General features: G+C 71.7%; 52 protein-coding genes (1 of these 52 cut by a window edge). 24 read left to right on the plus strand and 28 right to left on the minus strand.

Annotation, left to right across the window (positions count from 1 at the left end; genetic code table 11):
* Positions 1-185: 185 nt before the first annotated feature.
* A complete protein-coding gene (locus AC07FK_RS27575) occupies positions 186-566 on the minus strand; it encodes a DUF4234 domain-containing protein (RefSeq protein WP_479107658.1) in 381 nt (126 codons plus the stop codon).
* 379 nt (positions 567-945) lie between these two features.
* Between AC07FK_RS27575 and AC07FK_RS27580 the strand changes: the two genes are divergently transcribed.
* Positions 946-1,719 carry a DUF4232 domain-containing protein gene (locus AC07FK_RS27580; protein WP_479107659.1) on the plus strand — a complete coding sequence of 258 codons (774 nt, stop codon included), beginning with the start codon at positions 946-948 and terminating at the stop codon, positions 1,717-1,719.
* A gap of 126 nt (positions 1,720-1,845) precedes the next feature.
* On the plus strand, positions 1,846-3,264 hold the full coding sequence (locus AC07FK_RS27585) for a chondroitinase-B domain-containing protein (protein WP_479107660.1): 1,419 nt from the start codon (positions 1,846-1,848) through the stop codon (positions 3,262-3,264).
* 118 nt (positions 3,265-3,382) lie between these two features.
* Here the strand turns inward: AC07FK_RS27585 and AC07FK_RS27590 are convergent, their stop codons facing one another.
* On the minus strand, positions 3,383-5,296 hold the full coding sequence (locus AC07FK_RS27590) for a CASTOR/POLLUX-related putative ion channel (protein WP_479107661.1): 1,914 nt from the start codon (positions 5,294-5,296) through the stop codon (positions 3,383-3,385).
* Between the two features lie 205 nt (positions 5,297-5,501).
* Between AC07FK_RS27590 and AC07FK_RS27595 the strand changes: the two genes are divergently transcribed.
* The 3 genes from AC07FK_RS27595 (at position 5,502) to AC07FK_RS27605 (ending at position 8,968) form a co-directional block, all read left to right on the plus strand.
* The gene (locus AC07FK_RS27595; RefSeq protein ID WP_479107662.1) at positions 5,502-6,692 is read left to right on the plus strand and encodes an MFS transporter; all 1,191 of its coding nucleotides are present in this window, start codon (positions 5,502-5,504) and stop codon (positions 6,690-6,692) included.
* Between the two features lie 143 nt (positions 6,693-6,835).
* On the plus strand, positions 6,836-7,315 hold the full coding sequence (locus AC07FK_RS27600; RefSeq protein ID WP_479107812.1) for a hemerythrin domain-containing protein: 480 nt from the start codon (positions 6,836-6,838) through the stop codon (positions 7,313-7,315).
* A gap of 168 nt (positions 7,316-7,483) precedes the next feature.
* Positions 7,484-8,968, plus strand: a complete 1,485-nt coding sequence (locus tag AC07FK_RS27605; RefSeq protein WP_479107663.1) for a peptidoglycan D,D-transpeptidase FtsI family protein — start codon at positions 7,484-7,486, stop codon at positions 8,966-8,968.
* 147 nt (positions 8,969-9,115) lie between these two features.
* On the opposite strand, the gene AC07FK_RS27610 is transcribed toward AC07FK_RS27605, so the two are convergent.
* Entirely contained in the window at positions 9,116-10,696 is a 1,581-nt protein-coding gene (locus AC07FK_RS27610) for a carbohydrate-binding protein (protein ID WP_479107813.1), read from the minus strand.
* A gap of 561 nt (positions 10,697-11,257) precedes the next feature.
* On the opposite strand from AC07FK_RS27610, the gene AC07FK_RS27615 reads away from it, so the two are divergent.
* The 4 genes from AC07FK_RS27615 to AC07FK_RS27630 all read left to right on the plus strand — a co-directional run bounded on the left by AC07FK_RS27615 (position 11,258) and on the right by AC07FK_RS27630 (position 15,386).
* Entirely contained in the window at positions 11,258-12,256 is a 999-nt protein-coding gene (locus AC07FK_RS27615; protein ID WP_479107664.1) for an ROK family protein, read from the plus strand.
* 320 nt (positions 12,257-12,576) lie between these two features.
* A complete protein-coding gene (locus AC07FK_RS27620) occupies positions 12,577-12,786 on the plus strand; it encodes a lasso RiPP family leader peptide-containing protein (RefSeq protein ID WP_479107665.1) in 210 nt (69 codons plus the stop codon).
* A 14-nt stretch (positions 12,787-12,800) separates the two neighbouring features.
* Positions 12,801-14,636, plus strand: coding sequence for an albusnodin/ikarugamycin family macrolactam cyclase (locus tag AC07FK_RS27625; protein WP_479107666.1), 1,836 nt, complete (start codon positions 12,801-12,803; stop codon positions 14,634-14,636).
* A gap of 12 nt (positions 14,637-14,648) precedes the next feature.
* The gene (locus tag AC07FK_RS27630) at positions 14,649-15,386 is read left to right on the plus strand and encodes a lasso peptide biosynthesis B2 protein (RefSeq protein WP_479107667.1); all 738 of its coding nucleotides are present in this window, start codon (positions 14,649-14,651) and stop codon (positions 15,384-15,386) included.
* A 355-nt stretch (positions 15,387-15,741) separates the two neighbouring features.
* Here AC07FK_RS27630 and AC07FK_RS27635 read toward each other — a convergent pair whose 3' ends face one another.
* Complete coding sequence (locus AC07FK_RS27635) at positions 15,742-15,873, minus strand: hypothetical protein (RefSeq protein ID WP_479107668.1); 132 nt, start codon at positions 15,871-15,873, stop codon at positions 15,742-15,744.
* Positions 15,874-16,463: 590 nt separating this feature from the next.
* On the opposite strand from AC07FK_RS27635, the gene AC07FK_RS27640 reads away from it, so the two are divergent.
* On the plus strand, positions 16,464-16,841 hold the full coding sequence (locus AC07FK_RS27640; RefSeq protein ID WP_479107669.1) for a hypothetical protein: 378 nt from the start codon (positions 16,464-16,466) through the stop codon (positions 16,839-16,841).
* Positions 16,842-16,845: 4 nt separating this feature from the next.
* Here AC07FK_RS27640 and AC07FK_RS27645 read toward each other — a convergent pair whose 3' ends face one another.
* From AC07FK_RS27645 to AC07FK_RS27665, 5 genes are all read right to left on the minus strand, one after another.
* A complete protein-coding gene (locus tag AC07FK_RS27645; protein ID WP_479107814.1) occupies positions 16,846-17,544 on the minus strand; it encodes a phosphatase PAP2 family protein in 699 nt (232 codons plus the stop codon).
* A 191-nt stretch (positions 17,545-17,735) separates the two neighbouring features.
* Positions 17,736-19,580 (minus strand): bifunctional phosphatase PAP2/diacylglycerol kinase family protein, encoded by a 1,845-nt coding sequence (locus AC07FK_RS27650; protein ID WP_479107670.1) that lies wholly within the window; start codon positions 19,578-19,580, stop codon positions 17,736-17,738.
* Positions 19,581-19,629: 49 nt separating this feature from the next.
* Positions 19,630-20,529 (minus strand): YihY/virulence factor BrkB family protein, encoded by a 900-nt coding sequence (locus AC07FK_RS27655; RefSeq protein WP_479107671.1) that lies wholly within the window; start codon positions 20,527-20,529, stop codon positions 19,630-19,632.
* Positions 20,530-20,713: 184 nt separating this feature from the next.
* Positions 20,714-21,157: an orotidine 5'-phosphate decarboxylase / HUMPS family protein gene (locus tag AC07FK_RS27660; RefSeq protein WP_479107672.1), complete on the minus strand. Its 444-nt coding sequence runs from the start codon at positions 21,155-21,157 to the stop codon at positions 20,714-20,716.
* The gene (locus AC07FK_RS27665) at positions 21,151-21,417 is read right to left on the minus strand and encodes an orotidine 5'-phosphate decarboxylase / HUMPS family protein (RefSeq protein WP_479107673.1); all 267 of its coding nucleotides are present in this window, start codon (positions 21,415-21,417) and stop codon (positions 21,151-21,153) included. The genes AC07FK_RS27660 and AC07FK_RS27665 overlap by 7 nt, the downstream gene beginning before the upstream one ends.
* A 266-nt stretch (positions 21,418-21,683) precedes the next feature.
* On the opposite strand from AC07FK_RS27665, the gene AC07FK_RS27670 reads away from it, so the two are divergent.
* Complete coding sequence (locus AC07FK_RS27670; protein WP_479107674.1) at positions 21,684-23,042, plus strand: APC family permease; 1,359 nt, start codon at positions 21,684-21,686, stop codon at positions 23,040-23,042.
* 101 nt (positions 23,043-23,143) lie between these two features.
* On the plus strand, positions 23,144-24,616 hold the full coding sequence (locus AC07FK_RS27675; protein ID WP_479107675.1) for a serine/threonine-protein kinase: 1,473 nt from the start codon (positions 23,144-23,146) through the stop codon (positions 24,614-24,616).
* A gap of 131 nt (positions 24,617-24,747) precedes the next feature.
* Here the strand turns inward: AC07FK_RS27675 and AC07FK_RS27680 are convergent, their stop codons facing one another.
* Together AC07FK_RS27680 and AC07FK_RS27685 are read right to left on the minus strand one after the other, a co-directional pair.
* Entirely contained in the window at positions 24,748-25,944 is a 1,197-nt protein-coding gene (locus AC07FK_RS27680) for a cytochrome P450 (RefSeq protein WP_479107676.1), read from the minus strand.
* Positions 25,934-26,683, minus strand: a complete 750-nt coding sequence (locus AC07FK_RS27685) for a cyclodityrosine synthase (RefSeq protein WP_479107677.1) — start codon at positions 26,681-26,683, stop codon at positions 25,934-25,936. Before AC07FK_RS27685 ends, AC07FK_RS27680 begins: the two co-directional genes overlap by 11 nt.
* A 384-nt stretch (positions 26,684-27,067) precedes the next feature.
* Here AC07FK_RS27685 and AC07FK_RS27690 point away from each other — a divergent pair, with 384 nt between their 5' ends.
* The gene (locus AC07FK_RS27690; protein ID WP_479107678.1) at positions 27,068-27,505 is read left to right on the plus strand and encodes an ATP-binding protein; all 438 of its coding nucleotides are present in this window, start codon (positions 27,068-27,070) and stop codon (positions 27,503-27,505) included.
* Positions 27,506-27,586: 81 nt separating this feature from the next.
* Here the strand turns inward: AC07FK_RS27690 and AC07FK_RS27695 are convergent, their stop codons facing one another.
* Positions 27,587-28,690, minus strand: coding sequence for an amidinotransferase (locus AC07FK_RS27695; RefSeq protein WP_479107679.1), 1,104 nt, complete (start codon positions 28,688-28,690; stop codon positions 27,587-27,589).
* 161 nt (positions 28,691-28,851) lie between these two features.
* A complete protein-coding gene (locus tag AC07FK_RS27700; protein ID WP_479107680.1) occupies positions 28,852-29,094 on the minus strand; it encodes a DUF6411 family protein in 243 nt (80 codons plus the stop codon).
* Positions 29,095-29,245: 151 nt separating this feature from the next.
* Here AC07FK_RS27700 and AC07FK_RS27705 point away from each other — a divergent pair, with 151 nt between their 5' ends.
* Both AC07FK_RS27705 and AC07FK_RS27710 read left to right on the plus strand, forming a co-directional pair.
* Entirely contained in the window at positions 29,246-29,872 is a 627-nt protein-coding gene (locus AC07FK_RS27705; RefSeq protein ID WP_479107681.1) for a hypothetical protein, read from the plus strand.
* Positions 29,873-29,950: 78 nt separating this feature from the next.
* Entirely contained in the window at positions 29,951-31,417 is a 1,467-nt protein-coding gene (locus tag AC07FK_RS27710) for an aminotransferase class I/II-fold pyridoxal phosphate-dependent enzyme (protein WP_479107682.1), read from the plus strand.
* A gap of 130 nt (positions 31,418-31,547) precedes the next feature.
* Here the strand turns inward: AC07FK_RS27710 and AC07FK_RS27715 are convergent, their stop codons facing one another.
* Together AC07FK_RS27715 and AC07FK_RS27720 are read right to left on the minus strand one after the other, a co-directional pair.
* The gene (locus tag AC07FK_RS27715) at positions 31,548-32,753 is read right to left on the minus strand and encodes an amidohydrolase (protein ID WP_479107683.1); all 1,206 of its coding nucleotides are present in this window, start codon (positions 32,751-32,753) and stop codon (positions 31,548-31,550) included.
* A gap of 271 nt (positions 32,754-33,024) precedes the next feature.
* Entirely contained in the window at positions 33,025-33,639 is a 615-nt protein-coding gene (locus AC07FK_RS27720; RefSeq protein ID WP_479107684.1) for a DUF2867 domain-containing protein, read from the minus strand.
* A 122-nt stretch (positions 33,640-33,761) separates the two neighbouring features.
* Between AC07FK_RS27720 and AC07FK_RS27725 the strand changes: the two genes are divergently transcribed.
* The 5 genes from AC07FK_RS27725 (at position 33,762) to AC07FK_RS27745 (ending at position 39,170) form a co-directional block, all read left to right on the plus strand.
* On the plus strand, positions 33,762-34,343 hold the full coding sequence (locus tag AC07FK_RS27725) for a TetR/AcrR family transcriptional regulator (RefSeq protein WP_479107685.1): 582 nt from the start codon (positions 33,762-33,764) through the stop codon (positions 34,341-34,343).
* 74 nt (positions 34,344-34,417) lie between these two features.
* A complete protein-coding gene (locus AC07FK_RS27730) occupies positions 34,418-35,215 on the plus strand; it encodes a class I SAM-dependent methyltransferase (RefSeq protein ID WP_479107686.1) in 798 nt (265 codons plus the stop codon).
* A gap of 179 nt (positions 35,216-35,394) precedes the next feature.
* Positions 35,395-36,807, plus strand: a complete 1,413-nt coding sequence (locus AC07FK_RS27735; RefSeq protein ID WP_479107687.1) for a family 2B encapsulin nanocompartment shell protein — start codon at positions 35,395-35,397, stop codon at positions 36,805-36,807.
* A 162-nt stretch (positions 36,808-36,969) separates the two neighbouring features.
* Entirely contained in the window at positions 36,970-38,217 is a 1,248-nt protein-coding gene (locus AC07FK_RS27740; protein WP_479107688.1) for a family 2 encapsulin nanocompartment cargo protein terpene cyclase, read from the plus strand.
* Positions 38,218-38,306: 89 nt separating this feature from the next.
* Positions 38,307-39,170: a geranyl diphosphate 2-C-methyltransferase gene (locus AC07FK_RS27745; protein WP_479107689.1), complete on the plus strand. Its 864-nt coding sequence runs from the start codon at positions 38,307-38,309 to the stop codon at positions 39,168-39,170.
* A gap of 118 nt (positions 39,171-39,288) precedes the next feature.
* Here AC07FK_RS27745 and AC07FK_RS27750 read toward each other — a convergent pair whose 3' ends face one another.
* The 5 genes from AC07FK_RS27750 to AC07FK_RS27770 form a co-directional block, all read right to left on the minus strand.
* Entirely contained in the window at positions 39,289-39,909 is a 621-nt protein-coding gene (locus tag AC07FK_RS27750) for a hypothetical protein (protein WP_479107690.1), read from the minus strand.
* A 350-nt stretch (positions 39,910-40,259) separates the two neighbouring features.
* Positions 40,260-42,053: a hypothetical protein gene (locus AC07FK_RS27755; RefSeq protein ID WP_479107691.1), complete on the minus strand. Its 1,794-nt coding sequence runs from the start codon at positions 42,051-42,053 to the stop codon at positions 40,260-40,262.
* A 110-nt stretch (positions 42,054-42,163) separates the two neighbouring features.
* On the minus strand, positions 42,164-42,538 hold the full coding sequence (locus AC07FK_RS27760) for a VOC family protein (protein WP_479107815.1): 375 nt from the start codon (positions 42,536-42,538) through the stop codon (positions 42,164-42,166).
* A 241-nt stretch (positions 42,539-42,779) separates the two neighbouring features.
* The gene (locus AC07FK_RS27765; RefSeq protein WP_479107692.1) at positions 42,780-43,148 is read right to left on the minus strand and encodes a hypothetical protein; all 369 of its coding nucleotides are present in this window, start codon (positions 43,146-43,148) and stop codon (positions 42,780-42,782) included.
* A gap of 91 nt (positions 43,149-43,239) precedes the next feature.
* Positions 43,240-44,778 (minus strand): alpha/beta fold hydrolase, encoded by a 1,539-nt coding sequence (locus AC07FK_RS27770; protein WP_479107693.1) that lies wholly within the window; start codon positions 44,776-44,778, stop codon positions 43,240-43,242.
* Positions 44,779-45,045: 267 nt separating this feature from the next.
* Between AC07FK_RS27770 and AC07FK_RS27775 the strand changes: the two genes are divergently transcribed.
* A complete protein-coding gene (locus tag AC07FK_RS27775; protein WP_479107694.1) occupies positions 45,046-45,258 on the plus strand; it encodes a hypothetical protein in 213 nt (70 codons plus the stop codon).
* A 32-nt stretch (positions 45,259-45,290) separates the two neighbouring features.
* Here the strand turns inward: AC07FK_RS27775 and AC07FK_RS27780 are convergent, their stop codons facing one another.
* From AC07FK_RS27780 to AC07FK_RS27790, 3 genes are all read right to left on the minus strand, one after another.
* Positions 45,291-46,013, minus strand: coding sequence for a hypothetical protein (locus AC07FK_RS27780; RefSeq protein ID WP_479107695.1), 723 nt, complete (start codon positions 46,011-46,013; stop codon positions 45,291-45,293).
* 98 nt (positions 46,014-46,111) lie between these two features.
* Complete coding sequence (locus AC07FK_RS27785) at positions 46,112-46,990, minus strand: PaaX family transcriptional regulator C-terminal domain-containing protein (protein ID WP_479107696.1); 879 nt, start codon at positions 46,988-46,990, stop codon at positions 46,112-46,114.
* Positions 46,991-47,031: 41 nt separating this feature from the next.
* Entirely contained in the window at positions 47,032-47,703 is a 672-nt protein-coding gene (locus tag AC07FK_RS27790; protein WP_479107697.1) for a GNAT family N-acetyltransferase, read from the minus strand.
* A 120-nt stretch (positions 47,704-47,823) separates the two neighbouring features.
* On the opposite strand from AC07FK_RS27790, the gene AC07FK_RS27795 reads away from it, so the two are divergent.
* Positions 47,824-48,897, plus strand: a complete 1,074-nt coding sequence (locus AC07FK_RS27795; protein WP_479107698.1) for an alpha/beta hydrolase family protein — start codon at positions 47,824-47,826, stop codon at positions 48,895-48,897.
* A gap of 16 nt (positions 48,898-48,913) precedes the next feature.
* Here the strand turns inward: AC07FK_RS27795 and AC07FK_RS27800 are convergent, their stop codons facing one another.
* Positions 48,914-49,558, minus strand: a complete 645-nt coding sequence (locus tag AC07FK_RS27800) for a TetR/AcrR family transcriptional regulator (RefSeq protein ID WP_479107699.1) — start codon at positions 49,556-49,558, stop codon at positions 48,914-48,916.
* A 211-nt stretch (positions 49,559-49,769) separates the two neighbouring features.
* On the opposite strand from AC07FK_RS27800, the gene AC07FK_RS27805 reads away from it, so the two are divergent.
* On the plus strand, positions 49,770-51,095 hold the full coding sequence (locus AC07FK_RS27805; protein WP_479107700.1) for a YncE family protein: 1,326 nt from the start codon (positions 49,770-49,772) through the stop codon (positions 51,093-51,095).
* A 34-nt stretch (positions 51,096-51,129) separates the two neighbouring features.
* On the opposite strand, the gene AC07FK_RS27810 is transcribed toward AC07FK_RS27805, so the two are convergent.
* Both AC07FK_RS27810 and AC07FK_RS27815 read right to left on the minus strand, forming a co-directional pair.
* Positions 51,130-52,782, minus strand: coding sequence for a HEAT repeat domain-containing protein (locus AC07FK_RS27810; RefSeq protein WP_479107701.1), 1,653 nt, complete (start codon positions 52,780-52,782; stop codon positions 51,130-51,132).
* A 148-nt stretch (positions 52,783-52,930) separates the two neighbouring features.
* Positions 52,931-54,034, minus strand: coding sequence for a saccharopine dehydrogenase family protein (locus AC07FK_RS27815; protein WP_479107702.1), 1,104 nt, complete (start codon positions 54,032-54,034; stop codon positions 52,931-52,933).
* Between the two features lie 103 nt (positions 54,035-54,137).
* On the opposite strand from AC07FK_RS27815, the gene AC07FK_RS27820 reads away from it, so the two are divergent.
* Positions 54,138-55,097 (plus strand): helix-turn-helix domain-containing protein, encoded by a 960-nt coding sequence (locus AC07FK_RS27820; protein ID WP_479107703.1) that lies wholly within the window; start codon positions 54,138-54,140, stop codon positions 55,095-55,097.
* 34 nt (positions 55,098-55,131) lie between these two features.
* Here the strand turns inward: AC07FK_RS27820 and AC07FK_RS27825 are convergent, their stop codons facing one another.
* Both AC07FK_RS27825 and AC07FK_RS27830 read right to left on the minus strand, forming a co-directional pair.
* Positions 55,132-55,374, minus strand: coding sequence for a hypothetical protein (locus AC07FK_RS27825; protein ID WP_479107704.1), 243 nt, complete (start codon positions 55,372-55,374; stop codon positions 55,132-55,134).
* A 116-nt stretch (positions 55,375-55,490) separates the two neighbouring features.
* A protein-coding gene (locus AC07FK_RS27830; protein ID WP_479107705.1) for an NAD-dependent epimerase/dehydratase family protein crosses the window boundary here: on the minus strand, positions 55,491-56,239 show its 3' portion. It continues 193 nt past the right edge of the window; only the last 749 of its 942 coding nucleotides appear in the window; the start codon falls outside the window, past its right edge; it ends in the stop codon at positions 55,491-55,493.

Here is a 56,239-nt window from a genome sequence, read left to right on the forward strand (position 1 = left end):
TCGACGGCACCGGCGGTGCCTCCTACCGCGCCGACGTCGGCCTGGCCGGGGGCCGCATCGCCGGGATACGGCGCCGCGGCGACGGTGGCCCCGGGGGGGGGGGGGGGGGGAGGGGGGGGGGGGGGGGGGGCCCCCCCCCCCCCCCCCCCCCCTCCCCGTGTGCAGTCGCCGTGTGTGGCGGCGGATCAGGCGTGCTGGGCGTAGACCGTGTTGAGCTTGCTCTGGTAGTAGAGCGGCGTCAGGCCGAGGACGAAGGCGAGCAGCAGGCCGACACCGCCGGAGCAGTCGGCGGTCACACCGGCGGCGCGCTGTGCCTGGGCGATGCGGGAGCCGGTCTTCACGATGGAGACGAACGGCGGGACGATCAGGAACGAACCGAGAGTGAGCGCGACGACAGCCATGCCGGGGTTGACCTCGATGGTCGGGTCGATCGCCTTCACCTGCTTGTTGACCTTGTAGTACCAGACGAGCCAGTAAATGCCGAAGGTCACCACGGTGAGCAGCCAGGTGACAACCGGGCTGGCGGGAGCGCCGGCGGGCGCGGACGTGCGGACGTCGGTGGACATCAAATTCCCCACTTGCTTGCTGTGCTTCCTGCCGCCCGTTCTGGCTGAGCCACCCCACGGGGCAGGGAGTGATGAGTGTTGCGCCTCGCGTTCGAGCTGTTCGGGCGAGGCTTGTGGAGCGTACGGGTTCTGAGCATGCCAAAGATGAGCGTGGGCATTACAAGTTCATTACAACGCAACAAATCGGCGGAAGTGGCGGCCGCCCGAGGGGTGCCCTCCGGGGTTCGAGCCCCATGTGACGGTCAATCGGGTGCGGGGCGCATCAGCGGTACGTCAGGGGGACGTCAGCGGAACGCCAGCGCGGGAACCGAAGCTGTGAGCGGACCAGATGCCGCACCTGGCGTCTACCGCACCGACCGCATCACACGGGGAGCTTCACATGCGTACCTTCATCCACCGTCCTGCCGTACTGGCCGTGTCCGCCGTAGCCGCACTCGGCCTCACGGTCACCGCCTGCGGAGGCGCCGACAGCGCGAAGGACCAGGGATCCGCCGAGTCCGTCACGGTCACGAAGCCCGACGGGAACTCCGGGAACTCCGGGACCGCCGGGAACAAGGACACGGCGACCGGCGGCGAGGCGGGCACCACCGGCTCGGGTACGTCCGGATCCTCCGGTTCGGGTACGTCCGGCTCCAACGGATCCGCGACGCGGGCCGGTTCGCAGCAGAAGGCCGGTGCGCAGCACAAGGCCCGTTCGCAGCAGAGGGCTGGCGTCAAGGCCCCGGCCTGCTCCGTCGAGGACCTGCGCGTCACGGCCAGGAAGAGCGACGGCGTGCCGACCACGCACATCACGTTGACGGCGACGAACGTCTCGGGCCGCGCCTGCACGCTGCACCAGTACCCGCTGATCGCGTTCAGCGACGTGCCGCAGACCGCCAAGGACGTGCCGCCCGTCGCCAAGAGCAGGCCCGCCGCCCCCGTCGTGCTGAACGCGGGCACGCCGGCCTACGCGGCCGTGCGCATCAACGACGGCAGCGTGGACGAGAACAACCACGTCGTCACCTCCTTCTACGTGAACCTCTTCGCCGCCGACGGGCCCGCTGAGGGCAGCAAGACCGTGGCCGCGCCCACGGGCGGCATCGCGGTCGACGACGCGGTCGCTAAGACCGGCTACTGGACGTACGAACTGCGCGACGGCGCCGACGAGTTCTGAGCCCCGGCAGGGCCGACCGGACGACGCGGCGGCACACGGGGCCGTGTGCCCGCCGCGACCGTCGACAACGCCGCGCGACCCCAAGGTGCCGACGCCGGCACACTCCCCGTTCCTCCTGGAGGCATCATGCAACGACGTACGTTTCTCACAGGCACTCTGCTGGGCACAGCGCTCGCCGCGGTGATGCCGGCGGCCGGCGCGTCGGCGGCCGAGAAGAGGGTCAGTTCCCTGAACGGCCTGCAGAGCGAGATCGACCGCGCGGTACCCGGCGACCGGATCGTGCTGGCCAACGGCACATACACCGTTCCGGCAGGGGGCGCCATCCGTGTGTCGGGCAGGAACGGCACTGCCGCCGCACCGATCACCATCACCGCCGAATCCCGCGGCGGAGCGGTGCTCCAGGGCGAACGCGGCTTCGTGTTCGCCGACTCGAGCGACATCACGGTCAGCGGCTTCGCCTTCCGGCAGAGCACCACCCTGGAGATCCCGGCGAGCTGCCCCCGCATACGGCTGACGCGCAACGACTTCCGGTTCGCGGACATCAGCGGGCTCGACTGGGTCGTTGTACGGGGCGACGACGCCAAGATCGACCGCAACCGCTTCCACCACAAGACGACCGAGGGCATCTTCGTCGTCGTGGACGGCCCGGGCTCGACCGCCGTCGCCCAGCGTCTGCACGTCTTCAAGAACCACTTCTCCGACCACAGCTTCGCCGGCGCCAACGGCGGCGAGCCGATCCGGCTCGGAGTCAGCAGCCGCGCGCTGTCCAGCGCCCACGCGGTCGTGGAGTTCAACCTGTTCGAGCGGTGCGACGGAGACCCCGAGACCATTTCGGTGAAGTCCTCGGACAACACCATCCGGTACAACACGATCCGCGACAGCCTCGGCGGCATCGTGCTGCGCCACGGCAACCGCACCACGGTGGACGGCAATTACCTGCTCGGCGGGACCGACGGTGTACGCCTGTACGGCAACGACCACCTCGTCGTGAACAACTGTCTCAGCGGGCTGACGGGCCGGGCCCTGACGATCGGCAGCGGCACCACCCGCGATCACCACCCCGGCGAGACGACGGAGGAAAGGCGCGGCAACGACGCGTGCGACCGTGCCGTGATCGCGCACAACACCCTCGTCGGCAACGCCCGTACCCTCACGGGCGAGACCCGGGAGTACGAGCCCCGGGACGTGGTCGTCGCCGACAACCTGCTGGTCGGCGACGCCGGCAGCCTGGTCGCGATGGGGAAGACCACCGGCTTCACCTGGCAGAGCAACATCCTGTGGGGCGCGGCGTCCAACGGCACCATCCCTTCCGACGGCTTCACCCGGACGGATCCCCGCCTGCAGCAGGCGGCGGACGGAGCGTTCCGGCTGTCGGCGGGCAGCCCGGCGATCGACGCGGCGACCCTCGCGAGCCCGGCCGTGGCCGACGACATCGACGGCCACTCGCGCGGCAGCGCCCGTGACATCGGCGCGGACGAGTACTCGGCACTCGCCCCCGTCCGCCGTCCCCTCGCGGTGGCGGACGTCGGCCCGAACGCGGCGTGAGCGACCATGCCCCAGGCGCGACGCGCACTCCCCGCGTCGCGCGGCGGCAGCCCCGCCGATCAGACGTCCGTGCCCCTCCGCCACCCCCCGGCGGCGGGGCACGGGCCCGCCCCGGCCGTCACCGTGCCAGCACGATCACCCGGTCGGCCTCGGTGAACCGCACGCGGTGCCGCTTGTCCGGGTTGATCCGTACGCCGTAGTCGGGGCCACTCGACGACCGGGCGTGCAGACGGTACCCGAGCGCGCACTCGCTGCGGCGGCGCGCGGATTCGACGACCGTGGCGAAGGTGACCTCGTGGCCGGGCAGCACGTACTGCGCGGCGGGTCTGAGGTAGATCTCGCTCCCGGCGGCGCTGAACAGCTCGTCGAAGAGATCGGCCAGGTACCGGCCTTCCGAGATCTGCGTCATCAGCTGGCTGATGAGCCGGCTGCTCACGATGAAGTCGGCGCCCTCGCGGACGGGTGCGAGCAGTCGGTTGCGGTCGTCGGACATCTCGGTGGTGAGGGAGAGCTCCCGTCGCGTGGCTTCCTCGACGGCCCGCAGGTGCAGCAGGGTGACCAGCGTCCTGTCGTCCGCCTCCGCCTGTCCGACCGCATCCGGGCTCGCGTGCACGCCCTTGTCGCCGATGACGATCACGCTGTCGTAGGACGGCACGTCCAGCGCCCTCAGGGTCCGCGGATCGGTGATGTCACCGCTGCGCACGCTCACTTCGAGGTGCCGCCCCGCCCCCGCGAGGTCGTACGCGCCCCGCATCGTCGGGCCGTCGCCGAGAGCGACCACGTCCAGGGTGGTTCCCGGGCTCACGTAGTGGTCCAGTTGCTCGACGACCAGTGCGGCGCGGCGGTTCCAGCCCAGGAGCAGGAGGCGCTCGGCGCGGGGCGTCGGGGAGCCGGCCGAGACGATCGCGTCCTCGTCGACGGACGGCGGTGTGTCCGCGACCGCGGCCGTGTCGTCGTCACGGGAGACGACGACGATCCGGTCGGTGGTCCGGATGACGGTGTCCGGGTCCGGGTTGAGCGCGACCGCGTCCCCCTCACGCAGCAGACCGATCACCGAGGAGGCGGTGAACGACGACAGTGCCTCACCGAAGGTGCGGCCGGTGAGTGCGGGCGCGGCGACGGTGTAAATCTCGTCGCCCTCGAAGTTCAGCAGTTCCTGGTAGACGAGCGAGAGGCCCGGCTGGCGGGAGGTCTGCACGAGCAGCCGGGCGATGATGTCGTCGATGTTCACGACGCGTGCGCCGGGCGGGGCGGCCAGGGTGGCCGTCACGTGGTTGCCGGCCTCGTGGACGGCCGCCACCACCACGGCACCGCCCGTCCGCGACGCCGGCGAGTTGAGCGCGAGCAGGGTCTTCACCACATGGGAGTCACCGTTGTCACCGTCGCCCCCACTCGACGGAAGGACCAGCACGGCTTTCGCTGTCCACGGGCTGACCCGGGCAAGAGCCGTGGGGTCGGTGGTGCGGCCGTTGCGGCAGATGATCCGGGTGGCTCCGGGGCGCGGCACCTGGGCGGCGATCTCCTCCTCCATCTCCACCTTGTCCTTGGGTGCGAGGACGGCGACGGTGGCCCGGCGGTGGTTGGCATTGGCCGCCACCAGTTCCGTGACGACGGGGAAGACCTGGTCGCTCCAGCCCAGCACGACGGTGTGCTGCTCCTCCATGACGGTCGAGTGCCCCAGGCGCAGCGCCATGATCCGTTGGTTGATGCCCGTCGTGATCAGGCTGACCAGCGTCGACACGAACAACAGGGCGACCAGGGCGAGCGACACCGACGCCAGCACGTACACGGGAGAGCCGACCGCGCCGCCGATCTTGAGCGTCTGGCCCACGCTCGCCCACACCGCGGTGAGCCGGCCGGAAAGGGTGACGGGCGCGTCGCGGTCGGCCCAGACCAGGACCACGCTGGCCGGGATCACGACGAGCAGGCAGGCCAGGGAGAGCCAGCCGATGAGCGCGGGGGTGCCGCGGCCCACCAGGTTGTCGACCCGGTACCGCAGACGCTGCCGGTGGGACGTAGCCTCTGACGCCATGCCGCCCCCCAAGCACGAGACAACCTGCCGCTCCGGTGTCGGCCGTACCGTCGCCCCAAACTAACGCGCCGGACCTGACGTCCGCCCCCGGGTTCGCGGCCCTCACCCCCACGAATGAATGATCGCCCACGCCTTCTGGACGCCCGGCGGCGCGCCGTGCGGCGCCCGGCCGGATCGGGACGACGGGCGGGCTTACCGTCGGGGCATGGACGATGATCGCCGAGAGTGGCGTCAGTGCCGGCTCAGTGGGGTCGTGTTCGCCGTGTGCATGGTCGGCACCACGCTGCCGACCCCCCTCTACGGCCTCTACCAGGACGAGTTCGGGTTCTCCGAGCTCACGGTGACCGTCGTGTACGCCGTGTACGCCTTCGGGGTCATCGGCGTGCTGCTGCTGGCGGGCAACGCCTCGGACACCGTGGGCAGGCGCCCGGTGCTGCTGTGCGGCCTGGCGCTCGCCGCGGCGAGCGCCGTCTGCTTCCTGTGCGCCACCGGGCTCGGCTGGCTCTACGCGGGCCGCCTGCTGTCGGGCCTGTCCGCCGGCCTGTTCACGGGGGCCGCCACGGCATACGTCATGGAGCTCGCGCCGCGCAACGGCGCCGCCCGGGCCACCTTCGTGGCGACGGCCGCCAACATGGGCGGACTGGGCTGCGGCCCGCTGATCGCCGGCCTGCTCGCGCAGTACGCGCCCTGGCCGCTCCACCTGCCGTTCGTCGTGCACCTCGCGCTGGTCGTCTGCTCGGCCGCAGTCCTGCTGCGGCTTCCGGAGTCCGTACGGGAGCGACGGCCGCTGAACACCGTACGGCCGCAGCGGCCCGGCCTGCCCGCGCGGGTGCGGGCGGTGTTCGTCCCCGCGGCGATCGCCTCGTTCGTGGGGTTCGCCCTGTTCGGGGTGTTCACGTCGGTCAGTCCGGCGTTCCTCGCGCAGTCGCTGGACGTGACCGACCACGCCGTGAGCGGTGCGGTGGTCGCCCTGGCCTTCTTCGCCTCCGTCGCCGGGCAGTTGGCGGTCGCCCGGGTGGGGGCCCGGCGGTCGCTTCCCCTGGGCTGCGCCGGGCTGCTCGCCGGGCTGGCGCTGCTGGCGGGCGCGTTGTACTGGAACCTGCTTCTCCTGGTCGTACTCAGCGCGCTCGTCGGCGGCGCCGGGCAGGGCCTGGCGTTCCGCGGGGCGCTGTCGGCGGTGGCCGCGGCGTCTCCCGTCGGCTCCCGGGCGGCGGTGATCTCGACCCTGTTCGTGGTGGCGTACACCGGCATCTCGGTCCCGGTGATCGGCGTGGGCGTACTGGCGGATCCGATCGGCCTGGAGGGCGCGGGGCTGGTGTTCATCGCGTGCATGGCCGTCCTCGTCTCGACCGCCGTGCTCTACCTGCTCCGCAGGCCGGTACCGGCGAGGGCGTGAGGGCGGACGTCCGGCGCGGCGCCCGGGAGCGACGGCCCGGGTCCGCGGACGCGTGGTGCGCGCCCGGTGGGTGAGGAGCGGATTGCGGGGAAGGCGTTCGGTCTACGTACCCGTACGACACAGGAGGCGACGACGTGACCGACGTGGTGGAGCTGATCACGCAGGACCACCGGCGGATGGAGGACCTCTTCCGCGCGATGCGCAGTGTGGAGGAGGACCGGGCCGCCGCGCTTCGGGAGTTCGCGGACCTGCTGATAGCCCACGGTGAGGCCGAGGAGGCGGAGGTCTACCCGGCCCTGCGCCGCTACCGGAAGGTCGACGACGAGGAGGTCGACCACGGCGAGGAGGAGCACACCGAGGGCAACAAGGCCCTGGCGGCGCTCCTGGAGGTGTCCGAGGTCGGCTCGCAGGAGTGGGACGAGAAGCTGGAGGAGCTGTCCGAGGCCATCACCCACCACCTCGACGAGGAGGAGCGCACGCTCCTCAACCACGCCAGGGAACTCGTCGCGGACAAGCGGCGGGCGGAGCTGGGGGAGGCGTTCGCCCGTGAGCGCGAGCGGCTGCTCAAGGAGGGGTGCGGAAGCCTGGAGAACGTACGCAAGGTCATCGCGGCGTCCGAGTGACGTCCTGACGGCCCCGCGGCCCCGGCCCGTGGGCCCCGGCCGGGGCGCGGCGTGTGACCGAGCCGTCCGGCCCGGTGGGCAACCGCGGGCCCCCTCCCGTCGTCCCTGGGGGAAAGGATCTTTTCGGGCACGCGTGCGGCGGAGCGGCGTGGAGGGGCGGGGCGAGCGATGAACAGGCCGCTGAGGCGCGTGGCGATCTTCTGTGGGCTCCTGGTGCTGGCCCTGCTCCTGCGGATCAACTGGGTCCAGTTCGTCCAGGGCGAAACCCTCGCCCATCACAAACACAACCCGCGGGTGAGGATCGCGCAGTTCGCCGAACCGCGCGGAGACATCATCGTCGGCGGACGGCCGGTCACCGGCTCGAAGGAAGTCGCCGGGCGGGACCTCAGGTACGAGCGGACCTTCACGGACGGGCCGATGTACGCCCCCGTCACCGGCTACGCCTCCCAGGCGCACGGGATGTCGCTGCTGGAGAACACCTACGACTCGGTGCTGAGCGGCCAGGACGACCGCTTCGCCTTCAAGCGCGCGCGCAAGGTTCTGACGGCAGAGCCGCTGCGCGGTGGCTCGGTCGTCACCACCATCGACCCGAAGGCGCAGAAGGCCGCCTACAAGGGGCTCACCGACCTGGGAGCCAGGGGAGCGGTGGTCGCCCTCGAACCGGGCACCGGCAAGGTGCTCGCTCTGGCCTCCGCGCCGTCCTACGACCCTTCCGTGTTCGCCGGGACGACGTTCGAGGACGGCCGCAGATACACGGCGCTGGCCACCGACAAGAGCAAGCCGCTGGTGAACCGTGCCCTGCGCGAGCGGTACCCTCCCGGCTCCACCTTCAAGATCCTCACGGCTGCGGCGGCCCTGGAGCACGGCCTGGTCACGGACATCGACGCGCGGTCCGGAGCGCCCTCCCCCTACCGCCTGCCGCTCTCGACCAACACGATCGGCAGCGAGGCCGGTGACGCGGTGTGCGACAAGGCCTCGCTCAAGACCGCCATGCAGCACTCGTGCAACAACGTCTTCCTCGACGCCGCGTCCAGGCTGGGGCCGGACAAGATGCGTGAGACGGCGGAGAAGTTCGGCTTCAACGCGGACGTCTACTCCGACGACTTCGGCGACATGCTGGCCTACAAGAGCCTCTACCCCGACCGGCTCGACAAGCCCGGGACCGCGCTCACCGGTATGGGTCAGGGAAGCCTCACCAGCACCCCGATGCAGATGGCCATGGTGACGGCCGCCATCGCCAACGACGGGAAGCTGATGCAGCCGTACCTCGTCGACAAGCTGCTCGATCCGGATCTGTCCCCGGTCGAGGAGTACCAACCCGCGCTCAAGAGCCGGGCGGTCTCCGGGGACACCGCCGAGAGTGTGCGCGACATGATGGAGTTCACCGCCCGCGAAGGGAGCGCGAAGGGGGCTCTGATCGACGGGATCACCGTCGGTGGGAAGACCGGAACGGCGCAGCGCGGCGTGGACGTCGACGACGAGGTGCCGTACGGCTGGTTCGTCTCGTACGGCAAGAACGCCGACGGCGCCTCGGTGGCGGTCGCCGTCTTCATCGACCCGACCGACATGGACATCTCGCGCGCCGACATCTCCGGCGGCAGGCTCGGCTCGCCGATCGCCAGGGAGGTCATGCGGGCGGTGCTCGTGGAGTGACGCCCGGCCGGCCCGTCCGGAAGAACCGGACGGGCCGGCCGGGGGCCGCCGCCTGCGCGGACGCTTCCCCGTCGCCCCGTCGCCCCGTCGCCCCGTCGCCCCGTCGCCCCGTCGCCCCGTCGCCCCGTCGCCCCGTCGCCCCCTCGCTTACGGCGTCACCGCTTTGCCTCCGAAGGTCACGGCGAGGCGGCCGTCGGAAGCGAACGACCAGGCCAGGGCGCCGGTGTACGCGGAGCACCGGGAGGCGTTGGAGCCGGACCAGAACTGGTTCGTGCCGTCCGCGTCGCCCACGATCCTGTCGTTCGTCCCACTGCCGCCGCGGCATGAGACGTTGTCGCGGAACACCGACGTGCCGGCGTCGAACGAGTAGTTGCGCTGCGCGTTGTCGACGCTGACGTTGCCGGTGACCGACATGGTGCCCGGGTTGCTGTTGTAGGTGAACCCGTGCTTGCCGTTGTGGTGGGCGATGCTGCGGCGGACGACGTGGTTCACCTTTATGTCCTCGCCGCCGAGCTTGTAACCGTTGCGGTCGCCGTTGGAGTTCACGGTGCCGTCCGAGAGGGTGCCGTTGTCGTGCGCGAGGGAGTCCTCGACGGTCACCGGGCCGATGGGACCGGTGTCCGTCTTGGTGTAGAGGTCCCAGCCGTCGTCGATGTTGTTGTGGGCGACGGCGTAACGGAACACGTTCCCGGAGCCGACGGTGAGCTTCGCCGCGAACCCGTCGGCGTCCTCGCCGTCCGAGTCGGCGTTGTCGTGCGACTGCGCGCTCAGCACGAGGTTGTGGGACGGCCACTGGTCGCGTGGTGTGGTGGAGGCCGTCCGTGACAGCTGCAGGCCCGTGTCGCGGTTGAAGCGCGTCACGGTGCGCTCGAAGACGTTGTTGCTGCCGCCGACGAAGATGCCGTTGTCACCGGCGCGTTCGACGACGATGCCGCTCACGTGCCAGTACGACCCGTTCACGGCGAGCCCGCGGTTCGCCGGGTCCTCGGTCATGGCCGAGAAGTTCAGTACCGGAGTCTCCCCGGGGTACGCGGACAGCTTCGTACGGGCACTCGCTGTGCCGTTGTTGCCTTGCGGGACGGTGATGGTCTGCGCGTGGCGGTAGGTGCCGCCGCGCAGGTAAATGGTGCCGCCGGCGGGAACGCGGCTGATCGCCGAGGTGAGCGTCGTCGGGGCCGCCTGCGTACCGGCCGCGCTGTCGCTGCCGTTCGGCGCCACGTACAGCGCGGTGCCCGACGGCGGCGGGGTGTCACCGGCCGTCTCGACGTCCAGTGCGTCGATGTTGGGCAGGCCGGCGGAGGTGGTAGGGCTCAGCCGGACCGTGTTGCTGCCGGCCACGACCGGCACGGTGAGTGTTTTCGTCGTCCAGCCCGACCACGTGCCGGTGCCCTCGAACGACGCGGACACGGCCGCCGAGCTGTTCGCGGTGACGGTGGCGGGGCGTGCGGTGGTGCTTCCGTTGGCGAAGCGGACCTTCAGTGTCGCGGTACCCGTGGCGGGGGCGTTCACGGTGAACTGCGCCTGGGCGCCGACGGCGTTGGCGCCGTTGCAGAAGCCGGTGCCGGAGTAGCCGGCCCAGTCGGAGTCGATCGTGCCGGTACAGACGGCGGGGGAGCTTTCGGCCTCGTAGCGGGCCGAAGCGGCGGCGGCCTGAGCCGCGGGCAGCGCGAGCGCGCCGGCCGTCAGCGCGGAGCAGGCGAGCAGGGACAACACGGGTACGGGATTCATGGGGGCCTCGTTCTTCTCCGTGGGCGCGTCCATGCGTGCGGGCATGGCCGGCATGGAGGTGCGCTGTGACAAGCGGCGGAAAGCGCTTGCTACGCTAGGAGGGTGCCATGGGCACGTCAATAGAAGAGTCACGTACGGCTGCTGGCGTCCGCCGCACGCCCCGCCGCATGCCCCGTCGCTCGCGCCGCGAGGGGCTATTGCGGCCCGGCCTAGGCCCTCACGGGCAACAACTTCCCCACCCCTCTCGGCGGCGGGCCGGAATTATTGACTCCTATTCATTTGAACGCACCCCTCGTTCAATTTGAAGATCACCATGCTAATGTCGGAAGACTGAAACGCTGAATTGTGGGGGGTCCGATGCTCCAGTTACGTCCTCTTCTGGGTGCGGCTCGGGGCACGAAAGCGATCAACGCCAAACACCTCCTTCTCTCTGTATTGATCAAGAGCGACAGTCAGGTCGGTCTGGCCCGGCGCACCGGACTCGCGCAGTCCACCGTTTCGAACATCGTCCGGGACTTACAGACGGCCGGAGTCTTCGTTTCGGACGCAGGGCGAGGACCGGTGCGCCGTACGAACGTCTGTCTCGTCCCGGCCCGCAATGTCGCGGTCGGCGTGCACCTCGGCTTCAACCAGGCGACGGTGGTGGCCCGGCGCGTCGACCGCCCCGACGCCGAAACGCACTGGGAGCACGTGGGAAGCGGTGCGAACCGGGGGCTGGCCGAGATCATCCCCTCGCTGAAGAAGGCCGTACGGGAGGCGGTCGGCAAGACCGGCCGTGAGCTGGAGGACGTCGTGTCCCTCGGCGTGGCGGTCCCGCGGATGGTCGACCCGCGCACCGGCAAGTTCCGTACGCCGGTGCTGCCGCCGTGGAGCGAGGGGGACGACCCGTCGGAGGACTTGGGGGAGTGGCTCGGCGTGAAGGGCGCGCTCGACAACGACGCCAACCTCGGCGCCCTGGCGGAGCAGACGTACAGCACGGAGGGCGACGCCGAGATCGTCGTCTACGTCAAGGGTTCCACCGGCATCGGCGCCGGCCTCGTCATCAGCAGCAACCCCATCCGCGGACACGGCATGGCCGGCGAGATCGGCCATCTCGTGCTGGACCCGGACGGCATGGTCTGCCGGTGCGGCGGGCGCGGTTGCCTGGAGACGATCATCGGGGCCGACGCGCTGGTCCGGCAGGCCCGCGAGGCCCTGGCCGGCAGTGTGGCCGACGTGCCCTACTCCCTCGCGTCACTGATCGAACGGGCGCAGGCGGGGGACGCCGTGTGCGAGCGGGTCATGCGGGATGCCGGACGCGTGCTCGGCCAGGCGCTGGCGCTGGTCTGCAACCTGCTGAATCCGGACCTGATCGTTCTGGGCGGCCAGCTCGCCGCCGCGCAGAATCTGGTCCTCGACCCCTGCCGGGAGTCCCTGACGCGCTACGGGTTGCGAGGGGCCGTAGGCCCGCAGAGCGAATTCACGCTGAAGCTGAGCTCGATGAATCCGCTGTCCGAGGCCAAAGGGGCACTGGTGCTCGGTCTGACCTCCTTGCGGAGGACGGACGTGGAGAAGGAATGAGCGAGTCGTGAAGCTCCGGGCCCTCTCCGTGCGGCATTTTCCGACGAGCTGAACTCCCGGCCCCGCGCGGTGGGCTCCCGTGCTGCGAATTGACGCATAGGGCTGTTGCCGCCCGGCGGCACCCGCCGCTTCGACCCTGCCTTCGGCCGGTCAAACACCAGTTGGCGCACGTGGACAGCGGCCGTTCCCGCCTGCCATGGTGGGCCGCACGCCAGGGGTACGAAATCCCGGTGTGCGGCTAAAGTCGAATAGCAGACTCTGTCCGAACGTGTTCCATCGTGCAATTGCATGCGCCTTTTGAGTCAACATCAGGTGGATATATGACCTTGCTGAGAAAATACGCCCGTCGGTCGGAGGCCCCGCCGTCTGTTTCCGAAACCGTTGCCCAGGAAGACGCGGGCACGGCCGATAGGGACTTCGACGGCTCCTACGCCCCCCCAGCGGTGGTCGATCTCGGTCATGTACGGGAGGTGACTCTCGGAAGCTCCAGCAGCGGCACGGCCGACGCCAACTCTCATTACTACTGGTGACTCCGGTGATGAACGTGATCGGTTCAGGCCACAGCACCGACCGGCTCGTCCATCCGGACTTCGTCGGATGCTTCCCACCCCCCGCCGGCTCGTCCGCTCCCCTGACGGACCTGGCCGGTCACTGGCGGGAAGGCGAACTGCGCACGCACCGGTCCGCGGGCGGCACGGTCATAGCCGTCGGCCAGTGTCTCGCCGGAGAGCGGCAGTTCGACACGGACGCCGAGCGGGCGCTCGCCACCGGACGGCTCACCGCCCTGACCCGGTGGCCGGGCAGTTACCTCTGCCTCGTCGTACGCGCCGGTGAGCTCACCGTCTTCACCGACCTGGCCGGACAGTACCCGCTGTACTACCGGTCCCGCCCCGGCCGTACCTGGATCGGGTCGCGTCCGGTGGACGTGGCGGCCGCGGCGGGCGGCGGCTGCCGGCCGGACCCGCAGGTCCTTGCCGCCTGGATATTCTGCCCCGGCGTGCCCCTCCTGCCCGGAAACCGTTCGGTGGTGGCCGGAGTCGAGCGGCTGGGCGGCGGGCACGCCCTGCGGATCACCGCCGACGGCGCGGCCGCCGCGTGGGAGTACGAGAATCTTCAGCCCGAGGCGGAGGCATCCGCCGCGTCGGCGGCCGAGGCGCTCGGAGCGGCACTCGACGAGTCGGTCCGGCTGCGCGCCGTACGGGCCCGGACACTGACCGCGGACTTCAGCGGTGGACTCGACTCCACCTCAGTCGCGTTCCTGGCGCTGCGCCACAGGCCGGGGCCGCTGCCCGCGTTCACCTATCACCGGGCGGACACGGCATGCGACGACCTGGAGTACGCCCGAGCCTACGCGCGGCTCGACGAACGGCTCCGCCTCGAAGTGGTGACGGGGGCGACCACCGGATCACTGCCCTACCAGGGGCTGGACGGCGCGGGCTGCGACGGGGAGCCCAATGCGGCGGCAGTGGGGGCAGCCCGGACGCGGCTGCGCCTGGAGCGCATCGCCCGGCAGGGGGCGGACGTCCACCTCGGCGGCGAGGGGGGCGACGCACTGCTGTGCCCGCCTCCCTCCTACCTGGCCGGCCTCGCGCGGCCGGGCGGCCTGCGGCGGCTGATCCGGGACGGACGCATACTGGCGCGATCACGTCACACCTCGCCCCTTCACGTCGTCGGCCGAGCCGCCCGGTTGGCCCGTACGCCGCTCGCCGCCGCCCTGAGGCAGACGGCCGAACGGCTGGAGTCACCGGGGGAGCGCGACCCGCACTGGCTCGACACGCTGAACTGGTGGGTCCTGCCGGGCCCCGAGGCGGCGTGGCTCACGGGCCCCGCCCGGCAGGAGCTCGCGGCACTGGCCCGCACCCGCGTCCCCGGGCTGGGCGGCGCGGCCCGGCGGAGGGCGGAGCGTACGCCGGACCTGCGCACGACCCTCCACGAGGTGCGTACTTCGGCCGAGGCACAGCGCCAACTAGCGTACGCGGCGGCGCCTTTCGGCATCTGGCCGCAGGCCCCGTTCCTCGACAACGACGTCGTGCGGGCCTGTCTTCGGCTCCCGGCGCACCTACGCTGTGATCCTCCGGCGTTCAAGCCACTGCTGGGCACGGCGCTGGCCGGCGCCGTCCCCGCCCCCGTGCTGGCCCGGCGGACGAAGGGCGACTACTCCGACGAGGACTACCGGGGCGCCCGGCTCGCCTCCGGAGCCTTGCGAGACCTCCTCCGTACGTCGCGCCTGGCCGCCCTCGACGTCGTCGATCCGCACGCGGTCGCGGCTTCCCTGGACCGCGCACTGATGGGGCTGCGCGCCCCGTTCCCCGCTCTCAACCGTTTCGTCGGCGTCGAGTTGTGGCTGAGAAACACGTCATGGCCGGGCGACCCGCAGTAATGGAGGCAGCTCGTGACCGAGCTCCGGATTCCCCAGTACGTTCACGCCGGCGAGTCGCCGCACGGCGGGACCGTGCTCTTCAACGCCCGGTCGGGGCAGTGGTACGCGATGAACGGCACCGCACGGGCGCTGTGGGAGGAGTGGCACCGCACCGGTGATTTCGACACCGGCGTACAGGTCGTCGCGGACCGCTACCCCGCCGTGCGCTACGACCATCTGCGGCTCGACGCCGCAAGGCTCGCCGGGGATCTGGCGGAACGCGGGCTCGTGGCCACCGAAGCGGACCGGACGCCTGCCCCGGGCCGGGGCGCGGAGGCCCTGGAAGGCGACGGGCACGGGAAGGTGGACGATGCCGCACCGCGAACCGGCGGCGTCCGGTGGCTGAGGGCGGCCGGCTGGGCGGGACTGGTCCTGGCGCTACTGCTGTTGCGGCTTCCCTTCAGGGTGCCCGTGCACACCGTGGACGTACTGAAGCGGTCGCGCAGGCGGCCGGCCACGATGCGCGAGGCCGAGGCCGTGCTCGCGGTGGTGCGGCGGGCGGCGGACGGATATCCGGGGCGAGCCGCCTGCCTGGAGCACTCGCTCGGCACGGTGCTGGGGCTCGCGCTCGCCGGGCGCACGGCGGACTGGTGCCTGGGCAGCGCGGACGATCCGTACCGGTTCCACGCCTGGGTGGAGATCGCCGGCGAGACCGTCACGCATCCCGAGGCCGACGACCGCGTGTCGTTCCGACGAGTGCTGGTGCTCTGAGCGCCGTTCGGCGCACTGCGTTCTTCAGAATGCAGGCCGAACCTGCGCCGGGGTTGTCCCGATGGTGCAATTCCGCTCCCGATCGCTTTCCCTGTAGTGCCGAAGTGGATCGCCGGGTGTGAGCGCTCCCATCCGCCTCCGTCGGGGGAGTGTATATGAAAGGTTGCTTCGAATTGCCTGCTGTCGGCTGCCGCGGGGCCTTCCTACTGATCGGTTTCACGTTAATTCCTGGGCGAGGGTTTCCCCGGACTCCGTCGAACGCTATGCTCGGTACGCGCACAAAAAAAGACTTGAGGGGCCGCCCGCGGCAACGGGCAACCCCTCAAGCGCAATGAAACCGCTGGTTGGCGAGCGATCAGATCAGAGGCGTGACCCCTCCGTTCACCAGAACCAGTACGACCAGGACCGTGATGACGATGACCTGGATCACGCGGACCCAGCTCACATCTGTGCTGCCCTGGAACGTCACACGCGCTTTCACGTTCACGGAGATTTTCCCTTCGAGGTGCGGGCCGGCGCAGTGTAGATCGAAAAGCAACACCGCGACTTCAGTTTCTTCCGCATTTATCGGCCTGACAACCCCTTGGGCTGCGCCTTTGCTTCGCTCAGAGGCTCGTACTCCGGGCCGGAATTTCACTTTGCAGGACGGTGTTTCTGCAATTCGCTGGTATCTCGCTCCAAGGATCGGAGCCGTAGGCGGAATTCGAACGAGACGCGGGGCGCGGGACGTCGTACGGCCGGCGGCTGCCCCTGCGCCGTGGCCCGGTCAGCCCGCGCGTCGCCCCGTCGGCAATCCGCACCCCGAGCACCGCGGTTCCGCCCCCGCGTCGTCGGTTCGGCCGCACCCGTGCCCGGGATCACCGGTCCCGGCAGCGAATTGGCATTCGGCGGCGCGAGGACGACCCCGGGAAAAATCATGCCCCACACATTGGCTGAACGTTTCGCCAACGCCCTCCACGTCAACGAGTCGATCTCCGGGCCGCCCGATGCGCGCCACCGGCGTCCAGCCACTGCCCTGAGGCTCCCGGTCCAGCGCCCAGGTTCGCTACCGCCCCTGCTGGCGGACAAGATGAGCGCATGGACGACGAACCTCTGCGGATCCCGCTCGATCAGCTGCGGCGGGCCTTCGAGGTGGCGCTGCGCCACCTCGAAGCGTCAGCCGGCCCCACCGTGGCGCTCGAACACGACTACTTCTGGTGTGTCCCGCCCGACGAGCTCCATGACGTCACCGAAGAACCGAGATCGCACACGATCGGGCAACTCACCGCATCCTGGAACCACCTTGAGGATCTGCTCGCCGACCCGGACCGGGTGGTGTCCCACCACTTGGTCTGGCTGGCCGATCTTCTCCGCGCGATCGGGCACGACACCGTCTCGTGCCCCACCCGCCCGGTGCCACCCAGCGCGGACGCAGCGCACGCCCGCACGCGTCCAGGAGCCGGACAGGCCCGCTGAGGGCTCAGTCGCAGTCGCCGTCGGCGATCTCGGGGTCCAGTCCCTGCGCGGGTGTCGTGCGCGGACGGCCGATGTCCGCCCGCCAGGCCTCGAAGGCCAGGGCCGTGGCGGTGACCACGGCGAGGCCGAGGAACCAGCCGCCGACGACGTCGCTGACCCAGTGGACGCCCAGCGCCACACGCGTCCCGCTGACGCCCAGGACCGTGACGACGGCGAGTGCCCAGGGCAGCGGGCGCCACCGCCGGGGCACCAGCGGCAGGAGTACCAGCAGCAGTACGGCGCAGGAGGTCGTCGCCGTCATCGCGTGGCCGGAAGGGAACGAGAAGCCGGGCCCGTACGCCACCGGATCCGGCAGGTGCGGGCGGGCACGCTCGACCGTGTTCTTGGCCATGAGCCCCGCCAGCCCCCCGGCTGTCGCGGTGACGGCCGCCCAGGCCGCCAGCCGCCAGGCGCGGCGGCTCAGCAGCCACAGGACGAGCACGGCCACCAGCAGACGCATGGTCAGGGGACCCCATACGACGTCCGTGAGGAACCGCAGGGCTCCCACGAGGCCCGGATGCGCGAGGGCGTACTGGTGCAACGACGCGGCCGCGCCGTGGTCGAGCCGTCGCAGCGGCGCCCAGGGGGCCTGCACCAGCACCAGGGCCAGGGCGACCGGCATGGCCGCCACGGCTGTGACGGCGGCCGTACCGGCCAGCCGCATGCCGAATCTGGCGTCGGGCCCCCAGTGACGCGAGATCAGCGGTCCGGCGAGTCGCCGCAGGCCGGTGGGGCGCCGCCGCTCGGATCGTTGGGCCATGGCGCGGTGCGCCTCCTCTCACAGATGTGCCGGCTGGTTGCCAGTGGTGCGGCCGGCCCCCGGGGACGACCACCTGCCCGCTCGGACAGCGGCTCTCACGGAAGCCGGCCGAGGGGCGCGGGCGGGGCCGGCGTGTCCCGCCCCGGACGTACGGGCGGCTCGGCCACGGCTTCGGCTGCCGGGGCCGGGACCGGGACCGGGACGGGGGCAGTCGTCCCGGAGACCCGGGCGATGCCCGCGTGCGCGCCGGCGGGCAACTGGATGAGCAGAGCGCCCGGTTCCACCTCCGCGACCAGCCGGGTGCCCTCGGCGGCGCAGTCCCCGTCGACCTCGCGGGCCTGCCGATCGGCGAAGCGGACGTCGATCCGTGCCGCGCTGAAGTACTCCAGGGCGCCGCGCGCCACGAGCCGTTCGCCCGGTTTCCGCTCCACGACCGCCTCGGAAGGCGCTGCCGTACCCGGGGTGCGGCGTCCGGGCAGCATGCCGCGCACCAGGTGTGCCGCCGCCGCGAGCCAGCCGGCGAGGCCGCGGGGATCGAGCAGGACGACCTCCAGCCGCCCGCTGTCCGGCCGGGCGTCGGGCAGCAGCGGCAGGCCGCCCTGCAGGGCGCCGACATTGCCGATGACGACCATGCGGGCGCGGCGGGTCAGCACGTCGCCCGTGTCGAGCCGGATCGACAACCGCATCGGAGGATCGCCGAGATGCCGGACGGCCGAGACGACGTACGCGAACCAGCCCAGCGACGCCTTGAGCCGCACCGAGGCGTCCCGCACCATCGCCGCGTCGAAACCGGCACCGGCCATGACGGTGAAGCGGGTCGGCGCGAGCCCGTCGCCGCTCACGCGCCCGACGTCGATACGGACGCGGTCGCCGCGCAGCGCCTCGTCCAGGGCACGGGCCGGGTCCGCGGGCAACCGGAGGTTGCGCGCGAGCAGATTGCCCGTACCGCAGGGGACGACGGCCAGGGCGGCCCCCGTGCCGGCCAGCTCGTCCGCGCAGGCGCGCACGGTGCCGTCCCCTCCGCACACCACGACGAGGTCGATCCGACCGGCCGCGGCGTACGCGGCCAGGTCGCCGCAGGGGCTTTCGGGCGTCGTCGACGTCCACCGCACATCGGTGCGGCCGTGGCAGGCCAGGATGTCGCACAGGCGAGCCGTCAACTCCTCGTCGCACGCGAGGGGATGGCGGACCCCGACCACGCGGCCGCCGCCGGGGCCGCCGGCCGAGCGGGGGAGGGACGGCGGGCGGCCGGCGCGACCGGTGGTGACGGCGGACGGACTCTCGCGCGACACCAGCAGCGCGTGCGCCATGACGAGCAGGGTGCATGCGCCGGTGACCAGGCCGCCCACCACGTCGCTGGGGTGGTGCATCCCCCGGTACACGCGGGACACCGCCACGGCCGGCGGCACGACCAGCAGCACCGCGGCGGCGGCGTACCGCCAGGGCCCGCGCAGCCGGGTGAGCGCGAGCGTGGCGAGTCCGCCGTAGAGCGCCAACGACGCCCCGACGTGCCCGGAGGGGAAGCTCGACGTCGGCGGGGCCGGGTCGAGCCGGGGAACGTCGGGGCGCGGGCGCTCCACGCACAGGGTGACGACCAGGAAGAGCGCCGACTGGGCGGCGACCGTTCCGCCGAGGAACAGCGCTTCCCACCACCGCGGCGCCCGGGGCAGCACGACCAGCGCGATGACGCACAGAAGGGTGACGCCGATGACGCATTCGGTGGAGGCGAGGAGCGTCAGCGACTCGGACACGGCCGTGGCCGCACCGGTGCGGTGCCGGGCGAACCAGGCGTTCACGCCTCCCTCGGCCGAAAGGGGCCAACTCGCGCCGCCCCGGCCGGTGATCAGCAGGCCCACCCCGACCATCAGCGCCCCCAGGGCCGGCAGCAAGAACAGGGGACTGATCCGTCTGGCGGCCTCGCCGCTACCCGTCGTCGTCATGGGCACCGTGTTGCCCGGCCCGGCCGGGTGAATCGTGCCGACGCGCGATTCACACCGGAGAAGAGCAGGGATCGGGCCTCCTCGGCCGTGCGTCCCGGGAGAGTTCGGCGTTGAACTGCGCCCCCGCCAGCAGCACGACGTGCGAGACCCACAGCCAGACGAGGAACGCCACCACACCCGCCAGGGACCCGTAGAGACGGTTGTACGTGGCGATGTGCGAGGCGTAGAACGCGAAGCCCGCCGAGGCGAGGAGCCAGAGCACCACCGCCAGGGCGCCGCCGGCCACCGTGTCCCGCAGCCCGCCCGCCTCGGCCGGCCCGGACCGGAAGAGCAGCAGTACCAGGGCGATGACCACCAGGAACAGCAGCGGCCACTTCAGGCCTGCCCACACGAGCGCCGCCTGCTGGTCCGTTCCCGTCCCGCGGCCGATGGCCCGGGCGATCCGCCCGGTGGCGGTCAGCGTCAGCACACCGCTGACCAGCAGGGCCAGTACAGTCAGCGCCCTGAGCAGGGTGGCGGGGAACGTCCGCCACGCCGGACGGCAGTCCGCGACGCCGTACATCGCGTGCAGCGCGCGCCGGAACACCGCCAGATAGCTGGTGGCCGACCACAGCGCGGCCCCGGCGGTCAGCACCATCAGCAGCCAGGGGCCCGACCCCTCCTGCCGGCTGCCCAGGGCCTGTTCGAGCACCGGGCGGGCCGTCTCCGGTACGAAGGCGCCGAACTGCGCGATCACCTCGTGGGGCGAACCCGTGCCGAGCAGGGCGATGGCGAAGACGATCACCAGCAGGGACGGGAAGACCGCCAGAACCGCGTAGTACGTCAACGCGGCCGCCCAGTCGGTGACGTCGTCCTCCCACAGGGCGACCGGCGTACGGGCCAGCGCTCTGCGGTGCACACCGTGCTCGCTGCGGCGCGCCGACGCGCTCGCGGGGACACCGACCGCCATGAACCATCACTCCGTTCCGCCCCGCCGGCACCGGGGGCCGCCCCTCCGGCGGGACGGCGACCGGGTGTTTCCTTCTCTGCTGCCCGGCAACCGTGCGCTCACGCGTGCTGTCACCCGCGTGACCGCGAGGCGCTGAGGACGGCCGGCGGCTCTCGACGGCGGAGGCGCCCGTGGGGGCTCGCGCTCAGAGCCCCAGGTCGGCGCGGACGAGCCGGATCGCCGCCACCGGGTCCGCCGCCCGAGTGACGCTCCGGCCGACGACGATGTGCGACGCACCGGCCGTGACGGCGGCACGCGGCGTCCCGGGCCGGGCGTGATCGGACGGGGAGTCACCGGGCAGCGTGACGCCCGGCGCCACGATCAACGCGTCGGCGCCCAGCACGCCCCGCAGCTCCGCCGCTTCCCGGGGCGACGCGACCACACCGTGACATCCGGCGCGCCGCGCCAGCCGGGCCAGGCGCAGCACCTGTTCCCCGGTCGGGGCGTCGACCCCGATGTCGGCGAGATCGGAGCCGGTCATGCTGGTGACGACGGTCAGGGCCAGGACATGCAGCCGGGGAAAGTCGCGGGCGGCGGCGACGGCGGCGGACACGATGCCGGTCCCGCCCATGGCGTGCACGGTCACCATCGACGCGCCCAGTGTCCCCGCCACCCGCACCGCGGCCGCGACGGAGCGGGGGACTCGAAGAGCTTGAGATCCAGGAACACCTCGTTGCCGCGCGCGACGAGGTCCTCGACGAGATCGGGCCCGGCGGCCGAGAGCAGCTCCAGCCCCACCTTGTAGAACCGGCACTCGTCACCCAGCAGGCCGACGACCTCCTCGGCCGCGCGGCGGCTGTCGAAATCCAGAGTGACGATGGTCGGGTCGGTCAACTTCACGATCGTCATTGTCACCCCTCACACGGACGGCGGACTCGCCCGAACGGATGCGAGAGGTGGACCCGGGCGCGCACCGGCACCGGACATGACAGGGGTGGACTCCGGCGGCCGTGACGAAGCGACGCTCAAGGACACCGCCGACGCGTACCACCGAGCGCCACCGCTGCGACCAGCGGTGCAGCGGCTCGCATCGGCCACCGGCATCGCTCACCGCCAGAGGGACCGCACAGGCCCCCGCGTGCGTGGCAGGAGGGAATCCGGGGACATGAATCGGCATGTCGACAGTCAAGCAACAGCCGCCCACGGCCGCGTCCGGCCCGGCTCTCCAGCAGGCCCTCACCACTCCACTGCTCTACTTCTTCATCCTCGGCGACGTCCTCGGCGCCGGTGTGTACGTCCTGGTGGGCCAGATCGCCGCCGAATCGGGCGGGGCGGTCTGGGCACCCCTCGTCGTGGCCCTCCTGCTGGCCGTGCTGACCGCTGCCTCCTATGCGGAACTGGCGACCAAGTACCCGAAGGCGGGTGGAGCCTCCCACTACGCCACCAGGGCGTTCGGGCCGTTCGCCGGCTTCGTCGCCGGGTTCTGCATGCTCGCGGCGGGGGTCGTCTCGGTGGCGGCGCTCGCCCGCGGCTTCGCCGGCGACTACCTGTCGGAGTTCGTGACACTGCCGGTCGGCCTCGTCGCGGTCGGCTTCCTCGCCGCGCTCGCGCTGATCAACGCGAGAGGCATCAAGGAGTCGACCCGCGCCAATGTCGTCGCCACCGTCATCGAGGTCGGCGGCCTGCTCGTGGTCGTCGCCCTCGGCGCGTGGCTGCTCCTGCGCGGCGACGGCGACTTCGGACGCCTCACCCAGCTCGGCACGGCCGAGACGGGCGCCGCCGCCGCTGTCCTGAGCGGTTCCGTACTCGCCTACTACTCCTTCGTCGGTTTCGAGACGTCCGTGAACGTCGCCGAGGAGACCCGCGACCCGCGGCGCTCCTACCCGCGCGCCCTGTTCGGCGCCCTCGCGACAGCAGGCGCCGTGTACGTACTCGTCGGCGTCGCCGCCTCCGCGGCCGTGCCCACCGACCGGCTCGCCGCGTCCAGCGGGCCGTTGCTCGAAGTCGTCAAGGCGGCGGGGGGCCTGCCGGCCTGGGTCTTCAGCGCCATCGCCCTCGTCGCCGTGGCCAACGGCGCGCTGCTCACCGGCATCATGTCGTCCCGGCTCGCCTACGGCATGGCCCGGGACGGGCTGCTGCCCGCCGGACTGGCCCGGGTGCTCCCCGGCCGCCGTACCCCCTGGGTGGCGATCGCGGCCACCACCGCGTCGGCGGCCCTCCTCGCCCTCACCGGCAGTGTCGCCACCCTGGCCTCCACCCTCGTCCTGCTCCTGCTCGTCGTGTTCCTCGTCGTCAACACCGCCGTTCTCGTGCTGCGCCGCGACCGGGGCCGGGCGGACCACTTCCGCGCGCCGACCCTGCTGCCGGTGCTGGGCGCCCTCTCCTGCGTCCTCCTCGCCACAAGAATCGAGGCGCAGGTATGGCTTCGCGGACTCCTGGTACTCGCCGTCGCGGTGGTGCTCGCCGCGATCGCCACCATGAGGCGCGCGACGGGCACCGGCACAGCCGGCCGGGACACGACGGCCGGCACGTGACGGGGTGACGCACGGCGGATGGTGTACTGCCCAGTGGGTAGGCGATCCGCAGCATTGCCGAAGTCCGCGCCCCACTCGTCGTGAGAGTTACGGGAGATCAGATGAGGGTCCGCCAGTCACCGTTCGCTCCGGCGTTCCGGCTGTCCGCCGAAGTGGTGGCCGGGCGCTACCGGCTGGACCGCCAGATCGGCAGGGGAGGCGTCGCCGACGTGTACGAGGGCCTCGACCTGCGCCTCAGGCGGCCCGTCGCCGTGAAGATCTTCAGGCCGGGCGCGGACCCGGAGATGGAGGAACGCTTCGCCGACGAGGCCGTGCTCCTCGCCCGTATGCAGCACCCCGGACTGGTCACCGTGTACGACACGGGCCGCCACAAGGACTGCGGCTTTCTGGTCATGGAACTGGTCACAGGGCCGACTCTCCGCCGCCGCCTCACGAGCGGACCCATGGAACCGCCGGAAGTCGTCGCACTCGGCGCCGACCTGGCGCGCGCCCTCGCTCATGTGCACGCCGCCGGCATCGTGCACCGGGACGTCAAGCCGTCGAACGTACTGCTGGACGGCGCCGGCCGGCCCCACCTGACCGACTTCGGCATCTCGCGGCTGATCAACTCCACCCGGAACACCGCCTCGGGCGCCCTGATAGGAACCGCCGCCTACCTGGCGCCCGAGCAGGTCCTGGGCCGGGGAGCCGGGCCGGCCGCCGACGTCTACGCACTCGGACTCCTGCTGCTCGAGTGCCTGAAGGGCGAGGTCGAGTACGACGGAGCCCCCTTGGAGGCGGCCGTGGCGCGCATGCACCGCCCGCCTGAGCTGCCCGACTCCGTTCCGGCAGGACTCGCCGACCTCGTGCGGGCGATGACCGCCCTCGAGGAGGAGGTACGCCCGGACGCCGACCAGTGCGCGGACGCGTTGTCCGCGCTGCGCGAGGACCCGGCCCTCGCACCGCCGCCCGTGGCCGTCACGCCCGCCCCCGCCGGTCGGGAAGGCCCGGCCCCCGCCGGTGGTGCGAAGGGGGCCGGCGAAGCAGGCAGTGCCCCGGACACCCTGAGGGCCGGGGGCGCGGCGGCGCGACCGCGGCAGCCGCAAGGACGGGGCCGAGCCCGCCAGTTGCTCGTGGGCACGGGCACCGCCGTTCTCACGGCGGTCCTCGGCGCCACCCTCGTCGCCTCGGACGGCGCCGGGAACCACTCCGACCGGTCCGCCTCGCCCGCGCCCGGAGCCGCCGCCGCGAGCCCGCCCCCCGCCGACGCGTCCCCTGCCGATGCGACCCCCGCCGACGCGTCCACGAAGGGCTCCCCGGCAGTGGGGCGACCTGCCGCGACCCCCGCCGGGCGGACGCCGGCCGCCGCCTCGTCCGTACCCGCTGCCACCGTGCGTACGACCGCTGGGAGTACGCCCGCTGAGCAGCCGGGCGCCGCCGGGAGCACGGCCGTACGGACACGGGCAGACGAGGCCGCGGAGGCGAAGAACCGCGCCGACGCGCGTCCGGGCTTCGCAGACCGCGACGCCCGTGAGCCGCGCGAGAAGGCTCACAAGAAGCCCAAGCACCGCCAGCAGAAGGAAAAGCGCCACTGAAACCCCGGCCTGATCCGGGGCGGCCGGTGAAGGCCGTACGCACGGGCGCCCGTCGGGGTGGCCGCCGGTCCTTGTGGGACAGCGGCCACGGGTGGCGCGCCCGGACGGGCCGGCCGCCTACCGCAGAGCGGCTACCACATCACGGGAAGCCGCTCCGGCATCCGCTTCATGAACCGGGTCCGCCACACGAGCTGTTCGACGGGCACCGCCAGCCGGAAGTCCGGCATCTTCTCCAGCAGCGTCTCCAGCGCGATCTCCGCGTGCTTCTTCCCCAGCGCGGTGGCCGGGCAGTAGTGCTGTCCGCCGCCGAAGGAGAGGTGCGCGGTGTTGTTCTCCCGGGTGAGGTCCACCGTGTGCGGGTCGTCGAACACCTCGGCGTCGAAGTTGGCGCCCTCGACCAGGACCAGTACGAGCTCGCCCTTCTTCACCTCCACGTCCCCGAGGGTGACGTCCTCCAGGGCGAGGCGCGGCAGTCCGTCGCCGATGGACAGGTTGATGCGCAGCAGCTCGTCCACGGCGGCCGGCACCTTCGAGCGGTCGGCGAGGAGTTCGGCCGTCAGCTCCGGGTGCTGGATCAGGGAGACGAGAGCCATGGTCAGGAAGCCGGACGTCGAGATCACGCCCGCGCCGAACATGGTGACGCCGACCGTCGCCAGCATCTCGTCGGTGAGGTGGTCGTACTCCGGGTCGTCGCGCAGGGCCGCCAGCTCGGCCATTAGCCCGGTGGTCGCCGGGTCGTCGAGGCGCTCCACCATGTACGCGATGTCGCGGTCCCAGTTCAGCTTAGCGCCGGTGACCGGGCAGGCGGAGTTCATGAACGCGATGTCCAGGCTCCGCATCAGGCGCGGCGCGTCCTCCTGCGGGATGCCGAGGAGGTGGCAGTGCATGCCGGCCGAGTACGGGTCGGCGAACTGCGCGCGCAGATCGGCCGGCGCGCCCTCCGCCATGAGGCTGTCGACCAGCCCGGCGGCGTGCGACCGCATCCACTCGACGCGTCCCGGCGCCTTCGGATTCAGCGCCTTGAGCACCGCCTTGCGCAGGCCGGCTCCGGTGATGTTGCCCATGTTGTTGACGACCTCGGGCGGAATCGTCAGGGCGTACTGCCGGGGCACGCCCGGCGCCGAGGTGTCCTTCAGACTGAACCGCCGGTCCTCCAGTACTTGCCGGCACAGCGCGTGGGACGACACCAGCCATGCCTCGTCACCGGCGATCGTGCGCACCCGCTTGACGGGCTCCTTGCGCAACACCTCGATTTCGTCGGGCAGTTGATCGCCGCGCCAGGAGAACGGGAAGTCGATCAGCTCGTCCGTCGGCGTCTCAACGGGCATCGGTGGCTCCTTGTGCGGGGGTGACGATGGCGTGGCCCTGGTTGCGGGAGGCGCGCAGGCCGGAGCCGCGCGAGTAGAGCAGCTCGGCCATCGGCAGCAGCTGGTGGTAGCAGTTGAGCGAGGACGGGACACCCAGGATGGCCGGGGTGTCCAGGAACAGGGGAGCTTCGGCGCAGACGTACTCCATGCACACCGTGCGCTGTCGCTCCGTGGCGGGCTTCCCGTCCAGAACCTTCGAGGAGAGGAACGCGTCGACGAGTGCTTCACACGTGGCGCGGAACTCCGCGTCCGTACGCAGACGGTTCTGGAGGTGGTCATGGATGTCGCGGTACGCCGGATTGGTGGTGAAGGCCGACATGGGGTGGGCCCGCAGCCGGGTGCCGTCGGGGTCGACGGTCTGTACGGCGTTGGACACCTTGGCCCGTACGCCGCGGAGGTTCTTCACGGCCTTGCGCCGGGCGTCGTCGGGGGGATAGCCGGACGCCTCATACATTTCAGCCACGTGGAGGTCGGTGTAGACGAAGTCCACCTGGTCGAAATGTGCGATGCCCCAGCGGGCCAGGTCGATGACGCGCTGGGCGGAGAAGTAGCTGTTGCCGGGTGAGACGCCGATGACGGCGTGGGCGCCCTCGGCGCATATCACCTGGCAGTGGGCTGTGTAGGGCTGGACTTGGAAGAGTTCGGCAGCGGTGGCCGGGGTGGTGAAGGGCTGGATCTCGAAGACGGTCTCAGTCGTCAACTGGAAGGGGTCCTTCGCGTCGCTAGTCCCAAAGGAGCCTCGTGCTCCTGGTGTGGCGACGACGCCGTGAAGTTAGCTTCCGGACACGGAGAGTGTCAACGGCGGTCCACGGCAGCGCGGTTGAGCCACCTGCGGTTTTCCTCTTCGCGGTCCGGACGCCATGCGGTATTAACCATTCCGCCATCTGGCGGCCGGGGTGCGACCTATGGGTGAGGACGGTTCCGACGGGCGGTCCGCGCGCGGGTGCGGGGATGCGCGCCTGCGGCCTCCGCGGGCCCGTCAGCAGGGGTGCGACCGGCGGAAACGGGAAACGGCATCGTGCATGAGTGCCGCGAGACCGGGAAGCCGCTAAGACTCCACGTCTCAAGGAACGAAGGAGCAGATGTGGCTGGTGACCCGGATGACTTGAACGAGGGCCTGTTGACTGCTGTCGGCATCGAGCGGAGCTGGCGGTTCGAGGGCCGGTTGAGCGATGTCTCCGACGCTCGCGACCGGGCCTCCGTGTTGCTGTACGAACTCGCCCGTGTGCGCCGGCCGGCGACACCGGACGCACACGACGACGCACTGCTCGTCGTCACCGAGCTGGCCTCGAACGCGTTCGCCTTCGCCCCCGGCTCCTTCGTCCTCGCGGTGGAGCTGATGGTGGGGGGAACCCTGCGCATCGCCCTCTCCGACACCAACCCCGCACACCCCAGCCCGCGGCCCGTCTCCCTGGCCGGCCGCGGTGGTGTGGGCTGGCATCTCATAAACGCGCTCGCGGAACAGACCATCACCGTTCCCGAGGCCGACGGCAAGACCGTGCACGTCTTCCTGCCCTGGTGACCGGTCGCCCCCGGGGCCCGCGATCGACGGGCCGGCCGGCGGGTCCGCCGCTGAGGCGCCGTCCACCCGATCGGCGGCCGCTCAATCGACGTACGACTCGAGAGTGCCGCGACGGCGGACGTCGAGCGTCGCACAGTGGAACGAGCCGCCGAACGGCGCGTAGTGCAGCAGGTCGCAGGGGATCGGCTCGAAGCCCCAGCCCTCGAGCGCGCGCAGCATGCCGGTGTGGTGCCGCTCCGCGACCACCCGCTTCTCGTCGAGCATGAGCACGTTCATGTTGAGCCACTTGCCGCAGATCGACGTCGCCCGCAGCAGGCGCTCGCCGATCGGGTCGGGCTCGGGGGCGACAAGGATGTCCCACGACTTCAGGACGTCGGGCAATCGGTCCACGTCGATGTAGTCGGGGTTGACCAGTGCCTTTCCGGGTGAGAGCACCAGAAATGTCGTGTCGATGTGCATGGGCGTGCGGCAGCTGCTCTGTATCTCGTGAATGCGGTAGCCGGATCCGAGATGGCGGCGCAGCCACTCGATGCCCATTCGGTTCGTGACATTGCTCCGCGTGACGAAGAGGTCGCGTCCCGCGCGCACGAAATCCGCCGCGTCGAAAACCGGCTCGAACTCGGTGAGGAGATAACGCATGGGCTCACCGGCCCCGGGAATGCGGAACTCCGTATCGAACAGCTCGTCGGTCAGCTGCGGCTTGGGCGCGGCCGTCCAGCGCGCGCCGCGGCGGAAGTAGTCCTTCAGGATCGCGCGGTAGGAATGGGTCTCGAAATACCGGCACGGCCACGCCAGGGGGGTCTCGATGATCTCGTCGCCGATCACGAGCATGCTGTCCCGCGGGCAGGTGTTGCAGAACCCGCGCGACGACCAGTCGGGGGTGCCGAAGCGCCGCCTGTGGTCGACCGGGTCCGGGCGTCTGACCGTGATGCCGAAGGAGCGCAGGAGGGCGATGAACTGATCGAGCTCTTCCTGTGCGGGCTCGATCAGCCTGTGCGGATAGGAAAGGCCTGCGGCGAGCCCCTGCAGGCGTGCGGCCCAGGGCGGGATGTTGCAGGCCACGACAGGATGGTCGGAGGGGATCGTCGAGCCTTCGAGCCGCCCGACGACGACCTCCTCAAGCGGATCCCACTCATTGTGCGAATTGACCGGCGGAACCGGCGGTTCCGCAGCGTTGTCAGCCATGGCTGACAACGCCGCGTTCGCGTGTGCCGTGCTTCTGTGTCACCGCCATGCTCAACCGCTTCCGATACAGAGAATCGGTGACTCGCCGCCTCCTCGGAATTACCCGGAGTGGCGAGTCGAAGGGGCTCATGTCTCCATGATGCCGCCCAGCGGGAGCCGACTCAGAACGGCAGACGGCCCCGGGCTCGGCGGCCCGCGGAACCGCTGCGGCCGACGGCCTTGGAACTGCTGCGAAAGGGCTTGCTGAACATCCGGCCCAGAATTCCGGGAGCCTTGCCGCCGGCGCGCGAACCGGCGCCCAGAGTGCGCTGAGTACCGCGCTCGGGATGGCGGGAAAGGCGGGGAACGAAAAAGGCCAGAACGGCGAGGACGACACAGACGGCGACGATGCCGGCGATCATCATGGGAGACTCCTTGGATCGGGGTATGTCCTGCCCACATGCCCGGACGCACCAGCAGCATGCGCGGGGCAGCGCGGTGTGTCACACCGGGGAACACTCCGCGCGGCGAATAACGTCCTGTTTCCGAGGCGGTTTCGGAAAGGACCGATCATCGATGACCGTGTATGGGCAACGCAGATCGAGCAGGCAGCGGCTGGTGTCGGTCGCTCTGGTGCTGCTCATGGCGGCAGGCGGCCTGACCACTCTGGTGTCGTGCGGTTCCGACGGCGGAGGCGCGGACACGGGTACGCCGACGAGCCCCCGCCCCACACCACCGGACACCGCCTCCTTCACGGGCACACCGCCGTCCGCCCTGGCCTCGGCCGACGCCTCCGCGCGGGCTTCGGCGTCCGCGGCGGCGTCGTCGGCGTCGGCCGCCGCCTCGGCCTTCGAGGCGTCGGTCTCGGCCGAGACGGCCCGTGCGAACCAGGAGGCGACGGCCGAGCTGAAGAAAGTGCAGGGCAGCGGAAACGCGACGGCCGACGTCTCGCTCAGGGGCAAGCCGCGAGCCGAGACCGGGGGCCTGCTGGCTGTCGTCGTCACCATCACCAACAGCTCCGACCGGCAAGCGTCGTACGCCGTACAGGTCGACTTCGCCGACCCGTCCGGCGAGGTGCGGGAGAGCAGGACCGTCGGAGCCCAGGGGCTCGCGCCCGGTGAGAACGCGCAACCCCTCGCCATCAGCCGCAAGCCCGCCGACCTGGAGCTGCGCGCCAGAGTCGCCAAGGCGCAGCGGTACTGACGCCGACCCCCTCCACGTCACCCACGACGACAGCCGGACAGGGTTTTTTGCCCCGATTCCGGGGGAACTCGGTGTGCCATGGACCATTCACAGGCACCCGTGCTCGACGCACTCGCCGCCTACCACGCAGAGAAGCAGACTCCCTTCACTCCGCCCGGCCACAAACAGGGGCGCGGCGCCGACCCGCGCGTGCGCGCGGTCCTCGGCGACAGCGTGTTCCGCTCCGACGTGCTAGCCACCAGCGGCCTGGACGACCGGATGTCGTCCAAGGGCATCATCGCCAAGGCCCAGGAACTGATGGCCGACGCCGTGGGGGCCGAGCACACCTTCTTCTCCACCTGCGGCAGCTCCCTGTCCGTGAAGGCGGCCATGCTGTCCGTCGCCGGGCCGCACGAGAAGCTGCTCGTGGGACGCGACGCCCACAAGGCGGTGGTGTCCGGCCTCGTGCTTGCCGGCATAGTGCCGATCTGGGTGGACCCCCAGTGGGACGCGGAACGCCACCTGGCGCATCCGCCGTCCGCCGACGCCTTCCGCGCCGCCTTCGCCGAGCACCCGGACGCGCGGGGCGCCCTGGTCACCACCCCGACGCCGTACGGCACCTGCTCCGATCTGCGCGGCATCGCGGAGGCGTGCCACGAGCACGGCGTACCGCTCATCGTGGACGAGGCGTGGGGCGCGCACCTGCCGTTCCACCCGGACCTGCCGACCTGGGCCATGGACGCCGGCGCGGACGTCTGCGTCACCTCCGTCCACAAGATGGGCTCCGGACTCGAACAGAGCTCGGTCTTCCACCTCCAGGGCGACCTGATCCAGCCCGAGGTGCTCAAGAACCGTGAGGACCTGCTGGGGACCACCAGCCCCTCCGTGCTCGTCTACGCCGCTCTCGACGGCTGGCGCCGCCAGATGGTCCAGCACGGCCACGCCCTCCACGACGACGCGCTCGCCCTGGCGAAGACCGTACGGGCGCAGATCGCCGAGATCGACGGCATGCACGTCCACGGGCGCGACGACTTCTGCGGCCCGGGCCGCGCAGCCGACCTCGACCCGCTCCAGGTCATCGTCGACGTCACCGGTCTGGGCACCACGGGCTACCGGATCGCCGACTGGATCCGCGAACACCACCACATCAACCTGCACCTGTCCGACCACCGCCGCACCAGCGCCCAGCTGACCCACGCCGACGACGCCCGCAGCGCCGAGACCCTGATCGCCGCGCTCCGCGACGTGGCCGAACACGCCGACGACCTGCGGCCCGCGTCCCGGGTCGAGGTGCCCGATCCGGCCGAACTGCGCCTGGAGCAGGTTTTGCTGCCGCGTGACGCCTTCTTCGGGCGGGTCGAGCAGGTGCCGTGGGAGCAGGCCGTCGGACGCGTCAGTGCCGAGATGCTCACGCCCTACCCGCCCGGCATCCCGGCGGCGCTGCCCGGCGAGAAGCTCAACTCCGAGGTGCTGCGGTACCTGCGCAGCGGCGTCGAGGCCGGCATGGTCGTACCGGACGCGGCCGACACGGAGGTCAAGACCGTACGCGTCTCCCTGGAGGACTGACGCCCGTCGGCCCCCGGGGCACGACGGACGGTGGCCGTACGGTCGTGCCCGACGGGCCGTGCGTACGGCCCACAGCGCGACCGGCGACGTGCCGTACGGCCCACAGCCCGACGGGCCGCGCGTACGGTCGTCACAACCCCGCGGCGGCCTTCTGCCGGAAGGACGCCCAGGCCGGCTCGCGCACGTCCGCGCGCAGCAGGACGTCGGCCGCGGTGCACGCCAGAGCCTCCGCCGCGGCCAGCATCACCTGCCGCCCGCGGGGCCCGGCGGCCGCCTCCGTGAACTGGGGGGTGTGGTCGGACCCGTCCGCACCCATGATGGCGACGAACGGGTGGATCGCCGGCACGCGCGTGCTGACGTTCCCGATGTCGGACGAGCCCAGGTACACGCCTGGGTCGGGCTCCGACAACCTGATGCCGGCCCGCTCCAGGTGGCGGGTGAACACCCCGGAGAGCACGTCGTTGTCACGGAAGTGCTCGTACCGGCCGCCCACATCGGTCACTTCCACCCGGGTACGGGTGGCCAGCGCCACCCCCTGTGCGCACGAGCGCAGCTCCTCCACCAGCGCCTCCAGCGCCGACGTCGTCGCCCCGCGCAGCCCGAACAGGCCCTCCGCGTACTCCGGGACGATGTTGGTGGCCCGGCCCCCGTCGGTCACGATGCCCTGGATGTGGGACCCGCCGGGCAGCCGCCGGTCCAGTACGCCGAGGGTGTTGAAGAGCTGGATCAGGGCCCCCAGCGCGTCGATCCCCTCCGTCGGGCTGCCGGTGGGGTGCGCGGCCCGCCCGTGGAACCCCACCCGGACCTGGGCGCTGGCGGTCAGCGGGGCCCAGGACCAGTCGTAGACGCCCGGATGGAACATCAGCGCCGCGTCCAGGCCGTCGAACAGGCCCGCCTCCACCTCCACGACCTTGCCGCCGCCGCGCTCCTCCGCCGGCGTCCCGACGGCCAGCAGGGTCCCGTCGACCTCACCGAGCGCGGCCCGTACGGCGAGGGCCGCACCGAGGCCGGCCGTCGCGATCAGGTTGTGGCCGCACGCGTGCCCGAGCAGAGGCAACGCGTCGTACTCCATCAGCAGGGCCACACGGGGCCCGGTGCCCGGCGCGGCAGCCGTGCCCGTACGCGCGACGAAGGCGGTCGGCAGGCCGGCCGCCCCGCGCTCCACCTGGAAGCCCTCCTGTTCGAGTTCGCCCGCCAGCAGCTCGGCCGCCCGGTGCTCCTCGTAGGCCGTCTCCGGTTCCCGGTGCAGGGCGAGGCTCACGTCCCAGAGCCGGTCCGCGCGAGCGGCCACCTCCTCCCGGATGCGGGCGTACAGGGAATCGGAGCTCTGCGACACGTGGGCCTCCTCAAGGCTGGGCGCTGGCTGCGCATCCCACGTGTTCCACCGGCTCCGCCGCCCGATGCCTGGAAGCGGCCGCGATTCTCACCCCCGCAGCGGCCGGGGTGAGACTCACGCGAGCTCGCTCTCGCCTTCCCGGACGATCCCCGACCGGTCCTCGTTCCGGGTCGTCAGGGCGGCGAGTGCCCGGGCGACGGTCCCGGGCGGCGTCATGACCCCGCTCGCCCGGCGGAGCAGCGGCCTTCGGAGTCGGTTGTGACGTTCACCGTCAACTCCCCTCCGTCCGCGACTGGTTCAGCCGGTCGCGATCGCGCCAGGCCCGCTCCCACTGTCGGGTGAGGGCCGGATAGACGATGAGGTGACGGAAGGGGGCGATGGCGGTCATGTAGAGCCGACCGAACCGTCCGTTGGGTTTGACGAGGACCGCCATCCGCAGCTCGTGGTCGCCGTGCGCTCCCTGGACCCAACCGAGATGCATCACGGTGTGCACGGTCTTGTTCGCCAGCTCACGGGCCGCCTCGGTGTCGAGCTCGTACACCGCCTTCAGGGGCATGTCGGGGTCGTCCGGGCCGCGGGGAGCGTCGCGGAGGTCGTCGGGCAGGCGGTCGCGGAGCGAGACGACGCGCCCGCCGACGCCCGCCGACGGCTCGTCCCAGCCGAGGAGCGCGCCGAGCTTCCACCGGACGGCGAACAGGAACCGTACGGGAAGGGGTTGCCGCGAGGTTCCGCCGGCGGCCCGCATCGCGGCGAGCATCACAGGGAAGTCGTCGGGCCCGGCTCCGGGGGTGCGGAACGACCACACGTCCTCGACGGAGAAGTCCCGTGTGAATGCGTGGATACGCCACGGCTGCTCGGTGCAGGTGGTCTTTGCGAGTCGCGGCACGGTAGGGCCTCTCGTCTGTACGGCACCGTACAATTCGATGTATACGGTAGCGTACACACTTCGCGACGATCAACGGAGGTGGCCGTATTCCTGCCGAGCCCCGAACACCGCGAGGCCGCTGGGTGGAAGCGGGCCTCGAAGCCCTCGCCGGGGGAGGCCCCGACGCCGTCCGTGTCGAGACGCTCGCCACCCGGCTCGGCGTCACCAAAGGCGGCTTCTACGGGTACTTCGACGGCCGGCCCGCCCTGCTCACGGAAATGCTCGACGAGTGGGAACGCCGCTGCACCAAGGAGGTCCTCGCCCAGGTCGGGGCCGAAGGCGGTGACGCCGCCGACCGGATCCGGCGCGTCGGTCAACTGACGTTCTCGGAGGAGTTCCACCGGATCGACCTCGCGGTCCGGGCCTGGGCCCGCCACGATCCGTCCGTCGCCGCGCGCCTGCGGCGCATCGACAACGAGCGCATGGACTTCCTGCGGAAGATGTTCGCCACCTTCCTCACCGACCCCGACGAGATCGAGGCGCGCAGCGTCCTGGCCTTCGGACTCGCGATCGGACGCCACTTCATGGTGGTGGACCATCCCGGTCACACCAGGCTCGAAGCCGTCCAGCTCGCCGGAGAACACCTCCTGCGCCCGGCGTCGCACGGGACCACGGGAGAGGCGCCGGACACCCCGCCCGCGACGACACGCGGACGGGAACGTTAATCCCGCGTCGCGGCGTTGTGTTCGGATGGTCTGGGCCCGTCAGGTGATGACCGACGACCGACAGGGCTGGACCGATGTCATTGCTCTCCGCGGACTCCCGTCCCGTGAACGTGCTGGACGTGTCGAGCGCCGCCTACCGGCGGGCGTTCGAACTGTTTCTGGCAGGTACGGACGAGAAGAACCGCACGCACGCCCGTCTCGCCGAAGTGATCGCCGGCCTGGAGCGGCGACGGCTGTTCCTCGACGTCGGCGCCGGTGAGGGGGTGACCACGGCTCATGTGGGACAGCACTTCGAACGGACGGTCGCCGTCGAACCCAACGCGGCGCTGGGGCAGAAGCTCCGCGAGACGTGCGCGGACGCCCATGTCGTGCCCGAGACCGTCGACCAGGTCGACTTCCGGGAGGAGGCGGACCTCGCCCTCCTCTCCCACGTCCTGTACTACCTGCCGGAGGACCGCTGGCTGCCCGCGGTGCGGCGGGTGCTGGGATGGCTGGCTCCCGGCGGCACACTGCTGATCATGCTGCAAAACCCCGACAGCGGATGCATGCGCATGGTCGAGCACTTCACCGGCGCGCGCTTCGATCTGCGGCCCTTGGCCCACCGGCTGAAGCGGCAGGAAGGCGACCGGGTGGGCGACTGCACCATCGAATCGCTTCAGGTCCACTACAGGACCCCCCACCCGGCCGAGGCCCTGGACGTGGCCGAGTTCATGCTCAACGTCCCCATGCTGCGCGACGTCGAGCCGCTGCCCTCCCGGGCCGACCTGGCCGCGTACGTCGACACGCACTTCACCGGGCCGGACGGCACGTACACCATCGCCCACACCCAGGACATCCTGAGCGTGCGCCGCAACCCCGAGCCGCGTCCCTGACCGACTCCGGCGGCGTGAAGCGCCACCCTCGACGACTGGACGTGTGTGCGAAGAAACGACACGGCGGCGTGGCTACCCCACTCCGGAAAGGGGCATTCACCTTCTTTCGTGTGATGACAAACGAAGTGGTGCGGAGGGAGTGTAAGTCGGCGTAAGCACAGGTGAGCAGAGGATCGCGCATGACCGTTGAAGCCGACCGGAATGCCGCACCGGCACAGGCGCCCACGCAGCAGAGTCTCGCGACGGCTGCCGCGCGGAACCTGGCGACGACCACCAAGTCCGTACCGCAGATGCAGGAGACCTCCTCACGGTGGCTGCTGCGGATGCTGCCGTGGGTGGACGTGCAGGCCGGCACCTACCGGGTGAACCGGCGGCTGAGTCATGCCGTGGGGGACGGGCGGGTGACGTTCGTGCAGACCGGCGGGCGGGTCGCGGTCATCCCGGCCGAGCTGGGGGAGCTGCCGGCGCTCAGGGACTACGGCGACGACGCGGTGCTCGGTGAGCTGGCGGGCCGCTGCGAGCAGATCGACTGCGCCCCCGGCACCGTGCTGGCCCGGGCCGGCGAACCCCAGGACCGCGTCTTCCTGCTGGCCCACGGGCGTGTGGACAAGGTGGGCGGCGGACCGTACGGCGCGGACGCCGTGCTGGGTTTCCTGGCCGACGGCGCCTACTTCGGCGACCGTTGCCTGACCGAACCGGACGCCGCCTGGGAGTGCACCTTCCGCGCCACCACCGCCTGCACGGTGCTGGTGCTGCCCAGGAGCGACGTCGACGACCTCGCCGCCCGCAGCCAGTCGCTCGGCAGCCACCTGCACGCGGTCGCGGCACTCCCGCGCCGCCGCACCAACCAGCACGGCGAGGCGGCCATCGACCTCGCGGCCGGACACGTGGGCGAACCGCTCGTCCCGCACACGTTCGTCGACTACGAGCCGGAGCCGCGCGAGTACGAACTCTCCATCGCGCAGACCGTGCTGAAGGTCCACAGCCGCGTCGCCGACCTCTACAACGAACCGATGAACCAGACGGAGCAGCAGCTCCGCCTCACGCTCGAGGCACTGCGCGAGCGCCAGGAGTACGAGCTCGTCAACAACAGCGAGTTCGGCCTGCTCAGCAACTGTGACCACGCGCAGCGCATCCAGCCCCACGACGGGGCCCCCAGCCCCGACGACATGGACGAACTGCTCTCCAGGCGGCGCGGCAACAAGTTCTTCCTCGCCCACCCCCGGGCCATCGCCGCGTTCGGCCGCGAGTGCAGCAGGCGCGGCCTGCTCCTGGAGCCCGTCGACGTGGGGGGCCACCGCATCCCCTCCTGGCGCGGTGTGCCGATCTACCCGTGCGGCAAGATCCCCGTCAGCGAAGCCCGTACGACCTCGATCCTGTGCATGCGCACGGGCGAGGAGGACCAGGGCGTGATCGGGCTGCGGCAGTCGGGCATCCCGGACGAGATCGAGCCGAGCCTGTCGGTGCGGTTCATGGGCATCGACGAGCAGGCGATCATCTCCTACCTCGTCACTGCCTACTACTCGGCCGCGATCCTGGTGCCCGACGCGCTGGGCGTCCTGGAGAACGTCGAAGTCGGCCGCTGGCGCTGACGGAAGCCGGCAGGCGCCCCGGCCCCGCCGCTGACGCCACCGGTACGCACCACCGGCGACCGGGCCGTGCCCACGCCCGCGTACGACGCTCGCACGTGCCCCGCCCGCCGCCCGGCCATCCGCAGGCGCTTGCGCCCACCCGATCCGAAAGGCACTTGTCGCATGCCCCGAACCAGTGGCGCCGGAGTCCCTCCGTGGACGTGGAACGGGCCCCCGACCGCCAGTCCACCGCTCCTTCCCGCCTCCCCGACGCCTCGTACGACCGGACAGGTCTCCACCGCGCCGCCCTCGCCCCCGGAGCTCGAACGCCTGCTGGCCGGACCGGCGGGACTGGGCACGGCCGCCGCCCGCGCCTTCCGCTCGTCCGCCCCGGCCGTCCCGCGAGCGGCGCGGCCCGCCCGGCCGGAAGAGCCCACCGACGCCGCGCCTCAGCAGTCCTCGGGCGGCGACGGGACGGCGGTCCGGATCCCGACGCTGTACTGTCCGGACGCGGTGCGGGACGACCCCGCCCTGGGGGAGGAGGTCAACAACCGCCTGGTCGACTGGGCGGAGGAGATCGGCATCTTCACCGGCCGCCTGGAACGCCTGCGCTCACACCAGTTCGGGCACCTGTTCATGCTGGCGCACCCCGACTGCGACGATCCCGACCGTCTGATGGCCGCTGCCCGCTGCGGGCTGGCCGAATGGTCCGTGGACGACCACTGGGTCGACGAGGGCGACGACACGGAACCGGAACTCCTGGGCTCCCGGCTCGCCATGACCCAAGCGGTGGTCGACCCCGTACGGCTTCCCGCCCGCTACCTCGCGCAGTTCGAGGAAGTCGTCCACCAGCAGCCCGTCCTGCGCGCCTTCCGTTCCAGTCTCGCCCACCTGTCACAGATCGCCAGCACCACGCAGATGGCCCGTCTGCGCCACGAACTCGCGGTCATGTTCGTCGGCTACGGGCAGGAGGCCGAATGGCGCAGCAGCGGACGCAGGCCCGCCGTGTGGGAGTACCTGCTGCACCGGTACGAGAACGCCTTCTACCCCTGCATGGTGCTGATCGACCCGGTGGGGGGCTACGAACTGCCGGCCCACGAGTTCGCCGATCCCACCGTGCGCCGCACCTACCTGTACGCCGGCATGGCCAATGTGCTGCTCAACGACGTGTATTCGATGGCCAAGGAGGACCCGGGCGACACCAACCTGCCCAACCTCATCGCCGCCGAGGACAACTGCTCCCTGCAGGAAGCCGTCGACCGCACCGCCGCCATCCACGACGAAATCATGCACACCGTCGAGGCCGACTGCGCCGTGCTGGCAGCGGCCGGCTCCCCGCAACTGCGTCGCTACCTCGCCGGTCTGTGGGCGTGGATGGGCGGCAGCAAGCAGTGGCACGCCACCAGCCCCCGCTACAACGACGCGAACTGACCGCGTGATCCGACCCGCGAAGCCCCGTCCAGCCGGTCCGGCCTCCCGGCCCGTACAGCCCGTGCGTCACGTGAAGAAGGAGAACACTTATGACCGTTCAGCACACCGGCACCGCCCCCCACCCGCTGCGCAGCCTCTACCAGAAGTCCGTCGCCAACTACTGGAACCAGGAGAAGAACCCCGTCAACCTCCGCCTCGGCGAGGTCGACGGCATCTACCACCACCACTACGGCATCGGTGACGTGAACTGGTCCGTCCTCGACGGCCCCGAGGAGACCCGTCAGCAGCGCCTCACGGCCGAGCTCCACCGGCTCGAATGCGCCCAGGCCGACCTGTTGATGAGCCACCTCGGCGACCTCACCCCCGAGGACCGCGTCATGGACTCCGGATCGGGCCGCGGCGGCAGCAGCTTCGTCGCCCACAGCCGCTTCGGCTGCCAGGTCGACGGCGTCTCCATTTCGGAAACCCAGGTCGCCTTCGCCAACGGCCAGGCCGAGGAACGCGGCGTGGACGACAAGGTTCGTTTCCACCTGAAGAACATGCTGCACACCGGCTTCGAGAGCGACAGTTTCCAGGCCGTCTGGAACAACGAGAGCACCATGTACGTCGACCTGGCCCTCTTGTTCCCCGAGTACGCCAGGCTGCTCAAGCACGGCGGTCGCTACGTCACCATCACCGGCTGCTACAACGACGCCTACGGCCTGCCGTCCCGGGCGGTGAGCGAGATCAACGCCCATTACATCTGCAACATCCATCCCCGCAGCAGCTACTTCAGGGAGATGGCCGCCAACCGCCTCGTCCCCGTCAGCGTCGTCGACCTCACCGCCGCGACCATCCCCTACTGGGAACTGCGTGCCAAGTCCCCGCTGGCGACCGGCATCGAGAAGGCGTTCCTCGACGCGTACAAGGACGGCAGCTTCCAGTACCTGCTGATCGCGGCGGACAAGGTCTGAGGCACCGGAGGAACCGGGTGCGCGGCCGGACGGCGTGCCGTGCCGCGCGCCCGGGGGTCCAGGTCTCGGGCGCGGATGCCGCCGGCGGTGGGGGCGACGGTGAGTGGGCGGCCGCTGCTCACGAGGGCGAGGCCGCCGGCAGGTGGAACGTCGACAGCAACGTGTCCATGACCTGACGCTGGCGGGGCCATTCGGTGCTCGGACCCGCCGCCTGGACCCCGTACGCCGTGCCGTTGGGCGCGGTGAAGACGCGGTAGAGACCGCGCCGCCTGCTCCCGCTCGTGTTGTCGTACTCGAAGTCGACCTCGGCCGCCGCGTCGGGCCCTTCACCGACCGGTGCGATGGACTTCTCGACGTACCCGGGCCACACCGAGCGCACGCCCCGCGAGAAGGCCCGTGCCATTTCGAGGTTGTCCGTCGGCACGGTGAGGCGGCCGACTTCGAGGTACGAGGTGAAGTCGTTGCTCTCGTGGACATGGATGCCGCCCGTGAGCCGTGGCGTCCACTCCGCGGGGACGGCCATGGCGGATCCGTCGGGGCCGGCGGCGAGGCGGTAGCCGCTGGGGGCCGTCGGGGACGCGGTGGGGAAGGCGGTCGGGGAGGTGTCGCCGGTCCTGCCCGGCCCGTCGTCACCGCCCGGTACGAACCACAGCGCGGCGGCGACCAGGAGTACCGCGAGGCCGAGCACCGGCGCCAGGCGGGCGAACGGGGGTCCCGGAGCCCGGAGCCTCGCGCGCATGCCGAAAGGCGGCTGCGGAGGAGGCGGCCGGCGGGGTACGGGCGGCCGGGTCAGCGGCCGCTGTGCGCCGGACGGACCGGTGTCCGCGGCGACCCTGTCGCCGTCCGCGCCCGGTGAGGGTGACGGTGACGGGGCTTCGCCCACGGCCTCGGCGAGAGCTTTCCCAGGCGGCGGACTCGCAGCTTCCGCGGCCGCGTCCCGGTCGGGGAACTCCCAGCGCTGGGCGCCTGCGTTCCACCGGGCCGCCGGCGGCGTCATGTCAGCCTCCCCGTACGGCGCAGTGCCCGTTGGCGCGCACGCCGACGGCCGGGGCCGGCCCGCGGCCGATGCGTTCGGTGTGCCGCTCGCGGTCAGGTCTTCGCACGTTTGGGCTCCCTCTCCCCGCCGGCCGCACCGGCCGACGCACTGACGGTGTTGCTGTCACCGATCCCGACCGCGCTGTTGTGCACCGACTCGATGTACACCGCGCCCTGCCCGAGGTGCACCGCCTTCTGCTCGAACTCGGCGGTCTGCCAGCCGGCTTCGTACAGGGCCAGCTGCACTCCGCGGGCCACGCGATCCTGAATGGTCTTGAGGTAACGGTCGACGTCCATGGCCTGGAAGAGCGAGGCGTCGGGGTCCGCCCCCAGCTCCCGCACCGCGGTCTCGGGCCCGGCCGGCCTCCTCCTGGCGGACCCGGCGGTCAGCGCGTGCCAGCCGCTGACCACGCCGCGCGCGAGCGCCGCCACCGCCGTCGCCAAAGCCTGCGGCGTGTCCGCCAGGGCCCGGAGCGACAGGGCGACGGCGTTGTCCCGGCCGAAACGCCGGGTGGTGTCGTCCGCCTCCTGGAACCGCCTCCGTACGGGCCGCAGCACGTGCGGCGCGACCTCCAGCATCAGCATGCCGCCCTGCGTGTGCACCCGTACGAAGACGGTGACGACGATGTCCTCGTCCCAGCCGCCGACCCGGATCCGCAGGAAGTGCCGGCGCTTCTCGCCGCCCTCCTCGATGGCGCCCGCCCGGTGCTCCTCGAACGCCTCGGCGCCGTACGGCACGTCCTCCCGCCGCCGCAGACCGGCGACCGGCAGGAACACGCACTCGTCGACGGCGAGTTCGCGCAAGCGGTCCAGGACCGCCGCCGCGACCCGCGGGGAACCGTGCGGGGAGGGTACGCGCAACGTCTCGACCAGCGGGATGACGCGGCGCAGAATCTCCTCGTTGCCCACGGCCTGGGGTCCCTCGGGACCGAGGTCGGTGCGGGGCCGCAGCTCGACCGAGAGGTGCCAGGGCCGGAAGGGCATACCGGCGCCGCAGAACGGTTTCGCCGTCGCGTACATCACCAGGGGCCAGTGCTGCTCGCCGCGGATGAGCTCCCGCACGAGTCGCAGGCGCGGGCCGGCGGACCGCTCGGCCGGATCGCGCGCGAGGTCCGCGTAGTGCTCCGGGGACAGCGGCCCCGACATGGTCCTGGCCGTCCGTTCGTTTCGCAGGCCGACGATCACCGCGAGCAGCAGGAGCAGCCCGAGGGTCACGTATGACGACTGGAGCCAGGTGTCGTCGTACGTGTCGAAGTAGAGCTTGAACTGCCATTCCGGCGGCAGCAGCCGGAACTGGAGGTCGAGTGTCCGGACGGTCCGGTGGACGAACTCGACGAACCCGTTGTCGAGCGAACCGTCGTTCGCCCGGATCAGCGGGACCATGGCCGTCGTCAGCAGGAGAAAGCCGAAGAGCAGGCGGGCGTACAGCTGGAGCAGCCGGGCCGGCACGCGCATCACCACAGAGGCGCGGGCGGCCCGGACGGCCCACGCCGCCGCACTGAGCAGCAGACACGGCAGCAGCCACCGGGTGGGGAACCAGCCGTCGGTGGCGAACGCGGCACCCGCCCACACCCCCACCACGGCCGCCGACCATCCCAGTTCGCCGCGCCGCGCGCGGAGCGCGTGGGCGAGGACGCGGGCCGCGTCGATGCCGTAGCTGGGGGCGACGACGCGTTCGTCGTGCACGTACAACTCGTCGATGACCCGGTCCCGGAATCGGGGGTCGAGATACGCTCCCGCGCACAGCAGCCGGCCCGCCTCGCTGACAGCGGGGTCGACCGGCGCCTTGCCGAGCAGGTGCGGATCCGGGGCATGCGCCGACTGGGGAGGAACCGCCGTCTGGCTCATCCGGGTGATGATAGGGGCGGGTGGGACGGCGGCACAGGCGTAATCGCGCCACAGGGCTCACGTGCCGCGGTGGTGACAGCGGTCCTTCCCCGGCCATGCCGTGCAGGGGTTCAGGAAGGTGTCTGGAGTACGGACAGCACGTTGCCGGCGGGGTCCGCGAACCATGCGATCAACGGGCCTCCGCCGCGGAAGACGCCCTTCTCGTCCGTCGGCAGGTGGTCGTAACGCAGAAAGGTCACTCCCCGGGCGGCGAGCTCGTCGGTGGCCGCCTCGATGTCGTCGACGGGGAAGTTGAGCACCGTGTACGTCGCCGGCCGGTGGTCGGGCTTGGGGTAGAGCAGGATGTCCCGGTCGCCCGCGACATGCAGGGTGAGCAACCCGTTCTCCTCCGAGACGTTGATGCCGAGCGTCTCGCCGTAGAACGCCTTGGCCGCCTCGATGTCGTCCACGGAGAAGCCGCTGAACGCCTTCGTCGTACCGAACATGATCGCCTCCTGGACGGTCGTCACGCTTGGGGGCCGTGCCGGTCCGACGACCACCCGGCGGAGAAGCCCCGGCAGGGGCCGTCACCAGTGAGGACCGGACCGGAGCGCGGAACTCATCGCTCGCCGCCCAGGAGATTCCGGTGCGGGCGATGTCGGCGCGGGCACGGGACGTACCGTACGGACCGCCGTGCGCTGTCGGTCCGTACGACACTCCCGGCCCGGGCCACGCCACCCTCGTGGATCAGGAGACGCGCTTCAGCTGCCAGGCGTTGTGGCTGAAGCTGGGGGTCGACGAGTACCGGCAGCTGCTGCTGTAGTACGAGCTGGTCTGCACCCAGCCGGCGGGCTGGTAGGTGGAGGCGCAGGCGCTGACCACGGTGCCGACGGGCAGCCCGGTGAGCTGCTTTATCTGCTTGATGTTCGGGCTGAAGCTCTGTGTGCCGCAACTGCTGCTGTAGCCCCAGCTGACGTCGACGTGACCGGCGGGTGTGAGGACGCTCGCGCAGGAGGTGGTGACGTCACCGGGAGCGGCCTGGGCGGGTGCGGCGGTCAGGGCGAACATCGCTGCCGTGCCGGCGAGGGCCATGCAGGTGGAACGAAGGCGACGCATCTGGGGTGACTCCTTCTGATCGCGGGCGGCCAGTCAGGCCGAGGAGCCATTTCTACGGGCCGCCGATCCGTCCGCACAGCGACTTTCCGGCCTAACGTGCCGGAGCATGTCGGACAGGAACGCCGCCCGGTGCGCAGCGGGTGTCGTCGCGCGGAAGGGCGCCGGTGAGCAGGTAGCGGTCGACGGCGTCGTCCACGCACTTCTCGGCCGTGGTGTTGAACAGGCTGTAGACCCCGTGGCGGAAGGAGTTCTCCAAGGTCACGAGGCGTGATGCCGTCAGGGACCGGTGCAGGCTCCTCTGATGTGTGTAGAGGGAGGCCGGGTCGCCCGTGGCGCCCACCAGGAGGGCCGGGACGTCGTTGCGGAACGCGGTGGACGCCTCGGCAGGTGCCGTCGGCCAGAAAGAACAGGGGGTGATGTTGCGCAGGAGGGGGCCGTACAGGGGGTCCTGGGCGCGGTGCGCCTCGATGTCCCTGAAGTAGTCGAGGGGACGGCGGGACGACGCCGCGTGGTCGGCGCAGACGACGGCCGTCTGCGCCGCGGCGGATCCGTCCGTGTCCGGTGACGCGACGGTCCGCAGGATCTGGTCGAGAACGGTGGTGGGGGTGGCGGGCCGCCGGGCCGCCGCGTCGGCCAGGACACGGACGTCGGCGGAGAAGCTCCGGTAGGACGCGTCGTCGTCGCTGCCGAGGGGTTGCAGCAGGAGCGGCAGGAGGCGGCTGTCGACCTGGTGGGGACCCACCCGCAACGGGCTCCTGGCGGCCGACTCGCCGATGTGCGTGACGGTGCGCATCACGTCGGTCGTGGTGGCTCCCAGGCCGAGTGCATCGTGGTGGCGGGCCGCCCAGGCCGCCCAGTCCTCCAGGGCGGCCCGCCACGCAGGACCGTTGGCCCGCAGCCCGTCCGGACGGTAGTTCTCGGCGCCGACCGCGCTGTCCAGCACCATCCGGTCGGCACGGCGCGGGAACATCTGCGTGTAGACCGCCCCCAGGTAGCCGCCGTACGAAACACCGAGGAACGACAGCCGCCGTTCACCCAGTGCCGCGCGGACGGCGTCCATGTCCCGCGCGGTGTTGCGGGTGGAGGCGTACGGCAGCACGTCCCGGTGGCGGCGGGCGCACCGGTCGGCCAGATCCTTCGCCAGCCGCGCGCCTGCGTGGAAACTCCGCCTGTCGGGACCCGCGCCGGCGACCGTGCGCACCGGCCAGCCGCAGTCGAGCGGTGTGCTGCGTCCGACGAACCGCGGATCCATCCCGATCAGGTCGTACCGTGCCGCGACGGTCGGCTTCCGTTGCTTCAGAAGGAGCCCACCGCTGATGCCCGGGTTGCCGGGGCCGCCCGGATTGATCAGCAGGGAGCCCCTGCGCTCGTGCGCGGGGCCCGACGCCGGCAGTCGCGACACCGCCACCTCGATCCGGGGGCCGCCGGGACGCGCGTAATCCAACGGAACGGCGACTTCGGCGCACTGTGCCCCGGCCTCGTCGAGTTCCCGCCCCGTCGTGTCGTCCGCACCCGTACGGCATGCGTGCCAGGCGACCGCACCGGGCCCCCGGGCGTCCGGGAGCGTGCGGGCGGTGGCGGGTTGCGCGGACGCCCCCGACAACGCCACGCCCGCGACCAACGCTGACACCACCGGTATCGAGAAAACCCGTCCCGCACGCATCGCCCGCACCTCTCGTCGCCCCACTCGGTCCGACCACTCTCATCGGCGGGCGCACGCCGGCGCATCAGGGCCATCCCTGAGCGCACCCGAACTCCACGTCCGGGGAGGAACAGGGCTGTCCCTGATCACCCGCGCTCGTGGCTGTGACCGTTGGACAGCGAGCGCGGGCGCGGTGGATCGTCGACCGGCACCGCCCGAACACCGGTGAGCCCTGGACCCGTTCGGCGCCGGTCGGTGAGTGGGCGGCAGGCCCAGGACCCGCTGCGGGCCGCGGTCGCCGGCCTCCCGGCCGGCACCCACGTCGCGGATCTGCGCCAGGCGCCGATCCCCACCGATCTGTGCTTCCACCGGGCGGAGGACTGGCCGTACGGCGAGAGCCTCGGCCACCTCCACTTCGTCGCCGGGGGGCGGCTCGCCGCCGCGGTACCGCGCGCGGACGGGCCCTGACCGTGGGCGCGTCCGCGCGATGCGTGGACGGGTCAGTTGGCGGGCGCCCGGTAGAGACCGCGGCCGGCGCGCTGGGCCCTGGAGGTGGCGACGAGCCGGTCGAGTGTGCTGCGCACGGCGTTGATGCTGCTGCTCGACTCGTCACGTCCCAGGGCCTGGGCGACGTCGCGGGCGCGCACGGCGGTCCGGCCGGACTCGGCGAGGATCGCCACGACCTGCTCGGTCAGGCCGCCGCTCTCCTTGGCCGGCGCGGCGGGCGACGCCGTCTTCTTCGCGGGCTCGGCCTTCGCGCCGCTCTTCGGCCGGGCGGCCTTCTCCGCCGGGCGGGCCTTCCGCGCCTTGGCCGCCGGCTCCTTCCGCCCGGTACCGGCCGGCGCCTTGCGGGCCTTGCGGCGGGCGGGAGCCGCGGTGGCTTCCCCGGCCGTCTCGTCCGCGGGCGTGCCGCTGGTGCTGGTGGTCGGGGCGTTCAGCGCGTCGGCCTTGGGGCCCGTGACGAGTTCGGCCTCGGTGCTGGCCGACGGCGTCGGCTTGGTCTCCGGCTCGTCACCGGTGGCCGCCGCGCGCGCCAGGGGGGCGAGGGACAGGGCCTTCAGGGCGCCGAGGGCGGTACGGACGGACTCCAACCGTTCGGTGACGACCGCGAGTTCCTTCTCCAACGACTGCTGCTGCTCCTCCAGCCGGGGGAGTTCCGCCTCGAGCAGTGTGGTGGTCGCTTCGATGCTGGCCGGGGTGCCGGTGGCAGTGGGATTCATCATGGTGCCTTTCCGCTCTCTGGTTCACTGCTGGTGTGACATGGTCAGTGACCATTGCGCGGCAGCCTACGGGCTGGTGTGTTGTCGGGGAAACCCGGCACTCACCGCGCCCCTTGCCCGACCACACCGGCGTACAGCCTGAAAAGGCGCGGGCTGCCGGTGTTCTCCCCGGACGCCGCCCGGTGTGCGAGGAGTTGGGTCCAGCACTGGGCGGTGAGCCGGCGGGCGTGTGTGCCGGCCCAGGGCCGGGGGAGCAGTTCCGGCGGGAGGAGAGGGTCGGGCTCCATGGCGCGGGTGAACTGCGCGGCGAGCTCGACGGCGATGGCCAGCCGGTCGGTCTCGTCCGTGACCGCCGTGTCGCCGAGGCGGTCGAGGCGGGCCTGAGCGAGTGCCGCGAGTCGTTCGTAGCGGGCGGCGATCTCGGCCAGCGGCCACAGCGCGGAAGCGATGTCAGTGGCATGACGGCGCGTTCCGACGCACAGGTCGCGGCTGGTGAACGTGGTGAGGGCGTCGCGGATTCCGAGGTGCCGCGCGTACGCCTCCACCTGTTCCCCGATCGGATTGGCGCTGACGTACAACCCGCCCTGGACGGCGGCGGCTCCGAGGGTCACAAGGGTGTCGCGGAAGGTGTCGCGAGCCGCTCGCGCCGACTCGGGGACGGCGAAGGCGAAGAGGTGCCAGACACCGTCCCAGGGCGCGTGCCCGTTGTCCTGTGCGTAGGCGTGGCGGACGTACTCCACTTCCGGGGCGAGAGATCCGGTGACGTCGGCGGTGGCATGCAGCACCGCCTTGCGGCCGCGGCCCTTGTGGGTGAAGCGGCCTTCGGCCACGAGCCGTTTGATGCACAGGCGCACCTGCTGGTCGCTCATGCCGAGAGCGTTCGCGACGGTGTAGAGCTCACCGGTGTCGACGGTGCCGTCCTCGCGGACCAGGGCATGGACGAGTGTGCGGGTGGGGATCTCGGGGGCGGTCTCGGGCATGGACGCAGCATAAGCGCGGTTCCGGCGCGGCCCCGGACCGGTCACGGCCGGGCTCCCGGGTGCGGGGTGATCGGGCGGTGCATGGTGGTGACGGCGCCGAATCCCATCAGGCGGCGCAGGAAGGGGGTCTGTTCGGTGTGGACCGCGCGGAAGCCATGGCGTTCGTACAGGGCCCGTGCGCGGGGATTGACGTCGATGACGTCCAGCCGGACCTGCTCGCAGTGGTGTTCGGCGGCGACGCGGAAGACCTCGTCGAGCAGCAGACCGCCGATGCCGCCGCCCCGGAGACCCTGGGCCACGGCGATCCCGTCCATGACGAGCTGTCCCGGAGCGGGAGTGCGTTCGAGCAGGGCCAGCAGCGCGAGCCGTGGCATCCCCCTGAGGAAGCCGTACGCCGCGAGGACATCGGCCGCGCCGCCGCCGGTCAGCCCCCGGCCGTCGATCTGGTAACCGGCGACTGCCACCACTCGGCCGTCGGCGACCGCCACCACGGCCCGGTCCGGATGGAGATGCGTGGCGATGAAGCGCCGTCCGGTGTCCGGGGGGTTGAGCGCCGCGCCCAGCTTCCGGCCGAACGCCTCCCAGTAGAGCCGGGCAACGTCTTCCTCGGCACCCTCCGGGACACCGCGCCGAAGGGTCACGGGGTGGGCTCCCGTGCGGCTCGTGACCCGGTCGTCGGCCGGGGGCCTGTCAGTGGTGGGGTCAGGAGTCATGGCCACTTCTCCTCGGTCGGGCTCGGATCTACCGCTCATCACTCTACTATCGAATCTGCTACGTTCGTAACCAGGACGACCGTTTTCTATTCGATAGTTTCTGTGGCTTCAGGGGGAATCGTGCGCACAACACAACGCACAGGTGTGCCGCGAGGCGCGCGCCGTCGGTGGCGAGCGGTGGTCTGGTGCGTCGTCGGCGCGCTGCTGGCGGCGACGCTGCTCGGGGGAGTCGCGATCTGGCAGAACACGTACGACATCAGGGAAGAGCGGGTCGCGCTGCGCCACGGCAAGCACACCCTCGACGGCGTACTGGCCACACCGGCGGAAGGCCGCGGGCCCTACGGGCTCGTGGTGTTCGTGCACGGCGACGGCCCGGTCGACGCCACGCACGACAGCTTCTACCGGCCTCTGTGGGAGTCCTTCGCCGCGGCCGGGTACGCGTCGCTGTCCTGGAGCAAGCCCGGAGTGGGCGGCTCGTCGGGCGACTGGCTGGACCAGAGTATGGACGACCGGGCCGACGAGGCCGTGGCGGCCCTGGCCTGGGCCCGTCGGCGGCCCGACATCGACATCCGGCGCATCGGGCTCTGGGGGGCGAGTCAAGCGGGTTGGGTCCTGCCCAAGGTGGCCGCCCGTACGCCCGGCCTGCGGTTCGTCGTCGCCGTCTCGCCGGCCGTGAACTGGCAGCGTCAGGGGCGCTTCAACCTCCTGGCGCAGCTGCGCCGGGACGGCGCGTCGGACCAGCAGACCGCCGCGGCGCTGCGGCGACGGGAAACCACGCTGCGCCTGCTGCGCCGCGGCGCCTCGTTCGCGGAGTACCGGGCCACCGTCGGGGACCCGCAGGGTGTGACGGCCGGCCGGTGGCGATTCATCAGGAAGAACTACACCTCCGACGCCACGGCGGACCTGAGGGCGATGCGCGGAACTCGCGTGCTGCTGCTCCTGGCCGGCCATGACGTCAACGTCGATGTGAAGGACACCGAGTCCGCGTACCGCAAGCTGCTTCCGGGCTCGCTCCTGCGGGTCGAGCGGTATCCGGACGCCGCGCACTCGCTGGTCAGGTACGACGTCGAACGGTCCTCCCCGCTGCTCACGCTCACGGCGGTGTTCGCGCCAAGAGCCCTGTTCGCCGACGGATTCCTCACCGACCAGCGCCGGTTCGTCGCCGAGGCGGCGGCGGTGTCACCGGATCGTTGACGCTGCGCGACCGCCTTCAGGGCGCTGGGCGCAGCAATGCCAGCAGCAGTCCGACGAGTTCGTCGACGACCTCGTCGAGCGTGGCGTCGACCCAGCCGGCGGCCCAGTCGTGCAGGAGGCCGTTCACGCTGCCGATGAAGGCCGCCGCCGCGATGCGGTAGTCCCGATCGGCCGCCTCGCCTCGCGCGGCGGCCGACGCCGCCTCGGCGCACATCAGGTCGATCCACCGCGCACGGCGGGCCAGTCGCTGTTCGTCCATGCGGGGGCTGACGCCGACGATCTCGGTGAACGTCATGCGGATGCGGCGCGGATCCACGGCGATGCTCGCCGCGTACGCACGGAAGACCGCTCCGTAGCGTTCGGCGTGCGGCAGGCCGCCGGTCTCGGCGAGGGCGTGGAGTACGGCGGTCTCGGCCCAGTCGTTGACCTGGAGGTGCAACGCCGCGAGCACGTCTTCGAGGGTGCCGAACTCCTGGTAGAACTGCCGGGTCGAGAGGCCGGCCGCCTGGCAGAGGGCGGCGACGGTCGACGACCGGTAGCCGGGGCCGGCCCCGAAGAGCTGCAGTGCCGCGTCGAGGAACCTCTGCCGCCGCTCGGCGTGCCGCTCCACGGCCGTCTTGCCCGCGTACCGACCGGTCGACTGCCTGAGCCGCTCCCTCACCGATGCCCTCCCTCGTGCCCCGGTCATCTTCTCCCGTCGCGGGGGTTGAGGAACCGGGGCCCCGTCGTTACTTTCAAGTAGCCCAAAGTGAAGCGCGGCGTTTTCACATTGGGCGACGGGGGGCGTTGGGGCCTCGCTGCCGCTTTCGCTGATTGTCATGCCCACGTTTAGTCCCGAACCTGTCCGAAGCAGTCGCTACGCGGAGGAAGCCATGCCCGAAGCCAGGAACCGTCGCGCGGACACCGTGGCGTCCACACCCCCGACGGCGGACACCGCCCCGGCACCGCGCCGCAGGCGCAGGCTCGCTCCGGCCGCCGTCGCGGCGGTACTCGTCGCGGTCACCACGACCGGCGCGTCGGCCGTCGGGCCGGCCCCGGACAGTCCGGACCTGCGGGAGGTGATGTTCGTCGGCAACAACTGGGACGGCACTGCCGACGTGATCGGATCCAGCGGCGCCTTCTCGAAGATCGGGCGGATCAACGTCATCCCCGACAAGCGGCAGCGCCTCGCGGAGATCTACACCAACCCCGTGAAACTCGTCTACTTCCTGGGCGTCCGCAACGGACCCGGTGAGGGCCACGACCAGTTCGTCGACGACATGTACTCCACCCCCGACGGGACGGCCATGGTCGTCTCACGCCCCAGCTTCGCCGACGTCGTCTCGATCGACCTGGCGACCGGCGACATCAAGTGGCGCTTCCCCGTGTCCGGTTACCGCTCCGACCACATGGCCGTGTCTCCCGACGGCAGGCGCGTGGCCGTTTCGGCGTCCACCTCGAACACCGTCCATGTACTCGACATCGACACCGGGAAGGAGGCCGGGTCGTTCAAGACGGGCGACAAGCCGCACGAGAACGTCTTCACCGACGGCGGAAAGTACCTGTGGAACATGTCCATCGGCGAGGTGAACACCGACACGGACGCCCCCTGGCTGGACTGGACGAAGGGCGACCGCCGAATCACCGTCGTCGACGCCGAGACCTTCCAGCAGGTCAAGGTCATCGACATGCGCACCCGGCTGGACGCCTTCGGACGCAAGGACCTCAGCGACGCGGTGCGCCCGGTGGCCTTCACCCCCGATCAGTCCACGCTGTACTTCCAGGTCTCCTTCTTCAACGGCTTCCTCGAGTACGACGTCGCCGGTGACCGGATCACCCGCGTCAAGACCCTGCCGAAGAGCCCCGGCACCAGCGAGGACCGCACCACCTGGGTCAACGACTCGCGCCACCACGGCATGTCGGCGAACCCGCGGGGCGACAAACTCTGCGTCGCCGGGACCATGGACGACTACGCCACCGTCGTCGACCGCGCCACCCTCCAGGAAGGACCCCTGGTCCCCGCTTCCAAGCCGTACTGGGCCACGGTCAGCGGTGACGGAAAGTCGTGCGTCATCTCGGAGAGCGGCAGCGACCAGGTCACCGCGATCGACTTCGCCACGGGGAAGAAGACAGTGTCGGTCTCCGTCGGGGACCACCCGCAGCGCGTCCGCGTCGCCCACGTACCGGCCGACTGGGCCGGACCGGCCGACGCGGGGTGAACCGGCGGCGGGGGAGAGGTCGTTGGTCCGCGTACTACGGCAGCGTGAGTATCGCCCCGATCCGCGCACGGAACTTCTCGTCCTGGAGGATCGCCCGGTAGTCGCCGTACTCCGACAGGCGGCGGTCCGCGGCCAGGAGTGTCGCCAGCGCCGCGCGGACCGGCGGGGCGACGCTCCCCCGGTCGGTGAGCGACGCCAGAGCGGCGCCGAACGTCCCGTGCATTTCCCCGTCTGCGGCGTACGTGAGCACCGTCGCCTCCGCCTGCGCCCATTCCACCGGCGGGGTCTCCCGGGGCCGCCAGGACGGCTGCGCCTCGCCGGGGAGCACGGGGTCCTCGCCCCACGCGTACAGCACCTCCCGGAGGTCCCCGACCAGCCAGCCCCCACGGGCGACTTCGTCTCGCAGGGCCTCACGGACCTCGGGCAGCAGTACGCCGGCGTGTGCGCGCAGGGGCCGCAGCACGTCGACGACGTCCGGCTGTCGCGGGTCGCCGAGGCAGTAGCCACGGCCGGGCATGTCCCGATAGGGCGCGACGAGCCGTTCGACGAGGTCCGGCAGCGCGCGCGGGTCACCGATCCGGGTCAGCGCCCACCGCGCGTGGTCGCCCACGGTTCCGTCGAAGAACCGCGACTCGCCGGGGTCGTCGAGGAGCGCCGCGAGCCGGTCGGCGTACGGGGCCGCCCGGCGCCCCAGGACCGCCAGTAGATGCGCCGCCTTGTATCGCACGTCGTCGTCGGGGTCGGCCAACAGCCCGGCGGCCAGGGGCGGCAGGGCGGCCGCCGTGGACGGCCGTGCCACCAGCAGATGCCACGCCTGGTCCAGCGCGCACCGGCGCAGTTCCGCGTCGCCCGCCCGGTGCCCCGCCCCGGCGAGCCCGGCCACGAACGAGGTCGCCACCGCCGGGTCGTGCACCAGCAGGCTCACGACCCAGCCCGCCACGTCTTCGCGGTTGTAGGGATATGCGCAGTCCAGGGCGTACCAGACCTCCCCGAACCGCGGGGCGAGCAGGGGGTCGGTGAGGATTTCCAGCAGCATCGGGCAGGCGCGCACCGGCGCTCGCGGGTCCAGGGCCGCCGTCGCGACGACGGCCGCCACCCGCAGGACCCGGTCCTCGCCGTGCAGGACGCCGTCCAGAACGGCGCGCACCTCGTCGACCGCCGCCCCCTTGGGCCCCTCGGCGGCTGCGGCCTCGCCCAGCGCCAGCAGCACGGTCACCCGGAGCGAAGGGTCCGTCTCCTCGCGCCACCGCTCCAGCAGGGGCAGGGGCCGGTCGGCGATCAGCTGGAGCGCGGCCCGCCGGATCACCGGATCCGCGTCGTCGAGCAGCCGCCGCAGGCGCGGCCACTGCTGCCGCAGGACCGCACCCCACCCCGGGTCCACCGCCCCGGCCGGGCCGACGGCGGCCAGTCCGGCGAGCACGTCGACCAGGTCCGGCCTTCCCACCGTCCGCGGGGACATGGCGAGGTCCACCAGGAACGGCAGAGCGGCCGTCACCGCGCTGGTCGCCCGCCCCTCGGCCACGAAGAGGTCCCGCAGGTCGGCGTACGCCCGTTCCACGGCTTGCTGCCGCGTGGTGGCGTCCGCCCGCGCGATCCGGCGCAGCACCTTCGGCACGTCGGCGGCCGGCCGGTCGGGCCGTACCGGCTCCAACGCGCGCCAGTCCACCGCGTCCAGCCCTTCCAGCATGCTCCCCGCCCACTTCTGCGCGTACCTCCCGCGCCCGGGCATCCTGTCATCGCGGTGAGCGGTCCGCGCGGCAATAAACCCGCCGCCGGTTTCAACGGCCGGACAGGACGCGGGGGAGGCGGCCCTGGAAGGGGGCCACCGAGGAGCCTCAGCCGACCGCGGGCCGCGCTGCCACCGGTTCCGGTGCCGGGGCCGGCGCCGCGTCCACGGACTCGATCTCGCCCAGCTCGAAGGTGAGATGCGGGGACAGCGAGCGGAGGAACCCGGGCGCGTCGAAGAGTTCGCCCGCCGTGGCGGCCCCCGCCCCGGCCCGGTCGACCTGTCCGGCAAGGATGCGAACGACCGCTTCGACGGCGAGGGGCGCGCTGACCGCGTAGATGTCCTGGCCGCGGGCCACGGCCCGGCGCCGGGCGCCGCCGGAGCGTACGACCACGTCGACGAGGAAGGTCTGGGCGGAGCGCCCGCGCTCGTCGACCGGCGCCGGCTCGGGGCTGTCCTCGGCCACCACTTCCCTGACCGCCCCGACCGTCATGTACGTGTGGATCGCCGAGGTACGCAGATGACGCGGGACGGTCACACTGTCCGCGGTGGTGAACTCGCCCAGCACGTCCTGCTCGCCGAGCGGCGCCGGGAACGGCCACCGTCCGGCGGGGGCCCGGTCGGTGCGCAGCTCCAGTCGGCCGTTCGTGAAGACGAGGCGCCGGCCGGCGCGCCGCCCACGGGAGACCTGCGTCGACTTCCGGGTGCCGGCCGTGGGATGCCAGCTGCTCAGCGCGTAGGCGATGGACACCTCGTCGGCGCGCGACGACGCGCCCGTCGCCGCGGTGGCCAGCAGGTCACCGAGGCCGCCGTAGAACGCCATGGCGGGGACGACGACGATCCCCGCGTCGCGGGCCGGCTCGTCGAACCGCGCGAGGGTGTCCGCCACCGCCTCCACCTCCGCCGCGACATCGACGTACGCGATGCGCGCCCGCAGCGCCGCCCCGATCACCGGGGCGGTCGTCGCGGCGAAGGGGCCCGCGCAGTTGATCACCGCTGCCGCACCGGCGAGCGCGCGGTCGAGCGACGCCCCGTCGTCCACCGAGGCCACGCGCACCTCGAGCCCGGGGAACGACGCCCCGAGAGCCCGCAGCTTGTCGCTGTCCCGCCCGGAGAGGATCGGCGTCAGTCCCCGCTCCAGCAACTCCGCCACCACGAAGCGCCCGGTGTGCCCGTAGGCGCCGAAGACCGCGACCGCCCGAGTCGTTCCCATCAGATTCCCCTGTCCTGCGCCGATGATCTCTTGGTGCCAGCATGCTCGCGGCGGCGCTCGGCCGGGGAGTGGCGGTAACGACACCGCCCGTACACTTTCGGACATGAGAACCGTGGCCTTGGCCGTCACCGCCGATGTTCTGCATTTCGAACTGGCGGCGGCCTGCGAGGTGTTCGGCACCGACCGTTCCCATGTCGTGGATCCCTGGTACGACTTCGTCGTCTGCGGTCCGGACACCGTGCCGGTCGGCGGCCGGTTCCGCCTCGAACCCGACCACGGCCTCGACCACCTCGCGCGCGCCCATACGGTGATCGTCCCCGCCTGCGCGGACCCCGACGAGGACCCTCCCGCCGAGCTGGTCGACGCCGTACGCGCAGCCCATGAGGCCGGTGCGCGTGTGGCGTCCCTGTGCACCGGCGCGTTCGTGCTGGCCGCGGCCGGCCTGCTGGACGGACAGCGCGCCACCACGCACTGGGCGCACGCCGCGGCGCTCGCTGCCCGGCACCCGCGTGTGCGGGTGGATCCGGACGTCCTCTACGTCGACAACGGCCGTGTGCTCACCTCCGCGGGCAAGGCCGCCGCCATGGACCTGTGCCTGCATCTGGTCCGCCTCGACCACGGCTCGGCGGTCGCCAACCGGGTCGCCCGCTCGCTGGTGGTCCCTCCCCACCGGGCGGGCGGCCAGGCCCAGTTCGTCGCCACGCCACTGCCCGAACCGCGCGACCAGTCCCTCGCGGACCTGCTGGCCTGGGCGGTGCGACGCCTCGACCAGCCGCTCACCGTGGAGCAACTGGCCCGGCAGGCCAACATGAGCCCCCGCAACCTCGCCCGCCACTTCACGGCCGTCACCGGCACCACGCCCTTGCGCTGGCTTCTCACTCAGCGCGTCCACCGGGCCCAGGAACTGCTCGAGACCACCGACGAGACCGTCGACGCGATCGCCGCGGCCACCGGCATGGGCACTTCCACGACCCTGCGCCGGCACTTCAATCGCAGCCTGGGCGTGCCGCCGGACGCCTACCGGCGCACCTTCCGCAGCGCCGGCTCCGCCGGCCCCGGCTGACGCGGTGTGACGCGGTGTGACGTCCGGCGGCTCGTCAGGCGAGGGTGACCACCGCGGCGGCGAGCACGATGTACAACGAGACGACGAGCGCCACCGCGCGCATCCCGCACACCTGCTCCCCGGCGGGATTTCCGTCACCGCTCTCCCGCGGCCGCGTCGGCGGGGCGGTGGGCGGCTGCTGGCCGACGGTCTGAGCGAGCCGGACGCAGTACGGGCACTCGCTGTCGGTGCTGAGCCAGTAGGCGTCGTACAGGCCGGCGTACGAAGTCGGGTTCATGCCCGGTCAACGCGGCCGGGGAGTGACGGCAACCGGGCGTTGCCGTCTCGACACCAGATCGCTACCTTGCCCGGTTCACCGGGCATACGCCGCGTGCACATCCCGCGCCGGCGTCGTCATCCGGCAGCGGCCAGGCGCTCACGCCACCAGTCCACCGTCGCCTCGACCTGCGCGTCGACGGGGGTCGCCCGTACGGCGAACGCGGCTTCGTAGGCGCTCGAATCGACGACGAACGGACGGTCGAACTGGTGGCGGATCTCCTTCAGTTCGCGGATCAGCGGAGAGAAGACCGACACGACGCCCAGCAGCGCCGGCGACAGCCCGCGCACCGTGACCGGGCCCGTTCCCGCTTGCGCGGCGAGGAGGTCGACCATCTGCCGGATGGACAGGGCGGGTTCCGTCGGGACGTGCCAGGCGCGGCCCCAGGCCCGTTCCTCCTCCGCCACCTCGACCAGAGCCCGGGCGACGTCGGGGACGTACGTCCAGCTGTGCGGGGCGTGCGGATCGCCGAGCGCGGAGACGGGCTTGCCGCGCAGCAGCCGTGGCACGACCCGCGCCGCCAGGTGGCCGCCCTCGGTGACGCCGGGCCCGAAGAAGTCCGAGGCCCGCACCTCGACCGCCTTGATGCGGCCCTGCTCGTGCAGCGTGCGCGCCTGCTCCCAAGTGGCGGCGCGCACCCGGCCCTTGGGCCCTGTCGCGGCGAGCGGCAGATCCTCCGTCAGGGGCCCGTCCACCGGACCGTAACCGTAGAGGTTGCCCAGCAGCACCAGGAGGGCCCCGCTCGCCTCGGCCGCCGCGCAGACCGACGCGGTCAGCGGCGGCCATTCACGCGTCCAGCGGTGGTAGGGCGGCGCACCACAGCTGT

The sequence above is a fragment of the Streptomyces sp. NPDC046122 genome (assembly GCF_056429965.1).

What these genes read in the sequence shown, in the direction of transcription:
- AC07FK_RS27695 (WP_479107679.1), bottom strand. Translation starts at nt 28,690, where the DNA reads ATGGCTGACAACGCTGCGGAACCGCCGGTTCCGCCGGTCAATTCGCAC.
- AC07FK_RS27580 (WP_479107659.1), top strand. Translation starts at nt 946, where the DNA reads ATGCGTACCTTCATCCACCGTCCTGCCGTACTGGCCGTGTCCGCCGTA.
- AC07FK_RS27735 (WP_479107687.1), top strand. Translation starts at nt 35,395, where the DNA reads ATGACCGTTGAAGCCGACCGGAATGCCGCACCGGCACAGGCGCCCACG.
- AC07FK_RS27815 (WP_479107702.1), bottom strand. Translation starts at nt 54,034, where the DNA reads ATGGGAACGACTCGGGCGGTCGCGGTCTTCGGCGCCTACGGGCACACC.
- AC07FK_RS27820 (WP_479107703.1), top strand. Translation starts at nt 54,138, where the DNA reads ATGAGAACCGTGGCCTTGGCCGTCACCGCCGATGTTCTGCATTTCGAA.
- AC07FK_RS27585 (WP_479107660.1), top strand. Translation starts at nt 1,846, where the DNA reads ATGCAACGACGTACGTTTCTCACAGGCACTCTGCTGGGCACAGCGCTC.
- AC07FK_RS27660 (WP_479107672.1), bottom strand. Translation starts at nt 21,157, where the DNA reads ATGGTGACCGTGCACGCCATGGGCGGGACCGGCATCGTGTCCGCCGCC.
- AC07FK_RS27805 (WP_479107700.1), top strand. Translation starts at nt 49,770, where the DNA reads ATGCCCGAAGCCAGGAACCGTCGCGCGGACACCGTGGCGTCCACACCC.
- AC07FK_RS27755 (WP_479107691.1), bottom strand. Translation starts at nt 42,053, where the DNA reads ATGAGCCAGACGGCGGTTCCTCCCCAGTCGGCGCATGCCCCGGATCCG.
- AC07FK_RS27810 (WP_479107701.1), bottom strand. Translation starts at nt 52,782, where the DNA reads ATGCTGGAAGGGCTGGACGCGGTGGACTGGCGCGCGTTGGAGCCGGTA.
- AC07FK_RS27680 (WP_479107676.1), bottom strand. Translation starts at nt 25,944, where the DNA reads ATGCCCGTTGAGACGCCGACGGACGAGCTGATCGACTTCCCGTTCTCC.
- AC07FK_RS27675 (WP_479107675.1), top strand. Translation starts at nt 23,144, where the DNA reads ATGAGGGTCCGCCAGTCACCGTTCGCTCCGGCGTTCCGGCTGTCCGCC.
- AC07FK_RS27730 (WP_479107686.1), top strand. Translation starts at nt 34,418, where the DNA reads ATGTCATTGCTCTCCGCGGACTCCCGTCCCGTGAACGTGCTGGACGTG.
- AC07FK_RS27640 (WP_479107669.1), top strand. Translation starts at nt 16,464, where the DNA reads ATGGACGACGAACCTCTGCGGATCCCGCTCGATCAGCTGCGGCGGGCC.
- AC07FK_RS27605 (WP_479107663.1), top strand. Translation starts at nt 7,484, where the DNA reads ATGAACAGGCCGCTGAGGCGCGTGGCGATCTTCTGTGGGCTCCTGGTG.
- AC07FK_RS27700 (WP_479107680.1), bottom strand. Translation starts at nt 29,094, where the DNA reads ATGATGATCGCCGGCATCGTCGCCGTCTGTGTCGTCCTCGCCGTTCTG.
- AC07FK_RS27740 (WP_479107688.1), top strand. Translation starts at nt 36,970, where the DNA reads ATGCCCCGAACCAGTGGCGCCGGAGTCCCTCCGTGGACGTGGAACGGG.
- AC07FK_RS27590 (WP_479107661.1), bottom strand. Translation starts at nt 5,296, where the DNA reads ATGGCGTCAGAGGCTACGTCCCACCGGCAGCGTCTGCGGTACCGGGTC.
- AC07FK_RS27650 (WP_479107670.1), bottom strand. Translation starts at nt 19,580, where the DNA reads ATGACGACGACGGGTAGCGGCGAGGCCGCCAGACGGATCAGTCCCCTG.
- AC07FK_RS27790 (WP_479107697.1), bottom strand. Translation starts at nt 47,703, where the DNA reads ATGACTCCTGACCCCACCACTGACAGGCCCCCGGCCGACGACCGGGTC.
- AC07FK_RS27745 (WP_479107689.1), top strand. Translation starts at nt 38,307, where the DNA reads ATGACCGTTCAGCACACCGGCACCGCCCCCCACCCGCTGCGCAGCCTC.
- AC07FK_RS27785 (WP_479107696.1), bottom strand. Translation starts at nt 46,990, where the DNA reads ATGCCCGAGACCGCCCCCGAGATCCCCACCCGCACACTCGTCCATGCC.
- AC07FK_RS27750 (WP_479107690.1), bottom strand. Translation starts at nt 39,909, where the DNA reads ATGCGCGCGAGGCTCCGGGCTCCGGGACCCCCGTTCGCCCGCCTGGCG.
- AC07FK_RS27655 (WP_479107671.1), bottom strand. Translation starts at nt 20,529, where the DNA reads ATGGCGGTCGGTGTCCCCGCGAGCGCGTCGGCGCGCCGCAGCGAGCAC.
- AC07FK_RS27645 (WP_479107814.1), bottom strand. Translation starts at nt 17,544, where the DNA reads ATGCGGCTGGCCGGTACGGCCGCCGTCACAGCCGTGGCGGCCATGCCG.
- AC07FK_RS27665 (WP_479107673.1), bottom strand. Translation starts at nt 21,417, where the DNA reads ATGACGATCGTGAAGTTGACCGACCCGACCATCGTCACTCTGGATTTC.
- AC07FK_RS27780 (WP_479107695.1), bottom strand. Translation starts at nt 46,013, where the DNA reads ATGATGAATCCCACTGCCACCGGCACCCCGGCCAGCATCGAAGCGACC.
- AC07FK_RS27710 (WP_479107682.1), top strand. Translation starts at nt 29,951, where the DNA reads ATGGACCATTCACAGGCACCCGTGCTCGACGCACTCGCCGCCTACCAC.
- AC07FK_RS27610 (WP_479107813.1), bottom strand. Translation starts at nt 10,696, where the DNA reads ATGAATCCCGTACCCGTGTTGTCCCTGCTCGCCTGCTCCGCGCTGACG.
- AC07FK_RS27670 (WP_479107674.1), top strand. Translation starts at nt 21,684, where the DNA reads ATGTCGACAGTCAAGCAACAGCCGCCCACGGCCGCGTCCGGCCCGGCT.
- AC07FK_RS27765 (WP_479107692.1), bottom strand. Translation starts at nt 43,148, where the DNA reads ATGCGTCGCCTTCGTTCCACCTGCATGGCCCTCGCCGGCACGGCAGCG.
- AC07FK_RS27620 (WP_479107665.1), top strand. Translation starts at nt 12,577, where the DNA reads ATGACCTTGCTGAGAAAATACGCCCGTCGGTCGGAGGCCCCGCCGTCT.
- AC07FK_RS27825 (WP_479107704.1), bottom strand. Translation starts at nt 55,374, where the DNA reads ATGAACCCGACTTCGTACGCCGGCCTGTACGACGCCTACTGGCTCAGC.
- AC07FK_RS27575 (WP_479107658.1), bottom strand. Translation starts at nt 566, where the DNA reads ATGTCCACCGACGTCCGCACGTCCGCGCCCGCCGGCGCTCCCGCCAGC.
- AC07FK_RS27705 (WP_479107681.1), top strand. Translation starts at nt 29,246, where the DNA reads ATGACCGTGTATGGGCAACGCAGATCGAGCAGGCAGCGGCTGGTGTCG.
- AC07FK_RS27760 (WP_479107815.1), bottom strand. Translation starts at nt 42,538, where the DNA reads ATGTTCGGTACGACGAAGGCGTTCAGCGGCTTCTCCGTGGACGACATC.
- AC07FK_RS27595 (WP_479107662.1), top strand. Translation starts at nt 5,502, where the DNA reads ATGGACGATGATCGCCGAGAGTGGCGTCAGTGCCGGCTCAGTGGGGTC.